Origin of the sequence: Shewanella carassii (genome assembly GCF_002777975.1) — a bacterium.
Lineage (GTDB): Bacteria > Pseudomonadota > Gammaproteobacteria > Enterobacterales > Shewanellaceae > Shewanella > Shewanella carassii.
The window spans coordinates 403,700-461,370 of sequence record NZ_NGVS01000033.1 but is presented as its reverse complement, the minus strand read 5'-3'; the positions used below and the strand labels follow the sequence as shown (position 1 = coordinate 461,370).

Annotated in this window: 54 protein-coding genes, 1 other RNA gene and 1 pseudogene (2 of these 56 running past the window's edge); 26 read left to right on the top strand and 30 right to left on the bottom strand. The window is 51.7% G+C overall.

Annotated elements, in window-relative coordinates; genetic code table 11:
• The 11 genes from CBE72_RS18265 to CBE72_RS18215 all read left to right on the top strand — a co-directional run.
• Window positions 1-1,341: the 3' portion of a BatD family protein gene (locus tag CBE72_RS18265; RefSeq protein WP_100145609.1), read on the top strand. The gene continues 279 nt to the left of window position 1, outside the view; only the last 1,341 of its 1,620 coding nucleotides appear in the window; its start codon lies beyond the left edge, outside the window; it ends in the stop codon at window positions 1,339-1,341.
• A 443-nt stretch (window positions 1,342-1,784) separates the two neighbouring features.
• Window positions 1,785-2,348 carry a sigma-70 family RNA polymerase sigma factor gene (locus tag CBE72_RS18260; RefSeq protein ID WP_100145607.1) on the top strand — a complete coding sequence of 188 codons (564 nt, stop codon included), beginning with the start codon at window positions 1,785-1,787 and terminating at the stop codon, window positions 2,346-2,348.
• Entirely contained in the window at window positions 2,341-3,045 is a 705-nt protein-coding gene (locus tag CBE72_RS18255; protein WP_100145605.1) for a DUF3379 domain-containing protein, read from the top strand. Before CBE72_RS18260 ends, CBE72_RS18255 begins: the two co-directional genes overlap by 8 nt.
• A 137-nt stretch (window positions 3,046-3,182) precedes the next feature.
• Window positions 3,183-4,634, top strand: coding sequence for a sodium/proline symporter PutP (gene putP / locus CBE72_RS18250; RefSeq protein WP_100145603.1), 1,452 nt, complete (start codon window positions 3,183-3,185; stop codon window positions 4,632-4,634).
• 366 nt (window positions 4,635-5,000) lie between these two features.
• A complete protein-coding gene (locus tag CBE72_RS18245) occupies window positions 5,001-6,284 on the top strand; it encodes an OmpP1/FadL family transporter (protein WP_100145601.1) in 1,284 nt (427 codons plus the stop codon).
• A 419-nt stretch (window positions 6,285-6,703) separates the two neighbouring features.
• Window positions 6,704-7,729, top strand: coding sequence for an efflux RND transporter periplasmic adaptor subunit (locus CBE72_RS18240; RefSeq protein WP_229671938.1), 1,026 nt, complete (start codon window positions 6,704-6,706; stop codon window positions 7,727-7,729).
• A gap of 9 nt (window positions 7,730-7,738) precedes the next feature.
• Window positions 7,739-10,984, top strand: coding sequence for an efflux RND transporter permease subunit (locus CBE72_RS18235; protein WP_100145599.1), 3,246 nt, complete (start codon window positions 7,739-7,741; stop codon window positions 10,982-10,984).
• Between the two features lies 1 nt (window position 10,985).
• Window positions 10,986-11,198 (top strand): YgaP family membrane protein, encoded by a 213-nt coding sequence (locus CBE72_RS18230; protein WP_025011137.1) that lies wholly within the window; start codon window positions 10,986-10,988, stop codon window positions 11,196-11,198.
• Window positions 11,199-11,262: 64 nt separating this feature from the next.
• Window positions 11,263-11,595: a rhodanese-like domain-containing protein gene (locus tag CBE72_RS18225; RefSeq protein WP_100145815.1), complete on the top strand. Its 333-nt coding sequence runs from the start codon at window positions 11,263-11,265 to the stop codon at window positions 11,593-11,595.
• Between the two features lie 227 nt (window positions 11,596-11,822).
• Window positions 11,823-12,164, top strand: a complete 342-nt coding sequence (locus tag CBE72_RS18220) for a VF530 family protein (protein WP_100145597.1) — start codon at window positions 11,823-11,825, stop codon at window positions 12,162-12,164.
• 146 nt (window positions 12,165-12,310) lie between these two features.
• Window positions 12,311-12,769 (top strand): hypothetical protein, encoded by a 459-nt coding sequence (locus CBE72_RS18215; protein WP_100145595.1) that lies wholly within the window; start codon window positions 12,311-12,313, stop codon window positions 12,767-12,769.
• 6 nt (window positions 12,770-12,775) lie between these two features.
• On the opposite strand, the gene CBE72_RS18210 is transcribed toward CBE72_RS18215, so the two are convergent.
• The 7 genes from CBE72_RS18210 to rssA form a co-directional block, all read right to left on the bottom strand.
• Window positions 12,776-13,609 carry a hypothetical protein gene (locus tag CBE72_RS18210; protein WP_100145593.1) on the bottom strand — a complete coding sequence of 278 codons (834 nt, stop codon included), beginning with the start codon at window positions 13,607-13,609 and terminating at the stop codon, window positions 12,776-12,778.
• Between the two features lie 34 nt (window positions 13,610-13,643).
• Window positions 13,644-14,261, bottom strand: coding sequence for a GTP cyclohydrolase II (gene ribA / locus CBE72_RS18205; RefSeq protein ID WP_100145591.1), 618 nt, complete (start codon window positions 14,259-14,261; stop codon window positions 13,644-13,646).
• 168 nt (window positions 14,262-14,429) lie between these two features.
• Window positions 14,430-14,786 carry a YibL family ribosome-associated protein gene (locus tag CBE72_RS18200; protein ID WP_100145589.1) on the bottom strand — a complete coding sequence of 119 codons (357 nt, stop codon included), beginning with the start codon at window positions 14,784-14,786 and terminating at the stop codon, window positions 14,430-14,432.
• A gap of 139 nt (window positions 14,787-14,925) precedes the next feature.
• Window positions 14,926-15,411, bottom strand: coding sequence for an anaerobic ribonucleoside-triphosphate reductase-activating protein (nrdG, locus tag CBE72_RS18195; protein WP_100145587.1), 486 nt, complete (start codon window positions 15,409-15,411; stop codon window positions 14,926-14,928).
• A gap of 84 nt (window positions 15,412-15,495) precedes the next feature.
• A complete protein-coding gene (gene nrdD, locus CBE72_RS18190; protein ID WP_100145585.1) occupies window positions 15,496-17,613 on the bottom strand; it encodes an anaerobic ribonucleoside-triphosphate reductase in 2,118 nt (705 codons plus the stop codon).
• 224 nt (window positions 17,614-17,837) lie between these two features.
• Entirely contained in the window at window positions 17,838-18,578 is a 741-nt protein-coding gene (locus CBE72_RS18185; protein ID WP_100145583.1) for a hypothetical protein, read from the bottom strand.
• A 153-nt stretch (window positions 18,579-18,731) separates the two neighbouring features.
• On the bottom strand, window positions 18,732-19,679 hold the full coding sequence (gene rssA, locus CBE72_RS18180; protein ID WP_100145581.1) for a patatin-like phospholipase RssA: 948 nt from the start codon (window positions 19,677-19,679) through the stop codon (window positions 18,732-18,734).
• 232 nt (window positions 19,680-19,911) lie between these two features.
• Here rssA and CBE72_RS18175 point away from each other — a divergent pair, with 232 nt between their 5' ends.
• The 4 genes from CBE72_RS18175 (at window position 19,912) to CBE72_RS18160 (ending at window position 22,989) form a co-directional block, all read left to right on the top strand.
• On the top strand, window positions 19,912-21,267 hold the full coding sequence (locus CBE72_RS18175) for a DEAD/DEAH box helicase (RefSeq protein WP_100145578.1): 1,356 nt from the start codon (window positions 19,912-19,914) through the stop codon (window positions 21,265-21,267).
• A 47-nt stretch (window positions 21,268-21,314) separates the two neighbouring features.
• Window positions 21,315-21,752 carry a DUF3010 family protein gene (locus CBE72_RS18170; RefSeq protein ID WP_100145576.1) on the top strand — a complete coding sequence of 146 codons (438 nt, stop codon included), beginning with the start codon at window positions 21,315-21,317 and terminating at the stop codon, window positions 21,750-21,752.
• A 4-nt stretch (window positions 21,753-21,756) separates the two neighbouring features.
• Complete coding sequence (locus CBE72_RS18165; RefSeq protein ID WP_100145574.1) at window positions 21,757-22,266, top strand: M48 metallopeptidase family protein; 510 nt, start codon at window positions 21,757-21,759, stop codon at window positions 22,264-22,266.
• A 312-nt stretch (window positions 22,267-22,578) separates the two neighbouring features.
• Entirely contained in the window at window positions 22,579-22,989 is a 411-nt protein-coding gene (locus tag CBE72_RS18160) for a hypothetical protein (RefSeq protein ID WP_100145572.1), read from the top strand.
• 37 nt (window positions 22,990-23,026) lie between these two features.
• Here the strand turns inward: CBE72_RS18160 and CBE72_RS18155 are convergent, their stop codons facing one another.
• The 5 genes from CBE72_RS18155 to CBE72_RS18135 all read right to left on the bottom strand — a co-directional run bounded on the left by CBE72_RS18155 (window position 23,027) and on the right by CBE72_RS18135 (window position 30,672).
• On the bottom strand, window positions 23,027-23,878 hold the full coding sequence (locus CBE72_RS18155) for a TPR end-of-group domain-containing protein (protein WP_100145570.1): 852 nt from the start codon (window positions 23,876-23,878) through the stop codon (window positions 23,027-23,029).
• A 121-nt stretch (window positions 23,879-23,999) separates the two neighbouring features.
• Entirely contained in the window at window positions 24,000-25,283 is a 1,284-nt protein-coding gene (locus CBE72_RS18150) for a peptidoglycan DD-metalloendopeptidase family protein (RefSeq protein ID WP_373289258.1), read from the bottom strand.
• A gap of 169 nt (window positions 25,284-25,452) precedes the next feature.
• Complete coding sequence (locus CBE72_RS18145) at window positions 25,453-28,635, bottom strand: AAA family ATPase (RefSeq protein ID WP_100145566.1); 3,183 nt, start codon at window positions 28,633-28,635, stop codon at window positions 25,453-25,455.
• Window positions 28,632-29,774 (bottom strand): exonuclease SbcCD subunit D, encoded by a 1,143-nt coding sequence (locus CBE72_RS18140; RefSeq protein WP_100145564.1) that lies wholly within the window; start codon window positions 29,772-29,774, stop codon window positions 28,632-28,634. Before CBE72_RS18140 ends, CBE72_RS18145 begins: the two co-directional genes overlap by 4 nt.
• Window positions 29,775-29,898: 124 nt before the next feature.
• Window positions 29,899-30,672: a TSUP family transporter gene (locus CBE72_RS18135; RefSeq protein ID WP_100145562.1), complete on the bottom strand. Its 774-nt coding sequence runs from the start codon at window positions 30,670-30,672 to the stop codon at window positions 29,899-29,901.
• Window positions 30,673-30,794: 122 nt separating this feature from the next.
• Here CBE72_RS18135 and gcvA point away from each other — a divergent pair, with 122 nt between their 5' ends.
• Window positions 30,795-31,682 (top strand): transcriptional regulator GcvA, encoded by an 888-nt coding sequence (gcvA, locus tag CBE72_RS18130; RefSeq protein ID WP_100145560.1) that lies wholly within the window; start codon window positions 30,795-30,797, stop codon window positions 31,680-31,682.
• A 177-nt stretch (window positions 31,683-31,859) separates the two neighbouring features.
• On the opposite strand, the gene CBE72_RS18125 is transcribed toward gcvA, so the two are convergent.
• The 5 genes from CBE72_RS18125 to CBE72_RS18105 form a co-directional block, all read right to left on the bottom strand.
• Window positions 31,860-32,246 (bottom strand): ribonuclease E inhibitor RraB, encoded by a 387-nt coding sequence (locus tag CBE72_RS18125; RefSeq protein WP_100145558.1) that lies wholly within the window; start codon window positions 32,244-32,246, stop codon window positions 31,860-31,862.
• 16 nt (window positions 32,247-32,262) lie between these two features.
• Window positions 32,263-32,484 carry an RNA-binding S4 domain-containing protein gene (locus CBE72_RS18120; RefSeq protein WP_100145556.1) on the bottom strand — a complete coding sequence of 74 codons (222 nt, stop codon included), beginning with the start codon at window positions 32,482-32,484 and terminating at the stop codon, window positions 32,263-32,265.
• 87 nt (window positions 32,485-32,571) lie between these two features.
• Window positions 32,572-33,105 (bottom strand): GNAT family N-acetyltransferase, encoded by a 534-nt coding sequence (locus CBE72_RS18115; protein ID WP_100145554.1) that lies wholly within the window; start codon window positions 33,103-33,105, stop codon window positions 32,572-32,574.
• Between the two features lie 19 nt (window positions 33,106-33,124).
• Window positions 33,125-33,481 (bottom strand): peptidylprolyl isomerase, encoded by a 357-nt coding sequence (locus CBE72_RS18110; RefSeq protein ID WP_478010480.1) that lies wholly within the window; start codon window positions 33,479-33,481, stop codon window positions 33,125-33,127.
• A 118-nt stretch (window positions 33,482-33,599) separates the two neighbouring features.
• Complete coding sequence (locus CBE72_RS18105) at window positions 33,600-35,435, bottom strand: DUF885 domain-containing protein (RefSeq protein ID WP_100145552.1); 1,836 nt, start codon at window positions 35,433-35,435, stop codon at window positions 33,600-33,602.
• A gap of 79 nt (window positions 35,436-35,514) precedes the next feature.
• Between CBE72_RS18105 and CBE72_RS18100 the strand changes: the two genes are divergently transcribed.
• Window positions 35,515-36,024: a diguanylate cyclase domain-containing protein gene (locus CBE72_RS18100; protein ID WP_100145550.1), complete on the top strand. Its 510-nt coding sequence runs from the start codon at window positions 35,515-35,517 to the stop codon at window positions 36,022-36,024.
• A gap of 49 nt (window positions 36,025-36,073) precedes the next feature.
• On the opposite strand, the gene CBE72_RS18095 is transcribed toward CBE72_RS18100, so the two are convergent.
• From CBE72_RS18095 to CBE72_RS18050, 9 genes and pseudogenes are all read right to left on the bottom strand, one after another.
• On the bottom strand, window positions 36,074-37,324 hold the full coding sequence (locus CBE72_RS18095) for a tetratricopeptide repeat protein (protein ID WP_100145548.1): 1,251 nt from the start codon (window positions 37,322-37,324) through the stop codon (window positions 36,074-36,076).
• Window position 37,325: 1 nt separating this feature from the next.
• Window positions 37,326-37,946, bottom strand: coding sequence for an energy transducer TonB (locus tag CBE72_RS18090; protein ID WP_100145546.1), 621 nt, complete (start codon window positions 37,944-37,946; stop codon window positions 37,326-37,328).
• Window position 37,947: 1 nt separating this feature from the next.
• The gene (locus tag CBE72_RS18085; protein WP_025011238.1) at window positions 37,948-38,352 is read right to left on the bottom strand and encodes an ExbD/TolR family protein; all 405 of its coding nucleotides are present in this window, start codon (window positions 38,350-38,352) and stop codon (window positions 37,948-37,950) included.
• Between the two features lie 13 nt (window positions 38,353-38,365).
• Window positions 38,366-38,893: a MotA/TolQ/ExbB proton channel family protein gene (locus CBE72_RS18080; RefSeq protein WP_082014355.1), complete on the bottom strand. Its 528-nt coding sequence runs from the start codon at window positions 38,891-38,893 to the stop codon at window positions 38,366-38,368.
• A complete protein-coding gene (locus tag CBE72_RS18075) occupies window positions 38,893-40,248 on the bottom strand; it encodes a MotA/TolQ/ExbB proton channel family protein (RefSeq protein WP_100145544.1) in 1,356 nt (451 codons plus the stop codon). Before CBE72_RS18075 ends, CBE72_RS18080 begins: the two co-directional genes overlap by 1 nt.
• Window positions 40,248-41,030: a DUF3450 domain-containing protein gene (locus CBE72_RS18070; protein WP_100145542.1), complete on the bottom strand. Its 783-nt coding sequence runs from the start codon at window positions 41,028-41,030 to the stop codon at window positions 40,248-40,250. The genes CBE72_RS18075 and CBE72_RS18070 overlap by 1 nt, the downstream gene beginning before the upstream one ends.
• A 656-nt stretch (window positions 41,031-41,686) precedes the next feature.
• Window positions 41,687-44,440: pseudogene (locus tag CBE72_RS20480) on the bottom strand (TonB-dependent receptor).
• Between the two features lie 418 nt (window positions 44,441-44,858).
• Entirely contained in the window at window positions 44,859-46,058 is a 1,200-nt protein-coding gene (locus tag CBE72_RS18055) for a porin (protein WP_100145536.1), read from the bottom strand.
• Between the two features lie 213 nt (window positions 46,059-46,271).
• Window positions 46,272-48,629: a DNA polymerase II gene (locus CBE72_RS18050; RefSeq protein ID WP_240613091.1), complete on the bottom strand. Its 2,358-nt coding sequence runs from the start codon at window positions 48,627-48,629 to the stop codon at window positions 46,272-46,274.
• A gap of 98 nt (window positions 48,630-48,727) precedes the next feature.
• On the opposite strand from CBE72_RS18050, the gene dinG reads away from it, so the two are divergent.
• From dinG to CBE72_RS18020, 6 genes are all read left to right on the top strand, one after another.
• A complete protein-coding gene (gene dinG / locus CBE72_RS18045) occupies window positions 48,728-50,800 on the top strand; it encodes an ATP-dependent DNA helicase DinG (RefSeq protein WP_039035595.1) in 2,073 nt (690 codons plus the stop codon).
• A 21-nt stretch (window positions 50,801-50,821) separates the two neighbouring features.
• A complete protein-coding gene (locus tag CBE72_RS18040) occupies window positions 50,822-51,595 on the top strand; it encodes a TSUP family transporter (RefSeq protein ID WP_100145532.1) in 774 nt (257 codons plus the stop codon).
• Window positions 51,592-52,254: a primosomal replication protein gene (locus CBE72_RS18035; protein ID WP_100145530.1), complete on the top strand. Its 663-nt coding sequence runs from the start codon at window positions 51,592-51,594 to the stop codon at window positions 52,252-52,254. Before CBE72_RS18040 ends, CBE72_RS18035 begins: the two co-directional genes overlap by 4 nt.
• A 9-nt stretch (window positions 52,255-52,263) precedes the next feature.
• The gene (locus tag CBE72_RS18030) at window positions 52,264-52,959 is read left to right on the top strand and encodes a DUF2057 domain-containing protein (RefSeq protein WP_100145528.1); all 696 of its coding nucleotides are present in this window, start codon (window positions 52,264-52,266) and stop codon (window positions 52,957-52,959) included.
• 3 nt (window positions 52,960-52,962) lie between these two features.
• On the top strand, window positions 52,963-53,868 hold the full coding sequence (locus CBE72_RS18025; RefSeq protein ID WP_100145526.1) for a histone deacetylase family protein: 906 nt from the start codon (window positions 52,963-52,965) through the stop codon (window positions 53,866-53,868).
• A gap of 62 nt (window positions 53,869-53,930) precedes the next feature.
• Window positions 53,931-54,221, top strand: coding sequence for a late competence development ComFB family protein (locus CBE72_RS18020; protein ID WP_100145524.1), 291 nt, complete (start codon window positions 53,931-53,933; stop codon window positions 54,219-54,221).
• A 360-nt stretch (window positions 54,222-54,581) separates the two neighbouring features.
• Here the strand turns inward: CBE72_RS18020 and ffs are convergent.
• Window positions 54,582-54,679, bottom strand: an RNA gene (gene ffs, locus CBE72_RS18015) — signal recognition particle sRNA small type.
• A 205-nt stretch (window positions 54,680-54,884) separates the two neighbouring features.
• Here ffs and CBE72_RS18010 point away from each other — a divergent pair.
• From CBE72_RS18010 to CBE72_RS18000, 3 genes are all read left to right on the top strand, one after another.
• Window positions 54,885-55,121 (top strand): hypothetical protein, encoded by a 237-nt coding sequence (locus CBE72_RS18010; protein WP_100145522.1) that lies wholly within the window; start codon window positions 54,885-54,887, stop codon window positions 55,119-55,121.
• Window positions 55,122-55,125: 4 nt separating this feature from the next.
• Window positions 55,126-55,626: a hypothetical protein gene (locus CBE72_RS18005; RefSeq protein WP_100145520.1), complete on the top strand. Its 501-nt coding sequence runs from the start codon at window positions 55,126-55,128 to the stop codon at window positions 55,624-55,626.
• Between the two features lie 300 nt (window positions 55,627-55,926).
• Complete coding sequence (locus CBE72_RS18000) at window positions 55,927-56,499, top strand: recombinase family protein (RefSeq protein WP_045282732.1); 573 nt, start codon at window positions 55,927-55,929, stop codon at window positions 56,497-56,499.
• A 62-nt stretch (window positions 56,500-56,561) separates the two neighbouring features.
• Here CBE72_RS18000 and CBE72_RS17995 read toward each other — a convergent pair whose 3' ends face one another.
• The 3 genes from CBE72_RS17995 to CBE72_RS17985 all read right to left on the bottom strand — a co-directional run.
• Window positions 56,562-56,804 (bottom strand): hypothetical protein, encoded by a 243-nt coding sequence (locus CBE72_RS17995; RefSeq protein ID WP_100145518.1) that lies wholly within the window; start codon window positions 56,802-56,804, stop codon window positions 56,562-56,564.
• Between the two features lie 390 nt (window positions 56,805-57,194).
• Window positions 57,195-57,533: a KilA-N domain-containing protein gene (locus CBE72_RS17990; RefSeq protein ID WP_100145516.1), complete on the bottom strand. Its 339-nt coding sequence runs from the start codon at window positions 57,531-57,533 to the stop codon at window positions 57,195-57,197.
• A gap of 64 nt (window positions 57,534-57,597) precedes the next feature.
• A protein-coding gene (locus CBE72_RS17985; protein WP_045282675.1) for a hypothetical protein crosses the window boundary here: on the bottom strand, window positions 57,598-57,671 show its final stretch. 145 nt of this gene lie beyond the right edge of the window; the window shows 74 of its 219 coding nt (coding positions 146-219); its start codon lies off the right edge, out of view; its stop codon occupies window positions 57,598-57,600.

The following is a 57,671-nucleotide window of genomic DNA, read 5'->3' as shown; positions in this document are numbered from 1 at the left end:
AAAACCACAGGTCAGGTCACTATTCCGGCCCTGAGTATCGATGGCGTCAGCAGCGATGCCATCGAATTGAAGGTGATGCCGGCCGGTAGCCGCCCGGAGGCGCAAAAAAACCTGTTCCTGCGTACCAGTATCTCGGCCAAGGAGGCCTATGTCGGCCAGCTGCTCACCTACAAGGTAAAACTCTTTCTGGCCGTTGAGCTGCAGCGTGGAGTGTTGTCGGCCCCCTCTATCAGTGGTGCCCAGATAAAACAGCTCGGCGAGGATAAAGAAAGCAGTGAAATCGTCAACGGCCGCCGTTTTCGGGTGATAGAGCGCAGCTACGGCATCATAGCCGATGAGCCGGGCGAGCTGGCGATTTCCGGTGCCAACTTCTCGGGAGATGTGCTGGTCGATACCCCAAGAAGGGGCATGTTTACCTTCCAGGAAAGCCGCCCCATGCAGGCCCAGAGCGACAGCATGCTGATCAGCATCAAGCCGATCCCGGCCGAATATCACGGCGACTGGCTGGTATCGGATCTGGTGATGCTCAAAGAGGAATGGGATGACAAGCAGACTTTTGAAGTGGGTCGCCCTATTACCCGCAACCTGACACTGCTGGCATCCAATGCCGATGAAACCAGCCTGCCGGAGCTGAAACTGAGCTTGCCGGACAATCTCAAGAGCTATCCGGAAAAGGCGCAGCGCAAGACCTTCGTTCGCGACAACCAACTTGTGTCTCAGCTGACCCAAACCATTGCCATAGTGCCCTCCAAACCGGGGAGTTATACCCTGCCGGAGATCAAGGTGCCTTGGTGGAATCCGCATTTAAAGCAGCAGGAGTTCGCCCTGCTGCCGGCGCGCACTATCCAGGTAGCCCCCGCGGCCGATATGCCGCAGCCCATCATCAACCCGCCGCAGGAAGAATCAAACCTCAGCGCAGGCTTCTGGCCTTGGTTGACCGCCCTGTTTGCGTCGCTGTGGCTGGCCACCTGTGTGCTGTGGCTAAAGGCGCGCAAACAGCAAGCGATAACCGCTCCGGCAACAGTGGCGCAAGCTCAAACAAGCCAAACCCGGCCGGGATTGAGCCAGGCTTGTCAACAAGGGGACTTGAGCCGGGTGTTCCAGGCGTTGCTACTGGAACTCAGTGATATCACGGGCCATAGCGTCACACTCGATGAACTGCCTAAACTGGCACCTGAGTTGGCCGCCGTCGTCGCCAAGATTCAAGCCAGCCGCTATGGCAAACAAGGCGGCGATCCCACTCAGTATTTCCCGGCGCTGCTGCAAGCCTTTGAGCGCTTCAAGAGCCAATACTCCAAGGCGGCTGATTCGACCTCAGTGCTGGCGCCGCTGAATCCTTAACAGCACGCCCCGGGCTCATCAAGCTAGTGGCTTGTTAAGCCCGGGGTAATCCCAATGAACTTCAGTGTCTGAAGTGCCGCCGCGAAGCCGCGCCATGGTTAAAGCTAAAGTTATGGCTAACGTTATGGTTAGGCGGCATACCCATTGGAGGAGATGCTTATCCATTAACATCAGCTCATTCGTCCGCTATTGAACATTCGTTAAAGATAACGAGGGAGTTGCAACATAAACTAGCGCCATAGTCATGCTATCGGCCTCGCGATTGTCATCAAAAAGTTGCGAAATAAACAAAAAATATTGCTAATAGCCTTAGAGTTTTATCCGTTTATATTGCAAAACTCAGTCCAATTCATGGTTTAGACACACTTTATGCCACCGCCATTTGCCAGAATACCTGCAACGCCATTAAGCTTAACGATGACAAAAATAAAACAAGCATGAAAATGTTCGATAGCTGGCGAAAGAAAAAGTCTAATGATGCGGTCATTTCTGACATGCTGAATAAACAAAGACGTTACGATAGCCTGGTCAGGGCGCTGCATGCCGATATCTACCGCTACGCCTTCTGGCTTTGCGGCGATCGCCATATAGCCGAAGATATTACCCAGGAAACGTTTCTCCGGGCCTGGCGCTCGCTGGATTCATTGAAGGATGACAATGCGGCCAAGGCGTGGTTAATCACTATTTTACGTCGGGAAAATGCCCGCCGCTTTGAGCGTAAGCAGTTTGATTATGCCGATGTCGGCGAAGAGCACTGGCAGGATAACGACTCCATGAGTCAGGAAGACCATATAGAGCATTATCTGCTCAGGCGTCAAATTGCCCAGCTGGAACCCGAATACCGTGAGCCTTTGTTATTACAGTTAATATTGGGATTCAGTGGCGATGAAATCGCCCAATTATTGGATCTGAACCCCAATACTGTCATGACCCGCTTGTTTCGGGCCAGAAATCAGTTAAAAGAGCTACTGGAGCACTCTAAAGTCAGAGGTCAATCCAATGGATGAGCTGAAGTTTCGCCGCCAGGCCTATGGCGACCCCTATAACCAGGATCCCGAATTTCTGGACGCCCTTGCTCAAAGTGAAAGCAATCGTGCCTTTGTCGCCGAGCTTAAGGCGCTCGATGACAAAATTAACTCGGCACTCAAACTCCCGGTTCCGGAAAATCTGGCCGAAAAACTGCTGCTGAAACAACAATTGGCCGTGCACCATAATCAACGTAAACGTACAGGCTGGATGTTGGCGATGGCGGCCTCCGTCGCCTTTGTTGCCGGAGTCAGTTTCAGTCTCTGGCGCCAGGGGCCGGTGGACTTAGGTCAACACGCCCTCGCCCATGTGCGTCATGAAACCATGGCCATGACCAGTAATGCCGATATCTCTTATCAAGCGATCAATGCCGAACTGGCATCGCTCAAAGGATTGGAAACAGTCAGATTCAACAGCCAACCAGGACGGGTATTTTACAGCACCTTCTGCGATTTTCAGGGAATTGAGAGTATTCACCTGGTGTTGGCCGGTGAACGCGGCAAGGTGACAGTGTTTATTGTCCCCCCTGAACACAGGGTGATGCTGGCCGAAGCCTTTGCCGATAGCGAATACCGGGGCGAGGCTGTCAAAACTGACTCGGCTTACCTGGTTTTGGTGGCCGAATACCCTCAAGACATAGAAAAAATTAAAAAAGAAATAAAACAAAGTTTTATATAAGAAATAGCGTTCCCCAGTCCCAGTCCCGTACCATCGGGACTGGTCAGTTCTGCCTCACATAAACCATCAACATTGGGCGCTTAAGCAAACTTTTGCTAGTATCCGCGCCAAACAACAACACAAAAGTGTAAACCAGCATGCATATTGAAACCCCGGTAATGATAACTTTTCTGGGTTATTTGGCCCTGATGATGGGGATAGGCCTGTGGGCCTACAAGGCGACCGATTCGGTCGATGACTATATTCTCGGCGGCCGCAAGATGGGGCCGGCGGTGACCGCCCTCAGTGTCGGCGCCTCCGATATGTCCGGCTGGTTGCTGCTCGGCTTACCCGGCGCCGTCTATCTCGGCGGTTTGGGCGAGGCCTGGATGGGAATAGGCCTGTTGCTCGGTGCCTGGCTCAATTGGTTTCTAGTCGCCAAACGCCTGCGGATCTATACCCAGATGGCCGACAATGCCCTCACCTTGCCAGACTTTTTCGAGAAGCGCTTCAACGACGAGGGCGGCCTTCTGAAACTGGTTTCTGCCGTCACCATATTGTTGTTTTTCACCTTTTACGCCTCCTCAGGCATGGTGGGCGGCGCCGTGCTGTTCAGTAATGTCTTTGGCCTAGAGTACCTGACGGCGCTGCTGATAGGTTCCACCGTAATAGTGGCCTATACCTTTGTCGGCGGTTTTTTTGCGGTCAGTTGGACAGATTTCTTCCAGGGCTGTTTGATGTTAATCGCCCTGTTGATAGTCCCGGTCAGTATGTTTACCCAACCAGAGAGTCACCAAAGCCTGGAGGCCCTGGACCCGGCCATGTTGTCGTTATGGAGCGATAAGTTGACCCTGATAGGTCTGTTGTCGGCTCTGGCCTGGGGGCTGGGTTATTTTGGTCAGCCCCATATTCTGTCGCGCTTTATGGCGATTAACAGCGTCAAGGATCTACCAATTTCTCGCCGCATCGCCATGAGCTGGATGTTGATCTCCCTGGTCGGTGCCCTAGCAACCGGCATTGCCGGAACGCTCTATTTTGCCGATGCGCCGCTCAAAAACCCGGAAACCGTATTTATTCACCTGACGCAGGCTGCATTCAACCCCTGGATTGGTGGCCTGCTGATCGCCGCGATCTTGTCGGCCATCATGAGCACCATAGACTCACAGCTGCTGGTGTGTTCCAGCGTGATCACCGAAGACTTCTACCGCAAATGGCTCAGACCCGAGGCTTCAAGCAAGGAGCTGATGTTGGTCGGTCGTATCGGCGTATTGGCCATTGCCATCATTTCGGCTGTGATAGCCCTAGATCGGGAAGCGAGCGTCCTTGGGCTGGTAAGTTATGCCTGGGCCGGTTTCGGTGCCGCCTTCGGCCCTGTGGTGATCCTATCGCTGTTTTGGCGTGGCTACAGCCGTAACGGTGCCATTGCTACCATCCTGGTTGGCGGCTTGACAGTAATCATCTGGAAACAATTGGAAAGCGGTATCTTCGCTCTCTATGAAATATTGCCTGGATTCATTCTAGCCACCTTGGCCGGGGTTGTGATAAGCCTTTTATCGCCGCCATCCGAGGTCACAGAGGTGCAATTCAAGCACTTCAAACAGAGCCTCTAACTCTGTTTCAGATATGACTCTTCAACGTCTTTTCCAGGGTTTGGCGTACACTTGTACGCCAAACGCACCGCAGCTTTGTAATTTATTGTTTCACTCAATTTCACAGCGGCGCAACATGTCAAGTGAGTACCTCCAAACGCCTTGAATTCAGCTATTGCTGCTTTTACAGCTCAATCCATATTTGTAAGTTCGTCACACGTTCGCTGCACATTCGCTGAAATTAACCAAAATATTACAAAAGATCACATCTGGTCGGAGTTGTTAGCGGTACAGGGCCTCCATAAGATGCACGGGATTAAACAGGCGGGTGTCTGTGGGGTTTAAAGACTGACAGCCAACCTGCAAACATAAAAAGAGAAGATAATAATGAAGTATTTCAACAAGACTCTTATCGCAGTTTCTGTCGCGCTGATCAGTGGCCAATCTCTGGCAGCCGGTTTCCAACTCAACAGCCAATCCGCCACAGGTATCGGCCGCGCCTTTGCCGGTGATGCCGTGATCGCCGATAACGCATCTGTGTTATCCCGTAACCCAGCCGCCATGGCACTGTTTGACAAAGCCGCTATCTCGGTTGGTGTCACTACTGTAGACGTCCAGGTAGATATCAAAGACGTTAACTTCATGGGTGGCCAGGTGGATCTGGGTGGAATTGATGATGCAGGCAGCGTCAAATGGATCCCCAACATCTATTACATCCAGCCGTTGAACGATAAATGGGCTGTCGGTTTTGCGGCCTTTTCCAACTTCGGTACCGGCACAGACAGCGCATCATTGGTCAATAGCAAGACAGTTGCGGCTCCCTATGATCTGATCGGTAATACCGAAGTAACCACCATCAACTTCAACACCAGTGTGTCTTACCGCATCAATGATATGTTGAGTCTGGGCGTCGGACTGGATTTAGTTTATGGCGAAGGCAACCTGGATCGCTATTACAATCAAATGCCCTTGGTCGATGTGGATGCCGATGGTTGGGGTATTGGCGGCATCGTTGGTGCCACGCTTGAGCTGAATGAGAACAATCGTTTTGGCCTGAGCTACCGTTACAGCCCCAATGTCGATGTGAGTGGCCATATTGCGACACTGACACCTTTAGGCCAAACAGGCAGCTTCGCGTCAACCCTGTTTGATGAGCTGGAAGTGCCTTTGGCCGATATCTTCCAGTTGGCCGGTTTCCACCAGTTAACCGAAAACTTTGCGGTTCATTACACGGCTCAATACACCCGTTGGGGCAACTTTGATCAAATTACTGCCAAAGATGGTGTCAGCAGCATTTATGGTACAGGTACTGTGATTGCCAACAATGTTAACGCCCCTCTGAAACAGTACCAGTGGAAAAACTCCTGGTTGATGAGTGTAGGCGGAACCTATGACATCAATGAGCAGTTCACAGTGCGTGCAGGTTACATGTTCGACAATGGTGTGGTTGATGAAATCAGCTCTATCTCCATCCCAGACTCTGACCGTCAATGGTTCACCGCTGGCCTGAGCTACCACATCAACCAACATCAAACCATCGACTTCGGCATGGCCTTTGTTAAAGGTGAAGAGGTTGAGTTGGTAGAAAACAGTGCAGTAGTTGGCCCGGTTAACGCCATTACCAAATCAGAAGCCATGTACTACTCAGTGCAGTACAGCTATCAGTTCTGAGCCAAAACTCCAACAAATTTAAGCTGACAAGGCCGCCCTTTAGGGCGGTCTTTTTATTTTAAAACAACCGGCTAGCGGCGAAAAACCATTAGCAAGCGATTTCACCAAGGCGCTAGATTGCCCAAAAAAACCCCGCCAGCTATTTATGCCAAGGAGTATTCACTCCTTTTCAGGATATTCACTTCCCCCTGATGTTGGATACATGACAGATATCCAGCGCTTCTTTGTTCAGAATCCACCCAATATCGGCAGTGTCAAAAGCTTTAAACTTAGACCAAAGTTCTTGATCTTTTAGCCGTTATCCTGTGCCCGTTCGTGACGACCTTGATAACTTATTTAACTATACTGAACAATTAACAGTTGCAGCTCCACACTTTATTCATTAGAATTTTCTCATGGACTTTATTCGAGAGCAGCTCATGCCTAAAATAACATCAATACTGACCCTATTACTGCCTGCTTTATTGTTCAATCAAACACTTAATGCTGCAGATCTGACGACACTTACCGTCCAGCAGACAGAGCACACCCAGTTGCTGACTCTGGACGGCAGGCTCGAGGCGGTCAAGGCCGCAACCGTGTCGGCCCAGACCTCGGGACGGATCCTCAAGCTTTACTATGATGTCAACGACCGAGTCCCCGCCGGGGCGGCGCTGCTTGAGATCACCAGTGAAGAGCAAGGCGCGTCCCTGACGGCAGCCGAGGCGGAATACGCCAGAGCCAGAGCCTTGGATACCGAAGCGCAGCTGACGCTTAAGCGCTATCAGGAACTGTTTCCCAAGGGCGCGATTTCCCGCGGCCAAATGGATCAGGCCATAGCCAATGCCAAGTCAGCCTCCCAAGCGGCCAGCGCGGCCAAGGCGAGGATCATTCAGGCAAAAGAATCACTGAAATACACAGTCGTCAGCGCACCATACGCTGGCATAGTCACGGCCAGACATGTGGAAGAGGGAGAAACGGTCGCTCCCGGTCAGCCGCTCCTATCCGGTTTTGCCGACGATGAGATGCGGGTGGTGATGCAACTGCCGCAGCGTTTTCTTCAAGCCGCCAAAGCCACAGACAAGATGACGGTTATCCTAGCCGATGGCCGCAGTTTTTACGTCACTACCCCCAAGGTCTTTGGTTTCAGTGATGAGCAGAGCCGCGCCTTTCAGGTGAGACTGCCACTGCCGACCAACACAGGCGATCTGCTGCCCGGCAGTTTCGTCAAGGTGCGCTTTGCCATAGACAAACGCCAGGAGATAGTGCTGCCCAAAGAAGCGCTTTACAGCGTCAATGAGCTGTCGGCCGTCTACCTCAAGCGCGGCGATAACTTTGTCCTGCAACAGGTACGTCTGGGAGATGTGCGTGACGATGGCGTGACCATACTGGCAGGACTCGAAGCCGGAGACATAGTCGCCGCCAACGCCTATCAGTTGCTGCTCGAGCAGCGCCAGGCCAAGTAAGGGGAACTCATGGCTAATCACAGCGAAAATAACACCGGCATCTCCGGCCGCATTGCCGCCAGTTTCCAGCTCAGTGCCATTACGCCGCTCCTGGCCCTGCTGGGCTTGTTGCTGGGGATGTTTGCCATTTTGGTCACTCCCAAGGAGGAAGAGCCTCAGATAGATGTGACCTTTGCCGATGTGTTTATCCCCTTCCCCGGCGCCACACCGACCGAAGTCGAGCAGTTGGTTACCCTGCCGGCAGAAGAAGTGATCTCGCAGATAAAAGGCATCGATACCCTCTACTCCTTCTCGCAGCCCGATGGCGCTATGATCATCGTCATCTTTGAGGTGGGTGTGCCCCGCAACGAGGCGATAGTCAAACTCTACAATCAAATCTATTCCAACCTGGACAAGCTGCCCAGAGCCGCGGGTGTGGGCGATCCCTTGATAAAACCCATGGGCATAGACGATGTGCCCATTGTCAGCCTGACTCTCTGGTCAGAGGATCCCGGTGTCTCGGCTCAGCAACTGACTCATGTGGCCCATGGGCTCGAAACCGAACTCAAACGCATTCCCGGCACCCGAGATGTCGAGTCCATGGGGTCCCATGAGTTGGTGCTCAATGTGCGCATCAATCCGGCCCAAATGAGTTTTTATGGTGTCAGCTTCGATGCCATCAACCGGGCGCTCGGCGCCAACAATGCGGTCTCCATGCCCGTGTCTCTGGTGCAAGATAACCAGGAGATCAAGGTGCAGACCGGCCAGTTCCTGCGTTCGCTGGAGGATGTGCAGCAACTGGTGGTCGCGGTGCACAATGACAGCCAAGGCAAGGCCGCCCCAGTCTTCCTCAGTGATATTGCCGATATCAGCCTCAAGGCCGATGTCCCCCTCTATGGCGCCTGGCATCAGAACGGTCACAACGCCGAAGCAGAAGCTAAAGGCGTCTTCCCGGCAGTGACCATAGCCATAGGTAAACAACCGGGTGAAAACGCCGTGGATGTGGCCGATGCTATCCTTGCCAAGGTGGAAAAGAGCCGTAACCTGCTTATTCCGGACAATGTCAATGTCACCGTGTCGCGCAACTATGGCGTAACGGCGGCTGACAAGTCCAACACTCTGATCTTCAAGTTGATCTTTGCAACCGCCGCTGTGGTTATCCTAGTGGTGTTCACCATGGGAATGCGCGAGGCACTGGTGGTGGGTGTGGCGATTGTCATTACCCTGGCGATTACCCTTTTCGCCTCCTGGGCCTGGGGCTTTACCCTCAACCGGGTATCCCTGTTTGCACTGATCTTCTCCATAGGTATTTTGGTGGACGATGCCATTGTCGTGGTGGAGAACATCCACCGTCATATGGCCATGGGCAAACGCAGCCTGAGTGAACTCATTCCCGCTGCCGTGGATGAAGTGGGTGGCCCCACCATTCTGGCGACCTTTACCGTTATTGCGGCATTGCTGCCGATGGCCTTTGTCTCGGGGCTGATGGGCCCCTATATGAGCCCTATTCCCATCAACGCCAGCATGGGCATGTTGATCTCCCTGGCGGTGGCCTTTGTGGTCACTCCCTGGCTCAGTCACAAACTGCTCAGACACAAGGGTGGCGAGGGGCATAGCGACAACGCCAGCCCTGTAATGCTCAGGCTGTTTACCCGGCTTATCAAGCCATTCCTCGAGAGCCGCAAGGCCCGAGTAGGCATGGTGGCCGGCGTGTTTGTGCTGATAGGCATGGCCGTTGCCCTGCCCGTTGGCCAGTTGGTGGTGCTCAAGATGTTGCCCTTCGACAACAAGAGCGAATTCCAGGTGATGGTGGATATGCCGGAAGGCACGCCGGTGGAGCAGACGGAAAAAGTCCTCAAGGCCTTGTCCGATTATCTGGTGACTGTACCCGAAGTGCAGCATCTGCAGCTCTATGCCGGCACCCATGCCCCGATCAACTTCAACGGCCTGGTCAGGCATTACTTTGTCCGCAACAGTCAGGAGCTTGGCGATATTCAGGTCAATCTCAGTGACAAACAGCACAGGGACAGAGACAGCCACAGCATAGCCCTGGCGGTGCGCGGCCCGCTGCAGCAAATCGCCCGGGGCTTCAACGCCAATGTCAAAGTGGTGGAAGTGCCCCCCGGCCCACCTGTGTGGTCGCCGATTGTGGCCGAGGTCTATGGCCCCAGCCAAGACATTCGCCAGCAGGCGGCCAGAGAGCTGCAGTCACTGTTCCAGACTACCGAGGATGTGGTAGATATCGATATCTTCCTGCCGGCGGCACAGCAGAAATGGCAGGTGCTTATCGATCGCAGCAAGGCCAGTCTGCTGGGCGTACCCTACGCCAACATAGTGGATCTGGTGGCCACCGCTGTCGGCGGCAAGGATATCAATGTGCTGCATAAGCCGATGCAGAAACGCCCGGTGCCCATTCGCCTGGAACTGCCGGAGGCCGACAAACTGGATTTAACTTCAGTGCTTAATCTGCGCCTCGACAGCCTCCATGGCGGCACTGTGCCTGTGGCCGAGTTAGTGACAATCCGCAAGGGGCAGATAGACGCGCCCATCATTCACAAAAACATGATCCCGATGATCATGGTGATTGCCGACATGGCCGGGCCGCTCGACAGCCCACTGTACGGCATGTTTGAAATGGCGGCGGATATCGACTCAGAAGGTGGCCTTGGCTTCAACCAGCATTATTTCAGCCAACCCGATGGCCTGGATGCCATCAGCGTACTCTGGGATGGCGAATGGAAGATCACCTATGAAACCTTCCGTGATATGGGCCTGGCCTATGGGGTCGGCATGATTGCCATCTATCTCTTGGTGGTGGCCCACTTCCGTTCCTATCTGGTACCGCTGATCATTATGGCGCCTATCCCCTTGACCATTATCGGGGTCATGCCGGGACACGCCTTGCTCGGCGCCCAGTTCACCGCCACCTCCATGATAGGCATGATAGCGCTGGCGGGGATCATAGTGCGTAACTCCATACTCCTAGTGGACTTTATCAACCAGGAAACCGCTGCCGGAGTGCCATTTGAACAGGCGGTCATTCACTCAGGCGCCGTGCGGGCCAAACCTATTATGCTCACGGCCCTCGCGGCCATGATAGGCGCCATGTTTATTCTGGATGACCCGATCTTCAACGGTCTGGCCATCAGCCTTATCTTCGGGATCCTGATCTCCACCCTGCTGACATTGGTGGTGATCCCGGTACTTTACTATGCCCTGATGCGCAAGCGCATCGACTCAGTAATCAACCAGGCCCAGGCGGCCAAAGGAGCTTAAAATGTCTGTAGAACGTGCCACTATGGCCTTTGCCGGATTTATGGTGATGTTGTCATTACTGTTAACCGCCACTGTCCATCACAATTTTGTATGGCTAACTCTGTTTGTTGGCGCTAACCTATTCCAAAGTGCTTTTACCGGCTTTTGTCCTGCCAGCATGCTGATGCGTAAATTCGGTATGAAAACGGAGGCTGAACAGGCCAAGGCCCACTGATTAAGGAATGTAAGTGAAAATAGTAACCCGTACCCAACGCCAATTCCTGTGGCTAACGACTCTGATGTTTGGTCTATTGCTGAGCCTCAGCGTTCGCGCCGAGCAGATGGTTCCCGAGGTGGCGCTGACCAAGGTCGCCCAGGGCGCCATGCTGGTGGATGTCAGAACCCCGGAAGAATACGCCGAGGGACACCTGCCAGAGGCTATCAATATCCCCTTTGAGCAGATAGTCGAAGTCTTCGCCAAACAGGGCATTGCCAAGGACACCCCTGTAGTTGTCTACTGCCGTAGCGGTCGCCGCTCAGGCATTGCCAAGGAGTCGCTGGATAACGCCGGTTATCAGGCGGTATACAATGGTGGTGGCTACTATACCCTCAAGGCCAGCGCCGGTCGTTAAGCCGCGCTGACACGACCGCCGGGCCCATTAATGGGCCCGGTCTTTTACGCACAACGGTTGCACACAAACTCCCAAGCGAACTACAACTGAATAATCGCCCGCCCCATTGGTTCCGCCATGAGACTTACGGAACCGACAAATCGACTTGCGCATCGAACTTTTAAGGCTTAGTGATTAAAGCTGCTATACTATTGCCGCTTCTTATCACCACATGCCAAGGCTCATTGATGACATTTTCCAATTCCCCTCAAGCCAATAAAGATCCCCTGCACGGCCTGACACTCAAGACGATACTCACAGAGATGGTTGAGCAGTACGGCTTTGATGGCCTGGCACAAAGGATAAGGGTGCGCTGCTTTAGCCATGATCCCAGCATTAAATCGAGTCTGACCTTTTTGCGAAAGACCCAATGGGCCAGGGAAAAATTGGAGCGCCTCTACCTAACCAGCAAAGGCTTGCCCATTCCGCCTCATTTGCTGGGCAGTTCAGCGCCTGCTATCAACTCCAAGCCAGTCAAAAAAACCAGTGCCGACAAACCACAAACTAATGCCCATATCTGGGGCAAATAACCCAATTAATGAAAGCAAATACAGCACGCAAGCCGCTATATTTTATACAAATTTAATCTTAAAACGGTTAAAGTTCTGTTCTTGGGAGTCGATACTCTATTCACGACTATCAGCGCCAATAATTACTGTCACCAAGGAGTTTATCAATGAACATTGCAGGTTTAGGTCAACAGGTCACTCAGGGAACCGGTTCCCGAAGCCTGAGCGAGGTTAATGTGGCCGCCAAAGACACAGTGCAAGAAAACAGTGCCATAAGCTCAAACAGCCAAGATAAAGTGAATATTTCTTCTGCTGGGCGCCAAGCGCTGGCCGATGATCTAGGTGGCAAGCTGCACCAAAATAGTTCAGCGCAGACATCAAAGGCGCAGAAAACTGCCGAGGAAGAGACCTCGGGTATGTCAGACATTGACAAGAAGATTAAAGAGCTGCAGGACAAACTCAAGGAGTTACAACAGGAACTGCAACAACTCAATGGCGATAACTCAGAGGCTGCCGAAATAGAGCGCAAATTATTGCAAAATCAGATAGCTGCCGTCAGCGGCCAACTGGTCTCTTTGCTTAATGAGAAAGCCAAACAAGATGAAGATGCTGCCAACAAGGGTTGATGTCGTTTAGATTGGCATGCTGAACACCAAGCGCCAGATCTCCAGCCCATCACCGCTGCGATAGCTGAGCCCCAATCTGTCTATGCCAAGCACTGGCTTGGCAAGAGCCAGGGTGGCGCCCAGTTCAATACTGCCGGACACCAGAGTATCCCGATTGAGATCGCCGGCAAACTGTAGATGATCAAAGTACCAGTAGCCCAAGGCAAATATCCGAGGCTGTATCTGCAGCCCCCGCCAGGACCAGCGATAGGGCAAGCCAACATCCACCCCGGTTTGCAATACGGAAAAGCTCTGGCTAATGCTGAAAGCCCGTTCACTGTAGGCGGCAAATTTCAACCGTGTCACCCACAAAGAATCTGCCTGCCACAGTTCAAAATGACGTAAGCCACTGATGCCGGCAGCCATGATGGCGACATTACCGCCTTGGTCAAAATTACTGCCAAAACCGAGATCGCCATAGGCCTCAATGCGCCAGTTATCATCCAGGCGCCAACGCTTTTCAAAGCCTGGTGTCACAGTCAGGGTACCGACACTGGAAGGCAACTCAAACTCACCGGCATCTTCGAGGCTATAGTTGAAAAAGCCCACCGAGATAGGCAGGCGTAGCAAGAACTCCGTGTCTTCACTCTGCTCCAGCGTAAAGTCCAGCGATAAGCTGATGACAGTGGCATCCTGCTCAGACGCGCGATAAACCCCGCTACCTAGATAGCTGCCAAAGGCATAGTGGGAGTTGTCAGGCGGCCGGGCATGGCCAGGGGACTCTGCGGCAATGCTTGATGCCGCGAACAGGAGCAGCCACGGGGAAGTTATCTTCAGTAAGCGACTCAAGCCGTTACTCATTTTAGCCTTCCCCTATGGATTCATCTTTGATGACTCAGTCCTGATGGTCTTCAGTAAAATGATACTCAGACATCATATGGCCAAGTTCGGTCGACTTGGTCTTCAGGTAGGCTTCGTTATAACGGTTTTTGCCCACTTGCAGTGGCACACGTTCGATGACCTCGATGCCAAGCTCTTTCATCGCCTTCACTTTGCGAGGATTATTGGTCATCAGCCGAACCTGATGGACACCGATTTTTTCCAGCATCGGCGCAATCATATCGTACTTGCGCATATCGGCCGGAAAGCCTAGGCGCTCGTTGGCTTCCACTGTATTGGCGCCATCGTCCTGCAACTTGTAGGCACGGATCTTATTCAACAGCCCTATACCACGACCTTCTTGGCGCAAGTAGAGAATAAAGCCTTGCCCGGCTTCGGCAACATTTTGCATCGCGGTCTGTAGTTGAAAGCCGCAGTCGCAGCGCAGGCTGAACAGGGCATCTCCGGTGAGACATTCCGAATGGATCCGTCCCAGCATAGGTTTATCGGCTTGGAGCTCACCAAAAGTCAGTGCCACATGCTCTTTACCCGTTTCGGTATCTTCGAAACCATGCATGGCAAACACCCCCCAAGGGGTTGGCAATTTGGCGGTGGCGATAAATTTAATAGACATGAATTAACCTTAACGACTGCTCTCATTCCCTGAGACGGTTAACATCCTTCAAAATCAAGATAATAGTGAAGCGTGCTCAGTATTCAGGTCGGTCATTCTATGCGTTTTTTTGACCAACCGGAATACCCAAGTGAATTCATTGGTTATTATTCGCTGTCACTGCGGCAGTTAAAAAGCCTTGGGCGCAAAACCGGTCACGACGGTAATGCCCATCTCTCTACCCAAAGCTGTCATAGGGTGCACCACGACCAAGCCCTTAACAGACTTCTTGAGCTTGCCCATGTCGGCCTGTTCGGCCTTGGTGAGTTCACGACTAAATGGCAAATCACGGATACCCTGCCCTTGCTTACCAAGCTGGCGGCTCTGCTGACCCTTAACGGCAGCAATGCGCTTGTTCACAGCGGCGATTTCCCGCTGAAACTGGGCAATAATAGGACCGTCACCGCGTTGTTCTGCTGCAGCCAATTTACGGCGATACTGATCCAACTTATCGTTGAGCTGTTGCAGCTCCTGCTTCAAATTCATTTTGTTACCTTACAAAATCCTGACACTCTGAGAGTGGACGGCCTGGTTGCCGTTGCTGTGCCGGACAGCAGTATAGCAGTAACTCAAGCCGAGGTGACGGGGTTTTTTAGCAGGAAAAAGCAATTGTGTTAACCAGTTTTCACTTTTGTGCTTGTTGAGACTCTTTAAGAAGGTGTATCACCTGGTTGGCCGAGCCACGAAACCTCAACGAGGGGTCCGCTTGCTCCTGCACAAACTTGCCATCCACCAACACATCAATAAGTGGCAACAAGGCTTGTTGCGCCGGACTGAGTTCATCCAAACGATAACCGGTCCAGAGCCAGACATCTTTACCAGGACACTCTTCCTTCACTCTTAACAACAGGGCCTTGATAGCGTCAAGATTACCCGGGAACAGAGGATCGCCACCGGAGAGCGATAGCCCACGTCTTGGGATCCGACTGTCGTTGAGATCGGCAATGATCCGGTCGGCCATCGCCCCATCGAAAGGATGCCCGGAGCGGGGGTCCCAGGTTGACTGGTTATAACACCCCCGGCACTGATGTTCACAGCCGGAGACAAACAGGGTTACCCGGGTACCAGGTCCATTAACCACATCCACGGGGTAATATTGATGATAGTTCATATTTATATCCACAAGGCGCCCCGTGAGGCGCCTTTATTCAGGGAAGGAAGCAATTTTCACCCCTTCCTTAAAACCAGTTTGTCGTTATAGGTGTTTAACCCGACGCTTGACCTCTTCCTGCTTACCGTGGTTGAAAGGTCTGGCATCCGGACTACCGAGATAACCACAGACCCTGCGGGTCACAGATACTCGAGTTGGCTCATGGTTGCCACACTTGGGACAGGTAAAGCCCTTGCTGGTGCAGCTAAACTCACCGGTAAAGCCACAGTCGTAACATTCATCGATTGGAGTATTGGTGCCATAGTAAGGCACACGGTTAAAGCTGTAGTCCCAGACATTCTCAAGCGCTTCAAGGTTGTGTTGCATATTGGGGTATTCGCCATAGCAGATGAACCCCCCACTAGCGAGCTCGGGATACGGCTGTTCAAAGTCGAGCTTGTCGTAAGGATTCACCTTTTTCTCCACATCCAAGTGGAAACTATTGGTGTAATAGCCCTTGTCGGTGACCCCTTTTACCAGACCGAAGCTCTTGGCATCGAGCTTGGCAAAACGGCTGCACAGGCTCTCGCTCGGGGTGCTGTAAAGGCTGAAACCATAACCGGTTTCCTCTTTCCAACGCACAGTGGCCGCCTTGAGGTAGGCAACAATAGCCACGGCCTTTTGCCGTAAAACCTCATCATCAAACACATGAGTGTCTGTACCATAAAGCGCGTTGATTGTCTCATGCAGGCCAATGTAGCCCAGAGAAATAGAGGCACGGCCGTTTTTGAAGATTTCGGCAACATTATCATCCCCACGCAAGCGCACGCCGCAGGCCCCTTCCATATAAAGAATGGGCGCCACTCGGGCCTTGACGTTGGCCAAACGTTCGATACGGGTATCCAGCGCCTTGCGGGCCATCGCCAGCCGTTGATCCAAAATACGATAAAACTCGGCTTCATCCCCCTTGGCTTCCAGCGCGACTCTCGGCAAGTTCAGACTGACCACACCTAAGTTGTTACGGCCTTCGTGCAACAACTCGCCATTTTCCTCATAGGTGCCAAGGAAACTACGGCAGCCCATCGGAGTCTTGAACGAGCCAGTAACCTTGACCACCTGCTCATAGTTGAGAATATCCGGATACATGCGAATACTGGCACACTCGAGCGCCAACTGCTTGATATCGTAGTTGCAGTCGCCGGCCTTGTGGTTGATGCCGTCGCGAATAGCAAACACTAATTTAGGGAAAACCGCTGTCTTACGGTTCTTGCCCAGACCTTCCATACGGATCCGCAAAATAGACTCTTGGATCAGCCGTGACTCCCAACTGGTACCCAAACCAAAACCGAAGGTCACAAAAGGTGTCTGGCCATTGGCGGTATGCAGGGTATTGACCTCATACTCCAGTGACTGGAAGGCATCGTGACACTCTTTCTTGGTCTGTTCGGTAGCAAACGCCTTGGCGTCGGTAATCCCCCACTTGAGTGCCGTTTGATAATGCTTGTCGTAGCTCTTGGCCACAAAGGGCGCCAGCACTTCGTCTATGCGGTTGATTGTGGTGCCGCCATAGATATGGCTGGCGACCTGGGCGATGATCTGTGCAGTAACCGCCGTCGCCGTGGAGATGGATTTTGGTGTCTCAATCTCAGCATTGCCCATCTTGAAGCCATGAGTCAGCATGCCACCGAGATCGATCAGCATACAGTTGAACATAGGGAAGAAGGGCGAATAATCGAGATCGTGATAGTGGAGCTCACCGGCCTCATGGGCAGCCACCACATCCTTGGGCAGAATATGATGTTTGGCATAATGTTTGGCGACGATACCGGCCAAAAGATCCCTCTGGGTGGGGATCACTTTGGAGTCTTTATTGGCGTTTTCATTAAGCAGAGTCGCATTGCTCTGCTCGACCAGACCACGGATCTCTAGGTTCAGACGGCTGCTGGATTCACGGCAGATGTCTCTATCATGACGATATTCAATATAACTGCGGGCCACTTGTTTGTAAGGGCCTTCCATCAGCAAATTTTCAACTTTGTCCTGCAGTTCCTGGATATTAACCTCGGCCTTGTCAGCCACGGCCTGAGTCACCAAGGCTGCAACGGTCGCCGCATAGTCCTCATCTTCTATACCGCAGTGGCTCGAGGCTGCCAGCACCGCATCCTTTATTCTTGTCTCATCGAACTGAGTACGGCACCCGTCCCGCTTAATCACTACCGGCATTTTATTAGTCTCCATGTTGTTTATTTAACACCATATATAGTGGTGTTTTATTAACCAAGCACAATATGTGGAGATTAAGCGACAAATCCGCCATCAATACCATGATCTGGATCATGGTATTGGAGATGATGAATAAGAGTTTGGGATTAGTGCCAACGAGCACAACTTGTTGAGATTTTTCCCTTGACCCGGACCTGGACGAAAGCTAAGTCGGCGGGCCTAATTTACCTTTTTGCCAAGGCCAGATAACTGTTGATTTGCCCACTGGCTTGTTGCTGGCTACCGACTGCAGCAGCGGTACGCATCAAAGCGCTGACGCCACTCAGCCGCGATAACAGCTGTGGATCTTGCAATGCGGAGTCGGCCTTGGCCGCTAGCTTATTGCTGTTGCTCCCTGCACTCTCGGCGGTTTGATTTTCTCCCTTAAGCAGGGTATCCAACTGTGCCGCAACCTTATTGGCCGCCAAGGAGATTGATGGTGAATACATCATTCCCATATTGCCCATCAGGTTGTCCGCCCCTTTAAGCGCATTGAGTAAAGGGCTTTGGCTGGCCTGTTGTCTGAGCAGGCCAATCTGCCCCTGAATAAACTCCTTGAGGCTGGCGTTATCCTTAGTATCAACCCCCATCAAACCACTGCTTTGCAATCTGCCAAGTTGTTTTTCCGATAAAAAGCCTTCATCGGAGAGCCGTTCCAAGAGTTTAGGTAAATCGGCACTACTGAACTGACCAGAGCCGAAAAACTCCTTGGCCAGTTCCTGTACCCTAGCGGCTCTTCGTCCCTCACTGGAAAGAGAGATACTATCTTGACCTATTTTGGCCGAGTTCTGGCTTTGGTTTTTGCTGTCATTGACTGTTTCAGTATCGACAACCGAGAGACCATTGCCGCTGGTAAGACGATTATTGACGCCGTAGGCATCAACCCCGGACAATCTGGGATCCACTGATGAATGGATAGGCTGCATGTCAGTTTTCCGTCATATAGATATTCAGTTGTGCGTTTTTTAGCCTTAACTAGCTGGAAATAGTCAAAAAAACGCCTTGAAATACCCTGATGCTGATGATGTGCTGACTATGCAGGAAGTGTGCCCACACGTATCAGTTGCAGGCAATGCCTTTTACAGCCGCCCCAACGCCGCATCAATCAGATGTGAAGCCTGCTGCACCGCCTTCTCACCGGCAGCAATCGCCTCACCGGCACGGTGAAACTCCATAGTACCTATGTCCGATACCTTGGGAACAATGAAGATATCCGGTGGATCCCCCATCAAGCGCGCGCGCTTGTGGCGCTGCTCCAGAATATCCATCGACTGCGACATCACCGCCAGCATCCCAGGCTCGGCCTTGTTGCCGAGGGAAAACTTGTCGGTCAAACCGGAAATATAATCCTTACCCTTGGCCAACAGATCCATAAAGCCACTCTCTGAGGCGTGTGCCATATCCCGTCCTTGAGCCTGAGGCTCTGCACTATTGAGTGCCACAGGTACCATTTGCAACTGCTCTCGTCTGTGCCCATGCAGATCGACACCTATCACCAGATCAACTCCCATGGATCTGGCCACAGACACTGGGATAGGGTTAACCACAGCGCCATCCACCAGCCAACGATGGTTCTGACGCACAGGTGACATGATCCCCGGCATGGAGCAAGAAGCCCTGACGGCCTGGCGCAAATCGCCTCGGCTGAACCAGATCTCCTGTCCTGAATAAAGATCGGTCGATACCGCAGTAAAGGGGTATTTGAGCTCTTCGATCAAGAGATCGCCGATGCGGTCCTGAATGGCGCTGAATACCCGGTCACCACTGATGAGCCCTCCCCGGCCCCAACTGATATCCATCAATCCCAACACGTCCCAACTGGAAAAACTACGCACCCAGTCTTCCAACTCTTCGAGGCGTTCATTAGCATAAGCCGCGCCGACTAGGGCTCCTATGGATGAACCGGCGACCTTGGCCGGATGCACCCCCATGGCTGCCAGTCCCTTGAGTACACCTATGTGGGCCCATCCTTTGGCGGCGCCGCTTCCCAGCGCGATACCAATACAAGGGTTATGACTCTGCGTCATCCTCTCTCCTTTATATTTTTCTACCAGTCACGCAGCCTAAGCTTAGACAGTCAAGGCAGCATACACCCGAAGCCAGTACTGCTCCAGATTTTATCCGGCAGGACTCCGGCCACACACTTGCGACTTTTTTGAACAAAAGTCGCAAGTGTTTCGACACTCCTTTGACTAAATACATGCCCAGCGCCGTAAAAGCCGTTATAATGTGCGGTCGTTTTTATTGAGGAGTTCACCTTTGCATTTTTCCGATTTTTCGCTGGATCAGCGTCTGCTGCAAACCCTTAAACATATGGGTATCGATGAGCCTACCGAAATTCAGCGTGAAGCGATTCCCGTGGCGCTGGCCGGGAAAGACCTGATGGCCTCATCCAAGACGGGCTCGGGAAAGACCTTGGCCTTTTTGTTGCCAGCAATGCAAAGGGTGATCTCCACCAAGGCGCTCAGTAAGCGTGATCCCAGGGTACTGATACTCCTGCCGACCCGTGAGCTGGCCAACCAGGTCTACGCCCAGCTGCGTCTGTTGGTTGCCAATACCCAATATCGGGCCATCAGTGTGCTTGGCGGAGAAAACTTCAACGATCAGGCCAAGGCACTGGCGCGGGATCCACACTTTATCGTCGCCACCCCGGGACGGATTGCCGACCACCTGTCACAACGCCATCTGTATCTGGAAGGGCTGGAACTGCTTATTCTTGACGAAGCCGACCGTATGCTGGATCTGGGCTTTGCGCCGCAACTCAAGGCGATCAACGACGCCGCCAACCATAGACGGCGGCAGACCCTGATGTTCTCGGCCACTCTGGAACATGAAGAGGTCAATGATATCGCCGCCACCTTGCTCAATGACCCACAGCATGTGGCCATTGGCGCCGCCAATGCCGAGCATCAGGACATACACCAGCGTATTTTCCTCTGTGACCATCTGGATCATAAAGAGACGCTGCTGATTGAACTGCTAAGGCGCGAACAACAGCGTCAGGTGATCATCTTCACCGCCACCCGCCAGGATACCGACAGATTAGCCGAAAAGCTCAAACAAGAGGGCTACAGCGCCGTGGCGCTCAGTGGTGAACTGCGCCAAAGCGCCCGTAACCAGATAATGGATCAGTTCAGCCGCGGCCAGCAGCAAATTCTGGTGACAACCGATGTGGCCTCCCGCGGTTTGGATCTGGTGAATGTCTCCTTGGTGGTCAACTTCGACATGCCCAAGTTTGCCGAAGAATATGTCCACCGTATCGGTCGTACCGGCCGCGCCGGCGCCAAGGGCGATGCCCTGTCTCTGGTGGGTCCCAAGGACTGGTTCAACTTCAAGAAGGTGCAGAGCTTTCTCGGTCGCCGCTTCGAGTTCAGTACCCTTGAGGGGCTCGAACCCAAATTCAGTGGCCTGGCCGATCCCAAACGCCAGAGCAGCAAACCCAAGAATACCAAAGCCAGCAAACCCAAGGGCCGCAGCAAAACAGCGGCTAAACCGGGCAAGGCCAAGTCAGGCAGAGACAAGCGCTTTATTACCGGGGTGGATGTGGGCGATGCCCCAATGAGGCGTAAACCCGCTCCAGTAAATAACGGCAATGAAAGCGACTCCGAATCATAAGATTAACATTAGCCGCCGGTGCGGCATGATGAACCACAAGGAATACCATGAAAGTTTGTGCTGTTGAATTAAAAGGCGGCGAAGCCGTCATCTGTTTGCTGAGCGCCCAGGGGGACGTATTCAACGTTCCTGATTGCCGCCGTCACTCATTTACCTTGAGCAACCCTGCCAGTCAGGAAGCAATTCGGGAATTCCAATTCGCTTTCGATAAGCTGATGGAAGACTACCAGGTCGAGCACGTCGTGATTATCGAGCGCGAATACAAAGGCAAACTGGCTGGCAGCTCTGCCAGCTTCAAGTTCGAGGCAGCCATTCAATTGGGTAAGTTGCCGGTAACCCTGCTGACACCACAAAACATTAAAGAGCAGCTTAAACGCAATCCACCACAAGTGGACTTCAGCGGCCTGGAGCTGAAAAAGTTCCAGCAAAACGCCTTCGAAGCCGCTTACGCCTTTTTGCAAATGCGGATCTACAAGAAGGTCTAACCCCTTGAGCGGTTTTGATTATCTGGCCCATTACAGCGAAGAGATCAGGCAGCAAGTTCAGCAGCTCAGCCAAACGGACAGGCTGGGAGAATACCTGCGAAAACGCCATCCCGAGCTACACCAGATCCGCAGTGATAAAGCGCTTTGGGACTATACCCAAGCGCTGAAGCAAACTTATCTGCGTCAATCAAACCCGCTTGCCAAAGTGTGTTTCGACGACAAGATCAGCCTCAGCCATCAGGCGCTGGGGCTGCATACCTACGCCGCCCGTAAGCAGGGACACAAACTCAAGACCAAAAACGAAATCCGTATCTCCTCTCGCCTGAAACGGGCACCCGAAGCCTTTTTGCGAATGTTGGTGGTGCATGAGTTGGCACATTTGAAGGAGAAAGAACACAACAAGGCTTTCTACAAACTGTGCACCTATATGGAGCCTGATTACCATCAGTTGGAGTTTGAGCTCAGGATCTACCTCAGCTTGCTGGACGCCAACCAAGATCCCTACCCAATGTGAGTGTTAGAGCTGCATTCAAAACCGCTTAGCACTGAAAGTTTGGTTCTTGGACTTTCTGCAATATATCCAGTTGCTATCCAGCCGTTATTCGAAGCGTTTCCCGCCAATACCTGCCCTCAAAAGAACCCAAGCGTTATAAACTCAACCTTATATTGACTGATAATAGTTTTCATTTAAAATCAACTTTAGTTTTTGGTGTCAGCTTTTCAAACAGCCTTTTCAAAAGTTATCGTCAGGCCACTTCTGATGGCTTCTTTTAACCGGCTTTGGCTTGGCCAGTGATGAGGATACCGCCAAGGTGTGGAGTGGTTTATGCCCAAGATAAGCAAGCATGTTTCCAAGATATGTCACAAGCAGGCCAATAAGGCACTGAAAAAGACGCTACCCGCACTTGGCAAGTCCAGCCGCAAACGCCTTGGCAAAGACTTGGTTAGCGCATTAGAGCAGCAACTGCCCACTGAACTCTCCCGGCAGAAGAAGCTCAAAAAACCGCAAAAGAAACTGCTCAAGGCAGAACTACAAAACCGAGCCGGCACCTGGATTGCCGCCAATCAAGCTTCTGTCGAACTCGGACAACTTCACAGCCTAAAGCCCCAGACCGGCAGCATGAGCTTTGCGCTGCACCCCTTTAAGAAATCCCCCTGCGGCGGCTGCCCGGCACTCAAGGGCAAACTGTGCCGCTGCGCCCTTAAGTATCAGCAGCGGCTACAGCAGGCAGGTTAACCCTGCCGCAGGACTAGATAATTGCCCGACATTACTGTCAGTCGTCGCTGATCAGATCGTCAAAACGTTTGTAGCCGTGCAGGGAATCAAAGTCTTTCTCCTCCTTGGCCGCCTCACTGAGTGAGGCACTGAAGCCCACAGCCAATTCCAGATCGGAAATCGCCTGCTCTTCCGAGCCCATGCGGGTAAAGGCGCAGGCCCGCTGATAAAGCGCATTGGCGTTCTTGGGATCCACTTCCAACACCCGGTTGCAGATGCTCATCGCCCAGTGATACTCGCCCATTTCCATGGCGGCATCGGCCTTGTAGGTTAAGGCTTCGAGATCCCCCGGACGTATTTTGAGGATATCGTTGTAGATCTCGATTCGCTGCTCCGGCGTCTGCGAATGTTGAGCACGGATCCACAAGTTGTGTATCTCGTTGATCCGCTCAATTTCCTTGTTGTTTTCCGTAATGATCCGGCTCTTGCGTTTCAGCTCACGCTCCATCTCCTGAAACTTTTTCTCATACTGGGCGGCAATCGCCTCCAGTTTCTCGTTGGCCATCTCCTGGGTCTTATCGCGAATATCCTTGAGTGACTGCCAACCGACCAAGGCGATCAGTGACACCGCGGCGGCAATGAGGTAAAAGAAGTAGGTCACAGTCACATTGGCGTAGTTCATCGACTTGTCGGCCACCGCCAACTCTCGGTCGGTAATATCAACCGTGACCCGTTTTTCCAGCGACTGCATGTCTTGCCGTATCGACTTGAGCTCATCGAGCACATAGCGCTCCATCAAGGGCTTGTCGTAAATACTCTGCTCAGAATAAGGCTTGGGGGGCTCTTCGGCCGCCGTAACCGGCAACGCCAGGCTCAAGAACATCAATACCAGTGCATGCCATAACTTCATTTTTCCTCCTGTTGCACTCAGGTTTTCTCCACACCCTAACAAATAGGGAGGGATGGGTAAAATGAGCTTATAAAAAAGCCAGCGCTCAAGACGCTGGCCGGTGCACTCACAATAAACGGATTTAACCGAGATCCATCATCATCTTACGGGTACTGACCAATTGGCTGAACTCACGCATCTGCTCTTTGGAGAGTTGGCTGGCCATGGGGATATCCGCCTTCATGGCATTCACCGGCCGACCATTGACATGAAACTCATAATGCAGATGCGGCCCGGTCGAACGCCCGGTATTACCGGACAGCGCGATAACCTGGCCACGACTGACTCTCTGGCCCTTGTGCACCAAAGGTTTAGACAGATGCAGATACCGGGTACGGTATTTGTTGCCATGCTCTATCACTATATATTTACCGGCAAATCTGTGATTGGTCACCAGGGTCACTACACCATCGCCAGGCGCCACGACCTTGGTGCCTATTGGCACTGCAAAGTCGGTACCGTTATGAGGGGAAACCCGCCCTGTGACCGGGTGACGGCGATTGGGGTTGAATGATGAGCTGATCCTATAGCGTTTCTCCAGCGGGATCCGCTGAAACGCCCGCGCCAGGCTCTGACCTTTCTCATCATAGAAGTTGCCATCTGTGCTCTGAAAGGCGGTAATTTCATTGCGGCCGTTTTGAATGCGTAATCCCAGCACCTGACTGACACCGGTCGACTCCCCTTCTATGTACTGATCATTCATCAGCACAGAAAAGTGGTCACCGGCACGCAAATCCCGGGCAAAATTGAGCTTTTCCTTCAGCAGACTCTCAATTTTTTGAATTTCGGCGGCGCTCAGGCCGACCCGCTGCGCCGAGCGATAGAAAGATCCTTGGATCTCACCGCTGACAATCCGATTTTGCCAGACGCCTTCGATGTTGATCTCTTCAACCCCATAGCCGCCATCATCGAAACGTTTGAACAGCACCTGATGTGCGGCGTTAAAGTAGAGTTCCAGCTGGGTCAGGTTGCCCTGTTCATCGATCCAAAAGCGGATCCTGTTACCTGGCTGCAGAGTATCGAGTGCCAGAATATCCAAATCGGCTTCCAACACCTTGTACATGGTCTGCTGGCCAACTCCCGCCTTTTGGAACAATACGCTGAGGGTGTCACCACTTTGGATCACACGTTCAAAGTCCGGGCCGGCGACTTCAACAACCGAAGGCTCAGTGCTGACTTGAGGCAGCAGAGCTTCAATATCCAGATGCAAGGGAATACGTTGTGGGGTGACTTCGTGAGTCCCGGGCCATAATAGCGCCGCGCCCACCAATAAGCCTGAGCTGAGCAGCAGCTTCTTGTGTAAAGTGGGCAAGGCCTGCAAACGCATAGGGATCATACTCAACCAGGAAATTCTATCTGTCTGCAACTGTCGCCTCACCGAGTTCAAACTGAAAACCAATAGTTCAAGCCCCTGTTTTCAAGGGGCCAACAGCAAACTTATATCAAAAAAAGTCCCTGAGACAAGTATTATTCGCCAAAACCCTATGATTACTGGGTGAATTTAAAAACAGTCCAACAAATCGGCCCCATTTGCATCAAGCTGTAACCAGGCGAATGCTGCTGCCCAAGGCATGCTTGCTGATATCTATACGGCAGCTTATCTGCTCTTTCATCTCCGACACATGGGAAATAACCCCTATCATGCGGCCACTGGATTGCAGATCCATCAGGGTACGAACCGCCAGCTCCAGCGAGTCCTGATCCAGGCTGCCAAAACCTTCATCAATAAACAGGGTATCGAGCTTGATACCACCGGCATAAGCTTGCACCACATCAGAGAGTCCCAGCGCCAGCGACAAGGCCGCCATAAAACTCTCACCGCCGCTGAGAGTGGCCACCGGACGCACCTTGGAGCTGTAAGCATCTTCCACCTCAAGCTCCAGACCAGAGGCCTTATTGCCCTTGGCCCTGTCCTCTTTACGCAGCAAGCGGTAGCGGCCTTTGCTCATCAGCGCCAAACGGCGACTGGCCTCGAGCAGCACATCATCGAGCAAAACACTGAGCACAAAGCGCTGCAGACTCACCTTGCTATGGCTGTTGCCATTGGCCACATCACTCAGAGTGCCGATTAGGGCGTATTCCTGCTCCAGCGCCTGAGCGGCTAGCGCTTCTTTATTGAGCTGGGCTTCTGTGCCTTTAAGGCTCTGCATTCGGTTATTGAGCGTCTGCCAAGCAGACTCCGCCTCGGCGAGTTGCTGCTGCTGTTGCTGCCAGAAGCTTTCAAGCTGCCCAAGCTCAGGTAGACTTTGTCCGGCGAGCCGCTCATCCATGGCTTTGAGCAGCGCCTGCTGCTCAAAGCGCTGCGTGCGCCAGGCCTCTATCTTCTCAGCCAATGCCTGCATCTGCGCTTCATCCAGCTGCGCCTGTTCCAAGGTTTGGCGATCAGCAAATCCAGATTGCTTCAGGGCATCATCAAGCGTTTGCTGCGCTTTGATGGCAAACTGCTCGGCTCGGGCGCTGTCTTCACGGCTCGATGTCAAGGCCTGCATCAGCGCCTTATGCTGGCTGACGGCCTCGGTATACTGTTGATTGATATCTTGCTGTCGCTGTTTAAGCTGTTGCCACTCACTCTGCTTTTGCTCAAGTTGCCGCGCCATCAGTTCAAGCGCCGCCTCGGCTGCCAAAGCATGATATTCATTGGGCAGAGCAGCAAGCGCCGCGTCTTTACGGGCTCCCGCAAGACTCAACTGCTCTCTTAGCTGCTGCAACTGCTTTAATTGAGTCTCTCTGTATTTGAGTCGCTGCTCCACTTGCTGCTCGGCCTGCTGCAATTGCTTCCTGCAGTTATTGAAGCGGGTTTGAGCCGCTTCGGCCTGTTGCAACTCATTGAGCAGCTGCCTGCGCCGGGACTCAAGCCTGTCGATTTCGCTAGCGAGATCGGCTTTGACATAGGAGTCGGCATCCATAGCGGCGTCAGCCTTAACCTCTGTCGTAACACCAGTCTTAACATCAGCCGTAACATCTGTCGTAACATCCGCGGCGATAAAGGCCTGTAGCTCAGCGCTCAAGCGCTGCAGTTCGAGCTGTAACTCCTCTGTTTGCCGCTTGATATGACGATAATCGCTGCGGGCCGCCTCATGCCTTGCCGAGGCTTGCTGCTCGGCATCTCTCGCCCGATTGAGCTCGGCTTCACCCGGAATATCCTGCGCCATATCGGCCGGTGCCGGATGTTCCAAGCCGCCGCATACGGGGCAAGGCTGCCCCGGCTGCAGCTTGGCCGCCAAAATAGCCGCCTGGCCTGTATGCCAGGCCAGTTGCAACCTTTGATGTTCCGTTTCGGCGCTCTGTCTTTCGGCCTTGCATTGATGACCATGGGCCTCGGCCTGCTGCATGCTAACTTGGGCTTGCTGCCATTTTTGCTTAATGTGCCCGAGCTGCTCCGTCTTCTCCAGGCGAGTGTTCAACGCCGCCAGTGCCTGATGCAACGGCCCTTGGCGCTCGGCGCTTGAGAACAGTTCGTTCGCCTCTAACTTAAGCTGTTGTTGTTGCTGCTGCCATTGTTCCAGCTCAGTGCGACTCTGCTGCTCTGCCCGTTCAAGGCGCCCAAGCTCCACTAGGCCAAGCTCATGCTCCTCGGTCAGTTGCTTAAGCTCGTTAATAGCCGGCTGCAGTTTGTCGAGCTGTTCAAGCTCCCGTAGCAGCTTATTAGCGTGCTCATCCAACTCGGCGAGTGTTGCCTTGTCATCTGTAGCCTGTTTCAGACGCTGCTCGGCGCTCTGCAACTGCTTGGCATAGTCAGCCTCCTTGGCTTTAGCCTGCTGCCACTCCTGCTGGCGAAACTGCAACTCTTTGAGGCTTGGCAGCAGCTTTTCAGCCTTGCGGGCTTTCTCCAATGTCTGCTGGTGCAGCTCGATTTCAGCGCGCCGCTGCTCAAGCGCATCAAGCTGGGTTTGTAGCAGCTTGCGGCGCTCAAACTCGGCGGTTAACGCCTTGGCGTTATCGAGCGTCTTGGCACTCTGGGCCAAGGCTTCGCTGGCTTTTTGTTTGTTACCTATCGCCTCGGCCAAAACGGGGGACAGCGCGGCAATTTCTGCAGTCAACTGCTCGAGACTCTCGACACCGGCAGTTTCCAAAATCCCGGCGCGGCGTGATTGCAAGTCTCTGGCCTTTGCCTTGATTTCCAGCGCCTGCTGTTTGAGGCGCTCTTCAATGCGGCGATAGATATGGGTTTGAAACAGCTGGCTGAAGATCTTTTCCCGCTCTTTGGAGTCTGCCAGCAAAAGCTCGCGGAACTTGCCCTGGGGCAGCACCATCACCTGGCGAAACTGATCCACATCCAGGCCGGTCAACTCTTCGATGCAGGCGTTGGCATCCGTGACCTTACTGGCCACCAGCAACTCTTCAGTGCCATCGGGCATCAGCCGCTTGAGTTCCGCCTCGCTCTTTTGCAGGGTAAAACCCTCGCCCCGGCTTTTGGCTCTTTGCTGCTCGGGGCAACGACGAATGCTGTAGCGTTTTTGCCCCAATTCAAAACTGAAATACACTTCGGTAAGCAAGCCGTCATCGGCATTGTCGCAGCGCATCTGGCTGCCTTCCCGCTCGTTACCTGTGGTTTTGCCGTACAGGGCAAAACAGATGGCATCCAGAATCGTGGTCTTGCCCGCCCCTGTGGGGCCATTGATCAGAAACAGCGGCTTGTCGCCCAGCTCGGTAAAGTCGATGCGCTGACAATCGGCGAAGGGGCCGAAGGCGCGCATTTCCAAAATCAGCGGTCTCATTGTTCCTGCTCCCTGTGCAACTCTTCAATCAAACGGCTCATGGTCTGCTGCTGCGCCTCTGTCATGGCTTCACCCTGCACCTGACTGAAAAAATCGCTGAACATGTCGAGCTCACCTTTTTTGATTCTGTCGCGGCCAATCTCCTGCCCCTGCTGCCGGGACATCAGGCCCGTGCGCTCCAGATGCAACACATTGGGATAGACGCCGCGCAGTTTGCCCATGGGATCCAGCAGCGCCTGGGTATCGAGCAGACGCACCATCAGGTAATCTTCCCGCCCCGGATCTTTTTCGCCCTGTTGCAACAGTTCATCGAGCAGGCCTTCAATCACCCTCACATCCCGCCTGGGTTTTAGCGGTAGCAGAGTGATTTTTGGGGTATTAGCTGCGCTCAGCTCCACCAGAGTCACGGATTTTTTCTGTTTGTGTTCACTGAAGGAATATTTCAGCGGCGAGCCCGAATAACGCACGTGCTCGGCGCCCTTGTATTGCGGGCCATGCAGATGCCCGAGCGCTGCGTAGTCAAAGCCGCAAAAGAGTGCAGGGTCGATTTTATCGGCGCCGCCGATACTCAAGGGCCGCTCGGATTCAGACTCATTGCCGCCATCGAGGAAACAGTGGGCCACCACTACCTTGGGCAGGCCTTGGCTGTCGTGCGCCTGAACCTGCTCCAGCAAGCAGGCCATCGCCTGCTGATGACTGCCGGCATCTACCTCCAGCACATGCCTTACCTGCGCCGGCTCGGCATAGGGAATGGGATAGAAACAGGCATCGCCGTCACGGCCTTTGAGGATAAGCGGCTTAACCTGCGCTTGCAGAGGGCCGCTAATATAAAGGCCGCTGGCGGCCATTTGCCGCGCCGCAAACCCTAGCCGCTCCTGACCGTCGTGATTGCCGGCTATCATAAGCACAGGAATGTGATGCTCATTGAGCAGGGTATTGAGGAACTTATCCAGCAGGGCAACCGCGCTGGCAGGCGGGATCGAGCGGTCATATATGTCACCGGCGACCACCAGGGCATCAACCTGATGCTCAGCGGCAAGCGCCACTATCTGCTCAAGCATATAAGCTTGTTCATCCAGCAGCGACTCGTTGTGCAGTTGCCGACCGATATGCCAGTCCGAGGTATGGATAAATTTCATTGGGCGCTAAGATTGCAGGCGAATACGTGAGCCTTATGGTATGCAAAATCAATGCAATAGTATATGCGCCTGCCGAGGTTCAGCGGCCGAGTGCTTACCACTCAGCCGTCTGTCTTATTTGGGCTTAAAAACTCCACTGATATTGATCGGCCAGCAGCTTGAGGCTCATGACCAGCGACATGACCACCACCAGCGGCTTGATGATCTTGCTGCCCTTGGTGATCACCAGACGTGAGCCCAGAGTCGCCCCGGCTGCCTGCCCTGCCAGCATCACCAATCCCAGCAGCCAAACCACCTTGCCGCCAAGGGCAAAAAAGATGAGCGAAGCAATATTGGTGGAAAAATTCAGTACCTTGGCATGAGCCGTCGCCTTGGCCAGACCGAACCCCGCCAAGGACACAAACGCCAGGGCAAAGAAGCTGCCGGTGCCCGGGCCGAAAAAGCCGTCATACAGGCCCACCCCGAGTGCGGCGGTAAAGGCAAATACCCCCGGGGTCAGAACCCTGGCGCGGTCATCTTCAGTAATTTTCTTGGAAAACAGGAAGTAACAACCAATAGCCAAAATAAGAAACGGCAGCATCAACTCCAGCACGCTGGCATCTATCAATTGAACCAGAATCGTACCGACTGAGGCGCCGACAAAGGCGCAGCCAATTGCCAGTTTCATCTCACCCAAATTCACCATTCCCTTACGCACAAAGTAGAGGCTGGCGAAGAAACTGCCACCACAGGCCTGTAGCTTGTTGGTGCCGAGTGCCGCCGCCGGAGGCAGTCCGGCCCACATAAGCGCCGGAATAGTCAACAGGCCACCGCCACCGGCGATAGAGTCAATAAAGCCCGCCACCAAGGCGACAAAAAACAGAACCGTAGCCAATTGCAGAGTGAGTTCAAATGCCATTTTTTATGTTGTCGAATACAGAGTTGAAGGATCGCTATTAGACGCAGTTTGCCCGCAAAAGGCAAAGGAGTTATTCTCGCCTATGCGTGAGATTTTCTCACATAAAAAACAGCGGAGAAAACATGCTTCAGGAATTACCTCCTCTCAATGCCCTGCGTTCATTCGAGGCAGCGGCAAGGCTGCAAAGCATCACCCTCGCGGCGCAGGAGTTGTATGTGACCCACGGTGCCATCAGCAAACAGGTGCGCCTACTCGAGAATTTTCTGGGGTTCAGTCTGTTTGTGCGTCAACACAGGCAACTGGCGCTCACAGATGAGGGGCGGCAATACCTGCCACAGGTGCAGGCGGCTCTGCAGACTCTAGCCAATGCCACCGCCGAGCTGAAACGTCAAAGTCTCAAGGCGCAGACCCTGGCCATCAATGTATTACCCAGCCTGACCATCAACTGGTTGATCCCGAGAATGGAGGAATTTAAGTCACGCTTTCCGCAATTGTATGTGGATCTCACCATAGGCGACTTCGCCGTCGACTTTGCCAGCGGCCGCTACGACATCGCCATTCGCTCCGCCACCAGTGAACCTCAGGGAGTAAATGTGATCAAACTGATGGATGAAGAGCTGTGTCTGGTGTGCTCGCCGCTACTGGCTCCCAAGCTAAAGCAACTGGAAGATATCAACCAGGTAACGCTGCTAAAGCACACCACCCGCCCTGAGCTTTGGCCTTACTGGGCCAAGCAACTGGGGATAAAACTTACCACAGAGCAGAAGTTTGGCGTCGAACATTTCTATATGCTGAGTCAAGCCGCCGCCAGCGGCATGGGAGCGGCGCTGATCCCGCGTTTCTTTATCGAAGATCAGCTCAAGGCCGGCACTCTGGTGATCCCCTTTGAAGCACCCTTTGTCAGCCCCTACAGCTATTATCTGTTGACCCCCAAGTCCAGCGGCCTGCCACGTAAGTCGGCATTATTTATCGATTGGTTGCTGTCTGAGTTTGCGCCTTATCGTAAATGAGGCTAAAAGCAGAACAAGCCAATAAAAAGCCACCCAAATTCGGGTGGCCTAGGGGGAATGGTTCTTGCTAAGGACTAGGCCATTTGCCGTGAGCCGCGCCTTGCATCCGAGTCTGTAAGTCGACGCAGACCACTGACGGGACTCGTTCGCACCTTCCTTAGCGATAACTCACTATCTTCAGTGGTGGCAGTGGTCGTCGCACTCATGCTCATCATCGGCAAACTCGTCATCGCCGTCCTGATGCTGCATCACACCCCAGCCATCTGTCATACCATCAAACTCGGCGGCAAAGCTGTTCAGTTCGGTTTCGCGCGCCACCAATGCCTGATACTCGGGCACCATATTGATGCAGACAATCAGCTCCCACTTTTCTATCTCTTCGTTGAACTGCAGCTCAACTTCGCCTGCCTGCTCGGATTGGCTCAAATCTTCCAATGCCGATTCAGCGTCGCGCTGATCATCAAACACCAGGAAAAAGTCCACATCCAAAGGCTTGCTCAGGTCGATACCCGACTCCTGCATTGCCTGCAGCATCTTGCCGTTGTCATCATCTGGAAATTGCATTTTGTTCCCCTTGCGCTTATTGCGCCGCCACTATTTTAACCGTTTCGCCATTGAAGTTGACCAGATCGCCTGGCAGCAATTTCTTGCGCTTGCGGGTTTCAACCTCGTTATTGACCAGCACCAGCCCTTCGGCAATCACATGCTTGGCCTCGGCGCCGGCACTGGTCATGCCTTCTGCCTTCAGCACCTTATAAAGCTCAATATACTCATCGCCGCTATTGAGGGTGAATTCGCTCATTTTCTGTGTCACTGTGACCTTGCCTTGCTGGAATTGACTCGATTTGGGGCGGATTATAGCAGCAAGCATCCGCTTGGGGGAGAGAAGTCAACGACGCTCATCACTGAGCAGGCCATAAGCTCTGTCATCCACCCAAAGACCGCCGATACGGAAGTTGTGCCGCAATATTCCCTCAAGCTCGAAGCCGCACTTCTCCATGACCTTGGCCGAAGCCAGATTATCATTGGCGCAGTGACCGATGAACTTATGAATATTGAAGCTCAAACAGCCCCAATCTATGACCCCGCGCAGCGACTCCGTGGCATAACCCTTCCCCTGCATATCCGGATGCAACAGGTAACCCACCTCGGCCTGCGCCAGTTCGAGATCGACGCAGTAAAAGCCGGTCAAGCCGACAAAATAGCCACTGCCCAGTTCTTCAATCACCAGCGTCAGCCAGTCGCCGGACTCGTAACGCCAAGGCTGGCTTCGCTGCTCAAACTTGGCTTTGAGCAGTGGTTCGGGTTCGGGATCTCTAACAAAGCGGCCCACCTCAGGATCGCAATGCAGTGCCAGAAACGCCGGCCAATCTTGCTCCTTCAGAGTCCTGAGCCTGAGTCTATCGGTATAGATTTCTATCACTTGCTTAAACTCTTACAGCTTAACCGCGACTGGTAACTTCAAGCAGGTGAAAACCAAAAGCCGTTTTGACCGGCCCCTGTACTTCATTGAGCGGCGCGCTGAACACCACTTCATCAAACTCACGCACCATCATACCCGGGCCAAATGAGCCCAGCTCGCCGCCTTGAGCTCCAGAAGGACAAGCAGAATGTTTACGAGCCAGCTCGGCAAAATCGGCGCCATCGATAATCTGTTGTTTCAAGCTGGCGCATTCCTCTTCGGTTTTTACCAGTAGATGTCTTGCTGTTGCCTGTACCATAATTTGCTCCTCAGTAATCTTGGCCAAGTGGCCTTTTTTCGGTCGGTCACCGAACAAACCCGGCCAGTATAATATCATTCTGTGTCAGAAGTTAACTGACACAACAATAATGGTAAGCCGTGAGTCGAAGATAAAAAACGCCGTCAGATGACGGCGTTTTGAGCTTGCTTATCAAAGACTCGACTTAAATTCAGTCTCAGGCTGATGCTTTTTGCTTCAGCTGCTTTTCTATCCAGAGATCTATCTTGGCTTCCATCACCGCCATGGGTAAGGAACCTGTGGTAAGGATTTGATCGTGGAAGGCCTTGAGGTCGAAATTATCCCCCAGGGCTTTCTCGGCCCGGGCTCTGAGCTCCAGGATCTTCAGCTGACCGACTTTATAAGACAGTGCCTGACCAGGAATTGCCATATAGCGCTCCACCTCGGCGATGATGTCGCTTTCCGCCAGTGGAGAGTTGTCTTTCATATACTGAATCGCCTGTTCACGGCTCCAGCCCTTGGCATGCAGGCCAGTATCCACCACCAGGCGCATCGCCCGCAGCATTTCATCCGAGAGCTTGCCGAAATACTGGTACGGATCTTCAAACAAACCCATCTCTATTCCAAGATATTCAGCATAGAGGGCCCAGCCCTCTTCAAAGGCGGTGTAACCGCTGAAACGTTGGAACTCAGGCACGCCCTGCAGCTCTTGCTTGATGGCTATTTGGAAGTGGTGACCCGGCGCAGCTTCATGCAATGACAAAGTAGTCATGCCCCACTTGGGCTGAGCTTTCAGGTTATAGGTATTGATGTAAAACACCCCTGGACGACTGCCATCGACGGCCGGTGCTTCATAGGAGGCTCCGGCGGCCGATTTTTCACGGAAGCTTTCAACCGGCTTCACCACATAGTCGGCCTTGGGCATCACATTGAAGTAACCTGGCAGTACGGCATTGATCTTGTCCTTGAGCACCATATAGCCGTCAATTAAGCCCTGCCTGTCACTGAAGAAGTACTCTGGCTCGGATGACAGTGAAGCAAAGAAGGCCTTGAGATCACCTTCAAAACCCACTTGCTGGCGCACCTTGTCCATTTCATCGAGGATCCGCGCCACTTCCTTGAGGCCGATTTGGTGAATATCGTCCACCGCCATAGTGGTTGTGGTATGAGCATTGGCCAGATGTTGATACCAGACTTTACCGTTAGGCAGCGCCCACCAACCGTCAGTGGCCCGCGAGGCCGGCAGATAGGTTTGCTCAAAATATTGCTTGAGAGAAGCGATAGCCGGCAGCAATTCTTGACTGATCATCTGCTGATATTCTTGCTCAATCAAGGCGCGTTCGGCGGCGTTGAAACTCTCAGGCATCTTGGTCACCGGGGCGTAGAAGATACTGTCTTGAGGCTTGTCCACCAACTGTGCCTGCAACTGAGGGATAAGCCGCTCGACCAATACCCGTGGCAGCACAACCTTGCTGGCAATGCCCTCATCCATACGTTGTTTCGCCAGTTCAGTCCAATTGACAAAACCTTTCACCCTCTGCTGCCAGTTGGCGTAATCCTGCGGGGTATTGAAAGGCTGGGCACTCTCACCGCTGCCAAGCTGCACCATGGTAATCACTGTGCTGTAGAACTGGCTTATTGGCATAAAACGGCTGGGGAAGGTTTCATCCACCAACGCCATATCCCTGTCATAGACAAACATGTCGTAACTGAGTTGCAACTGTTCGGGCAAGGCTTGTCTGTCTATGGTCTTAGCCTGGGCGGCGTAGCGGCTGTTGAGTTCATGACGCTGTTTGAGGTAGGCCTCGGATAGGTCGCCACCGAAAGTATCGTTATAGTCATTGATCCCAACAAAGGTGGCATAGATGGGCTCAAGCTTGAGGTAGTCCTTGAAGAACTGATCCACCATGGCGAGATAAGCCTGCTCTGCCGTTTGTACCATTACCGCAGCGGGCTGTTGCTCCGCCTGAGGCTGAGTCACCAAACTGCTCTCCTCTTTGGAGCAACCGCTCAACGCCAAAATAATAGAGCACAGCAAAAACCCTTTTTTCATTGTCGTCATTCTCCTGTCACAACTCAGTAGATGGATTGGTTAACTATACTTGTAACATTCATTAGCTCGGAGCCAACCCATGATTTATTCCTTCAGTAACTCGGGTTTCAGGGATCCGGAAACCGGGGTCTATAACCGGACCTATTTTATGGAAGTCTTCCACCGCGAATGGTATCGCCATCTGCGGGATCACCAGAGTCTGGCGCTATTGTATCTTTGCCCTCACATACATGAAACAGTTAACCAACCTCACCTGCTGGAATTCTTTGCCAAACAGATACAAGAAGCCTTGCTGCGCAATACCGACCTATTGGGACGCATGAACCACCATCTGTTCGCCCTCGGCCTGTTCAACGTCGATAAGATGGGGACAGAGAAAGTGATTGAACGGATTAACGAAAAAATAAAGGCCTTCAGCGAAGAGTACAGTAAGTTTCATCACTTGCAGCTGGATTATCGCCTTGCGGCCTGCATCTGCTTACCCAATAAAGAGTTGAAACCCGAGACCTTGTTTATTGATGTCGAAGCCTTGAGTCATCAGCTAGAAGAGCAGGACAGCACGCTTTCACGTGTCAAGGAAGTACACTGACTCGCTGACAATAAAAAAGCCCCTTACGGGGCTTTTCACTGGCATAACATTAGAGTGAAACGTTGTGGATCCGCGCTTTCTCTTTTATGTATGACAAGTAGCTAGTGGCGCTGCGAGCCGTCTTGGAATCTTTGGAAGCCAATTCGGCACGGCGGTAAGCCGACTTATAGTCTTTCAGGTTCAAGTAGGCCAGTGCCAGCTCAAACTGAGCTTCACCTGGGTTTTCCAGTCCGGCATCCAGCGCTTGCTTGAATACTGGAATCGCTTCCTTGAACTGCTGATCCAAGGCCAGCAGACGGCCTTGTTTCAGGTACAGCTTGCCATCGTTACCGGCAGCAGCTGCTTGACCATAATAGGCCGCGGCCTTCTTCAGCTCCTTGGCGTTGTGGAAGAAACCGGCCAACATGGACAGGTTTTTCTCACTTTTTTCGATAAGCCCTTGTTTCATATGCTTCTCGAAAATCACAGCGCCGCGATAAGCCGAACCTTTGGACGCCAACAGTTGCGACAGACGAGTGATGTTATCAGCGGTTTCCAGGAAACCGTTCTGATAGGCCAGATCGTATGTCACTGTAGCCTTGTCAAAGTTCTCGGTCAGCAGATAGAGCTGAGCCAACTGAACCCAAAGACGCTTATCGTCCTGAAACAGGGGGACCATAGTTTCCAGAACACCAACCGCTTTCTTGTACTGCTTGAGGTTGAAGTAAGCCTGGAACTTAAGCTGGTAAAGATTCTTGTCGGGCGTTTCGGCCAGTGACAAACCTTTGTCCGCGGTTTTCAGCACGTTCTGATAGTCTTTCAGCTCTGTATAGGCGATACCGATACGACGGTAGACCACAGGATCTTGTTTACAGGAGAAGTCCATCCACTTGTTATAGTAAGTGATAGCTTCTTTAAACTTCTTCTCCTGCAGCAGCAGATCCGCATACAACTTCAGCGTTGCACTGTGATCGGTTCCACCGAGTATATCGGCTTCTACTGCCTGCTTCAGGTACTTGATGGAGGTACCCATCTGACCTTTTTCAGCGTAGAAGTTACCGAGCATACGGGCGATATAGGCCTTGTCGAAGTCATTACGGGCGTTGGCTTCCAGCAATACTGCGATTGCTTCGTCCAGATTACCGTCCTGATAGGCTTCAAAGGATCTCTGTACCTTTTTGGCAGCAGTTTGACCCACAGCCTTGGCCTGACGCTGGTCGATAGGACACTTCTCAGCGGCCTGGGCGATTGGCGCCATCAGCACTGCACTACCCGACAAAGTCAACAGCATGGCTGCAGCAAGCTTATTCACTTTTTGCATCTTATCTGTCTCCTTGGTTCAGGGTGAAGTCCAGCTGAACTGTCATACCGGGTTGCTTCATCGGCTTACCGTCAACAATCTTCGGCTTGTACTTCCACTTCTTCAGTGCACGAACCGCTTCACGATCAAAGATCCTTCTCGGTTCAGCCTGGATAACTTCAACATCATCAACACCACCGAGTTCGTTGATAGTAAAGCGAAGTTGTACCCAACCTTCTTTACCATCACGCGCCGCAGCAATGGGATACTGAGGTTCAATCCGCACGATAGGTGTTGCATCACCATCGCGGGTCATCATGTTGCCCAGCTTAAAGCCTGTACTTGGACCGCCTGCTTCTACTCCACCCATATTGAATGACATATTGGTATCAATATCAGAAGAGCTATCCGGTGGCGTTTCCGCTGGCTTCGGTGGCTGCTCTGGTGGTGGGGGTGGCTTAGGTGTCACCCTTGGTTTCTTCTGTGCCTTCGAATCCTGCTTGTCCATTGTGATCTCGATAACTGGCGTTTCGGTTGAGGTGTCGCCACGTTGAGCGCCACCTCCGACCAGGAATGCCATAAACCAGAACAGACCAAAAGTCACAGCAGCACCAATAATGATAGATACTAGTGCTCTTAACATATCAGTCGTTCCCCGCAGATACCGAGACCTTATCAATACCAGCAGCCTTCACCTGATCCAGTACTTTAACAACCAAGCCGTGTTGGGCTTCTTTGTCTGCCTGGATCAGAACGGCGGCTTCTGGTGCCTCTGCCAACATACGTTCTACGTTAGCGGTTACTCGTTCAATATCAACCTGACGGTTTTCCATCATAATTACGCCGGTTTTACTGACGCCGATAAAGATGTTCGCCGAAGGTTTTGAAGTCGCTGTGGACGCCTTGGGTTTGTTGTAGTCCAAACCGGATGGCTTCACAAACGAGGTGGTCACAATGAAGAAGATCAGCATGATGAACACGATGTCGAGCATCGGGGTCATATCGATCTGTGCTTCCTCTTCTACACTGGAATGCTTCTTACGTGCCATGTTCAATCTCTCTCTAGTGGTGTGGCAGGCTGTCTTTCAGCTTTTCCAAGCTGATTTTCATCTTGGCGTCCAAACGAGTGCTAAAGAACACCCCGGACAATGCCGCGACCATACCAGCCATAGTTGGCATAGTGGCCATAGAAATACCAGCTGCCATCAGACGAGCATTACTCGTCCCCTGAACTGCCATAACATCGAACACTGAAATCATACCTGTCACTGTACCCAGCAGACCTATCATAGGACAGATGGCTACCAGTGTTTTGATGATCAGCATACGTGCATTCATATCTTGCTTCGCTTGGGATACCCAAGCTTCACGGATACGGTGTGCATACCAGGAAGTGGTTTCCTCCCTGGCATTCCATGCGGTAATGATCTCTTTATGATTCTTAGGTGATACCCAGTTCAGATACCAGAATCTTTCAAGCATCAATACCCACATGAGAAACAGCACCGCCGCAACAAGCCAGAGGACGTCGCCTCCGGAGGCCATGAAGCCCCTGACGGAATCCCAAATGTCCATCAGGTATAGCATCATTAGTCAGCCCTCTTCTCTGCGTGTTCAGCAATAATACCGGCACTTTGCTCTTCAAGGATTTGAACAATAGACTTACTGCGAGCCACAACAATAGCATGACACAACATCAGTGGCAGAGCCGCAATCAGACCCTGTACTGTAGTTACCAGTGCCATAGAGATACCACCGGCCATCAGTTTTGGATCGCCAGTACCGAACAGCTGGATGCTCTGGAAGGTTGCAATCATACCGGTTACGGTACCCAGCAGACCCATCATAGGAGCGATAGCCGCCAATACTTTGATGATGGAGATACGTGTTTCCAGTGCTGGTGTTTCTTTCAGGATAGCTTCATCCAGTTTCAACTCCAGAGTCTCAACGTCAACATCTTTGTTCTCTTGGTACACTTTCAGTACACGGCCCAGAGCGTTGTTACCTGGGTTGGCAACATTCTTGGCCTGAGACTTAACGCGGGCACCGATAACGGTCAGAGTCACCAGACGCTCCAGCGAGATCAGCAGACCCAGAGCCAGCAAGGCGATGATGATGTAACCAATGGTACCACCGGCCTCAATACGGTCTTGGAAGCTGGCCTTCTGAGTGAAGATGTTCAGCAGAGTACCGCGGGCAGGGTCAATATACAGCTTGGCTGTACCCGAAGTGGCTTTTTCAAAGTCAGCGATAGGCTTAACTTGGTAACCTTCAGGCTGTTGAGACAGCTCCTGGATCAGACCCAGCTCGTGGTTCAGCACCACATACTTGTTATCAGCCAACAGGTTAAAGGCACCAACACGATAGATGGTGGTGTTTTTCACGTTACCATCGATGTCGGTTACAGAGCCTTCAAACTTAACCACTTTGCCAGACTCGGCCATCTCGAACAGTTGCTCTTCCCAGAAGCGCTCCAGTTCTTCAATCTTAGGCAGTTGCTTACGGGCACCCAGATCCTGAACAAACTTGTCACGTCCTGGATACTGAGCACTGACGTTGGAGTTGATCAGCTTACCGGCGAAATCGCCTGCTTCACCTTTAACCACACCAAACATTTCACCCAAGTCACCCTGAGCGGTTTTCAAGTCTTCTTCGAGTTGAGCAATCTTACGCTCGTTGTCTAGGAAGGCCTGGTTCAGATCTTTACCACGCTGAGTTTCAGCAGCCAGCGCATCTTTTTCACGCTTCAGCAACGCGGCCTTGTCGCCACGCTCGGCTTGGAACTCTTGCTCACGCTTGGCGTTGATTTTACCTTGAGCGGCACGCTCAACTTTGACTTGCTGCAGTAGTTGGTCAATCGTCTTAGGCGCCTCAGCGGCACTGGCCATACCGGCAGACAGTGAGAAACTGGCAGCAACGACGGCGGTAGTGATTAGCTTTTTCATTATTGTGCAGCCTCCGCAGCTGGAATTGGTAGTGCAAACAGATCCAGAGCCCCTTGTTTACGGGCGATACGAATACCCTTGGTGATGTCACGCAGGTAGCTGTCATCCAGCTTATCCCAGCCCTTGGTTTCAGGGTTGTACATCCAGGCAGTCTTCTGGTCCAGGCTCTGAGCGTACAGAGCTACACGGCCCAAGCGGAAGAAATCAACCAGCACTTCTTTACCGTCAAGATTCAGCTTACCGGTTTCAACGTCAACAAAGCTGCCGTATTCACGCTCGATGCTGTACGCATCCAAGATCAGACGGAACTTTTCAGCCAGAGTCACTTCGGCAGTGTTAAGCAGGTCTTTAAGGTTTTTGACGCGTTGTGCACGGTCTTCAGACTTGAATGGCAGATCCAGAGCCACGAACTGCTCCAGGGCATCAACCATTTTAAACATCAAAGGAACAACACCCTGACGCAGTTTGTCTACGCCATTGATATCGTCCTGAATGGATTTCATTGTGGCTTCCTGATCAGCGACCAATCCAGCCAAATAATCATTGTAGGCTTTGAGAGATTCCCGCTCGTCAGCAACGGCGGAATATTCGAAAAGCATATCTTGAGCCTGATCAAAATACTTATCGATCTTCTTTTGTGACGCAACGGCTTCTGACTGTAGGCGACCCGCGGCTTGTTGCGCGTCGGTAAGAGGATCTGCAACGACTAAGTTGCTGCTGGCGAGTGCCAGCGCGCCAACAAGCGCAGAAGCGATTTTTGTTCTATTGCTTACCTTGGACATAGTTCCCAACCAATTTGAAGTGATTAAAAAGGTTTAACTTTTCAGCAACAGTGCCTCGAATATCCCTATTTCAACGGCGACTAAAGCTATCAAGTATGTCTTTCTCTTGTGATTGTTAGTTTTTTATCTTCCCTTTCCTATACCCCTGGAGGCATAGACCCGCTGGCATCATTTCACAAAATGTTGACCTGTGTCAACATTTGAAATGAGATGAAAACGCCGGAAATCGGGGTTAACTGTGCGATTATTCACCAATAGCCACTTTTTACATTTTATATACAAATGTCAATGATTTGCTTAGCCGATAAACGCCATTACGCCCTATTGAAATTTCTGATTAATACCATGATTTTTATATGAATTAAAAAAAACAAAAGCAGCATTCTCTCTTGCACAAGCCTAAATGGAGTAATGCGTAAGTTAGAGACCAATAACATTTAATCCAACTGTTTCGATATCAAACCACTGAGGCAGTATAAAAAACAATCAAACCCCAAACCACGTCGATACCAGGTCAACACTAGGATTGAGAACGAATTGTTACGTAATAGTATTAAGGCGACTCATCAGGATCGAATAAACAAAAACCCCGGGGATCATCCCGGGGCTTTCATTTAATGAAGCTGACTTAATTCATCATAAGATGAAGCTTGTCATTAGAACTTCATGCTGGCACGAACGAAGAAGTAGCGACCCAACATATCATAGGTATAAGGGTCGGTATTCGAGTCGTTGTTACCTGTATAGTATGGAGGCTCTTTGTCGAACAGGTTGTTGACACCACCGGATACACGAATGCGGTCGGTGATATCATATGAACCTGACAGGTCATGATAGACTACGCTGTCTACTGAAGGCGCGTAGCAGCTACCATCATTCTTCTTACAAGCAAATGAGTCCATACCATCGATGTAGCGAGCTTCATAAGTGACACTCCAATCGTCACCGGCGGCAGTAATGTTCAGATTGCTCTTGAACTTGGCATAAGCACCTACGCCCCCAGTGATATAACCGCGATAGTCAACGGCATTACCATCCGGGTCAAACTCCTCATACTCACTCAGGATAGAGCTGTCCCAACCGGCTTTCCAGTCCAAACCAAATGCATCGAATACATAGGCCAGATTGATGTCGTAACCCGAAGTATTAGTAGCACCTATGTTCTGCAGACCATTATCGAACTTGATACGACCACTATTGTCGATTTCGATGTTGGAAGACTGACACAGTGCTGTGCCTGTGTTGATCTTGTTACCACCGGCATCCAAACACTGGTTGGCAACATAGTTATTGTCAACTGAAGTAATAGTGTTGGAGATCTCGATATCATAGTAATCGACAGTCAGAGACAGACCTTCGATAAAGCTTGGTGAATACACCAGGCCCAGAGTAGTGATATCGGCTTCTTCAGGAGTCAGCATTTCGTTACCACCAACAGTCACTTCAGCCTGATCCTGATCGGTGGCTGGGTGAACGATCTGCTCGAACGATGGTGACTTACCGCCGTACAACTCGTAAACAGTTGGTGCACGGAAGGCTGTAGACATACCACCGCGGATCATCAGGTCATCATATACACGCCAAGTCAGACCCAGTTTCCAAGTAGTATCATCACCGAAAGTGCTGTAGTCGAAGTAACGCATGGCGGCACTCAGATCCACTTGCTGCGCCAAAGGCAGCTCACTCAGCAGTGGGATTGCCAACTCTGCGTAGAATTCATTAACGCTGAAATCACCAGCAGTAGGCTCAACGCGAGGATCGTTTGCCAACCCCTGTGAAGTCAGAGAATCCGGAGTATAGTGAGCCGCTTCTTTACGATGCTCATAACCTGCTGCAAAGCCCATCATACCGGCAGGCAATTCAAACAGATCGCCGGACAGAGTCGCTGCAATCACATCCAATTCACTACCCCCGCTGTTCACTTCGGTATAGATGTATGGCTTGATGCTCTCACCTTCCCATGAAGATTGCAGGAAAGGATCGAAAGTGCCTTCGAGTACTGCGGCGTTGATGGAGCCTAAGTTGTGCAAGTTAGCCAAAGTATCGGTCGAGTCATTCTTACCTTTGTTGTAAGAAGCATCCCAGGTCCAGCCGTTTTCAAACTCACCTTCCAATCCAACAACGATACGAATGGTGTCTACCACCTAGTCAAAGTCACGGGTACCAGATTCAACCATACGACGACCATAAGCCAGCGCTTCACCTGGCTGCACCCAAGGCAGCAGGTCATCAGTCATCCAACCACCGGCTGACTTAGGATTGTAAACCCAAGCAGAGTTGTTCCAGATTGGCTGAGGCGCCATCTGCTGGTTGGACCAACGCTTGGAGTACATGGCTTCGGTAAAGAAACGAATCGATTCGGTCAGTTCATAAGTACCGGCCATGGACAGGTTCAAACGTTCCATTGGCGTCGACAGATAGCTGTCCTTGGCGTAGTTGTATCTATCAGCATCACTGAACTCATGATAGGTGCCACCCAGGCCACTCAGGTCCGCTTCAGACATACCATCGAAGTACTGGAACTTAGGCTTGCCTTCACCGTTATCGACATACTCACCATAGTAGCCCTTGTCACCTATGGCATAAGCACCTTCAGGACCTGTACCTACGATACCAAAGTTGTTGTCACCCCAAATGTGACCGCCTTGAGAGTAGCTACTACCGCCACAGTACAGGCTACGATTTCCTTTAGGACCTTTCTCTGCAATCGGACAGTTGGAGAAATCACGATCTGCCTGGCTGGCATCACCACGTTTGGTGTACTGAGCGTTAACGACGATATTACCTTTATCAAAGGTGTTACCCAGAGTCATGTCGATGCTGGACTCGTCGGCGTCGCCTTCACCTGAAAGACCAGTTTGAACGTTAATCTCAAAACCGTCGAAATCTCTTTTCAGAATGATGTTAACCACACCGGCTATCGCATCGGTACCATAAATAGCAGAAGCACCATCTTTCAGTACTTCGACACGCTGGATCATAGATACCGGAATGGTGTTAAGGTCAACAGAAGAAGCCGCACCGGTACCGGATGCAATCATACGACGACCATTCACCAGAACCAGAGTACGGTTGTCACCCAGACCACGCAGGTTGATACGCGAGTTACCACCTGAGCCGTTGTTGATACCGGCGTTGGTCATGGCACCACCGGCAGAGGTCATTTTTTGCAGAACGTCGTCAATATTCACTGCGCCTGACGCTATGATAGATGAAGCATCGATCACGCTAACAGGGCTTGCTGTTTCCATGTCGGTACGTTTGATACGTGAACCCGTTACCTCGATACGTTCTACATTATCAGCGCCCTCTTCAGCCGCCAAAACGGTTGGGACACTGAAAGCCGTTGCCGCAACACCACCAACCAATGCCAAACGCACTGCGTTGGTTACCGAATTATTCTTATACATACTTATCTCCCTTTCGACATCTTGTGTCTTGGTAACGGATCCGGATGCTTTGTCCGGATCCTTTAGTTGTTTGCAGGTGCACATGAGCCAACCAGCAACAATTTCACGCAAATAAAATCACATAACAAACATTTTATCAACATTTGAGATGTGAATATTGCATATATTGTTAACAGCAAAAGAGAGAAAGCATTATTTCATCTAAAGCCAATATAATCGCTATTGCAGTAATATAGGGCTTTTGAACCGGAGTCAGGCGCAATAACAGCTTGAAGTAAAGAGAATTTATCAAAATGTTTGTTTTAAGCCGAGATGTAACAGATGTATTACATACCTCTTTTTAGAAAGGGATGTTTACACTTATCTTTTTTCAATAAAAAAAGCGCCTTTCGGCGCTTTTTTGAACAACTCATTAAAATCAAAGGGTATAGCGAATACCGATAGCGATACCATCGTCTTCAGACAATTCCATCTCAGCCTCTTTGGCTCCCTCGAAATCGGAAAAGTCTTTACGGCCTTCAACATACAACACTGTATTGGCATCCCATATATAGTGAACACCCATTACCACAAACTGACGTTTAAACACGTCACCATCGTAAGCCTGCTCGTAGGCATCGCCGGCATTCAGCAAGTTGTAAGAGACAAAAGTACGGATATCATTATCAAAGCGGTAAGAAACCAGAGTTTCAACACCATAAGATTCAGGGATCAAACGCCCCAGGTTATCTGTATCGTGGAACTCGTTCTTGTTGACGTTGGCAGCGGCATACAACCCTTGATTATCCCAACCACCCCAAGTGATACCTGCACCATAGATATAGTCAGACTCAGAGAAAGTACTGCCATCTGCGCGGGTCGCTTCAAACTCACCATAGTTATAGCCGGCCATCAGGCTAAGATCTTTGCTGACCGCATAGGTCAAGGCAATGCCATAAGTATTGTTGAATTCAACCTTGGTGGCGGTTGTGGCAGTCGCAGCAGTGCCGGCAACTGGCGCATGATCCCTTGGCGGGAACGGGTTGGTACCTGAACTTTCGTCCATATCGAAGCCATCGTGCTTCAGCTGAGTTTGGATAGCAAAGCTGAAATCGCCAAAACTATTACGATACTGAACCGTCTTGTCGCCACGGCCGGTACCATTGATGGCGCCATCGTCCTTGTTATAGGTGTAAACGCCGGCAGCGTTACCATCCCACACGAAGCCATAGTTGGTGTTGTACACCACATCATACCAGGCGCCCCATTGCTTACCTATGGTCAAGGTGCCATATTTGTCGTGGGACAGTCCCGCATAACCAAGACGATTGTAGAAGAAATCATCCTGGACTGATTCAAACTTGCTGCTATAGACAATATCACTGTTACCGAATGGGTTGACACCCCATTCAAGCATCACAAACGCATTCCAACCATGGGTCAACTCACGTTCAAAGCCAAAATTAATCCTGGAAGCACCATTGACGACTTCCGTTTCCCCCTGAGTATTGATCACTCGGGCATCAACGAAACCGCCGATAGAGACTGCATTTTTTTGATCTTTATAGATTTCTATGGCTTGCGCCGATGGAATGGTCAAGAGTCCTGCCAGGACCGATGCGATGAGAGTCTTGTTCATTTGCTGTAACCTTACGTGTTTTCAGTCTACCTACCCCATTCCGTTGTTTTATTTCCATCCAAGGTGGCGAAGATTAGCAAAAGGTTAGCAAAGCGGTAAAGACAAAAATCACATTTTCTATTAGTTTTACCTTAAAAAAAACTACAAGAACCGACAAAACCCAGCAATAAAACTATTTATTAACTTTATTAACCTTTTGAAACAAGTTCAACGTCAGATTAGACTCATTTGTCCGGTACAGATTTGACTGAAACTTTCTTTCATTATGAAAAGTACCGGATCGGCTATCGGTTTGATTTGCCTTTCGATGTAGTAATCATAATCAATGGCTGAACGTCTGAGGGAAACCGCTTCGGGGCCATTGATTGTGATCAGGTAGTCAATCCGGGTGCCCAAACGGCCATAACGAGGGTCGCCGGTCTGCTCCAACAGTTGTCTGGCGGCCTTGACATGGGGTGACGCCTTTGCCTGATAAGCATCCAACTTACGCCTTAGCCGCTTGGAGAAAATAAGCTCGTTGTCATAATCGCCGCGTTTGAGCGCTTCTATTTCTGTAGCCAGAAAGCCCGCTACATCCAAGCCATTAAACATACGCCGGTACAGCTCGTATTGAACCCGCCTGGCCAGAGGACTCCAATCACTGCGAACCTGCTCCATGCCTTTGAAGATAATATCCAACTGACCTTGGCTATTGCGGCTGGCACCAACATAGCGCTTTTTGGAGCCTTCTTCTGAATCCCTGAGAGTAGGCATCAGAAACTGTTCATAATGGCGCTCAAACTCGAGTTCCAGATGACTCTGCAACTGAAAATCATCCGCCAAATGCTGTTGCCACTGGGCGGTAATCCTAGCGGCCAACGCCCTGCCGAAGGCTTGCGGATCCGCGATGTCATGCTGCTGTCCTAGCCAAACAAATGTCGAATCTGTGTCGCCATAGATAACACTCATGCCTTCATCCTCAATCCAACGTTTGGTCTGCTGCATTATCTCATGACCGCGCATGGTAATTGAGCTTGCCAAGCGGGCATCGTGGAATACACACCCCCGAGAGCCCAGTACCCCATAAAGCGAATTCATGATGATCTTGATTGCCTGAGACAAGGGCGCATTGGCTTGAGCCTTGGCGCTTTCCCGCTCTTGGGCCAACTTAGCGATAAGCGTTGGCAAGATAGGTTGTTTGCGGCTGAATCTAGCACCGAGAAAGCCGGGTACCGTCTCGGCTTCGGGTTCACCCATGCCCTGCACCAGCCCCATGGGATCGATCAAAAAAGTGCGAATAATCGAAGGGTATAGACTCTTGAAGTCCAGCACCAGAATGTCCCGGTAAAGGCCCGGAATGGAGTCCATCACATAGCCGCCGGGACTCTCCAGGCCATCACTGGCCGGTGCTGCCGGCGCCACAAATCCGGCCCGGTGCAAGTGTGGCAGGTAGAGGTGATTGAACGCCGCCACCGAAGCCCCTACCCGGCCAAACTCCAACCCGGTCAACTGCGCCCGGGCCAAAGCAAAATTCAATAGATCGGTTTTATCGAAAATATCCAGTACCAGACGGCAATCGGTCAGATTGTAGTGGGCCAATGCCAATTTATCCTCTTGAAAGAGCTGGCTTATCTCCTGACCGCGATCTTCAACTTGATCTATCGCCTTGCCCTCACTCAAGAGTGCGCGGGAGACGAACTCGAGCGAATAGCGCTCAAACTGATAGAAGGCGGCCTTGAGCCAGTCTATACCGTCCAGCACCACTCTCCCGGGCAAGGAGAGGGTTTCCGGTCGATACTTGCCTTCCACCAACCAGGACATGGGCACGCCTCCGCGCCCAAGCCGTGCTTCAATACCATGATGGGCATATCGTCGGCTCAGCAGTGCCAGGTCAAAATTGACAACCGACCAACCTATGATGATGTCCGGATCCCAGAGACTGAACCAGTCAACCAAAGCCTGCAACAGGGCTGCTTCATCCCTGACCCAGTGGATATAGTCGGGCCCGTCCTGGGCTTGACCTATCATGTACACACGCTGAAACAGCGCTCCATCGCGGTCACGACCGTAGAGTCCGGCGGAATAGAGCTCGCCCTGCATGCTACATTCAAGATCGAGGGAAATAACAGCCAGACCGACATTGTTCAGCGAGGCTTTCCTGGCGCGACTGGCAACAAACCGTGTCAGTGCGCCGCTTTCCTCGCTGAAATAACCATAAAACTCGGCATCGAGCGCAATAAAGCGCTCAATCAAGAAACGCTGCTGGGGTTTAAGATCGGCTTCATACAAGGGCATTCCCTGATCCTGGGCCTGCTTTTGCAGTAACCGCATCTGTTGCCGACTGCGACTGTAAAGCGCTGCAACCTTCTCTTTGGCGAAGTTTCTCAGCGCCAGCGGCTGGGCCCTCACCTGGCTTAAACCCTGGCATAAAGCCGCCGCATCCTGCTCTTTGGCAAAGCAAACTTGTTCCTGCCCCGGCACCTCAACCAACACAGGCCCCTGCTCGGTGGCCAGATAGTATTGCAGGCATAACCCCTCGTCTCTCTGAGCCAGATGACGGGTAAGAATACGGCCTTTCAGGGTTTGCGACATGTTTTGGGGCATGAGTCGGGACAATCGTGTTTTAGAGGTTTATTAGCATAAGAAATTACTGGTATTATATACAGGATAATTTTCCAGAACCGAGTCTCATGCTAGCAGCCCATGTAAAGACCCAGATCCGCGAGATCTACAAGGACATTGCCTCCGCACTGCCCAACTTCCGTTCCCGCCGGGAGCAGAATTATATGGTGGCGGAGATCTCCAAGACACTTGCCGGTGAATACGACAAGCAGCGGCGCATCATGGTAATTGAAGCGGGCACAGGTATAGGTAAATCCCTGGCCTATATTCTGGGAACCATCCCCCTGGCGCTGGCTAGCAAGAAAAAAGTCTGTATCGCCACCGCCACTGTGGCGCTGCAGGAGCAGTTGCTGCATAAAGATCTGCCGTTTTTTCTGCAACACTCCAAACTCAACTTCCGTTACGGTCTGGTCAAAGGGCGCCAGCGTTACGTGTGCCTGGCCAAGCTTGAGATGTTGGTCGGTGACGGCAACGGCAGCCAGATGGCCATGTGGCAAACCAAGCCGGATACCTCACAGGTTGAGCAGTTGCAGGCTTTGCTCAAAGACTATCAGGATGGCCGCTGGAATGGTGAACTCGATACCCTCAAGACACCGCTGCCAGACCACCTGTGGCAACAGATAGCCTGTGACAAACACAGCTGTCATCGCCAACTGGCCAGTCACAGCCACTGCCCCTTCCACAAGGCCCGCGAAGATATTGATACCTGGGATGTGCTTATTGCCAACCATAGTTTGTTACTGGCCGACCTTGAACTGGGTGGCGGTGTGATTCTGCCGGATCCGGAAGAAGTCTATTACGTTATCGATGAAGCCCATCACCTGCCGAATGTAGCCAGGGATTTCTCCAGCGCCCAGGCCACGCTCAGGGGCGCCTGTGATTGGCTGGAGAAAGTCAGCAAGACCACGGCCAAACTGCAAAACCAAATAAAGAGCAACAATATTATTGCCCCGGCGCAGGCGATGCTGGATCGCATCGAAGAATTAACCGGCCTGCTGAATCAGGTTGCCCACTACTGTGATACCCAACCCAAACTCTTTGCCAACCCGGAAAACCGCCTGCGGTTCGAACATGGCAAGCTGCCGGACGCCCTGTTGATTCAGGCAGAAAACCTGGCCACGGCCTCCAACGATGCCCTCAAGCAATTCAATAAGATGCAGGCTATTCTCAGCGAAAGCGTCAAGGATGGTGAATTACCAAGGCATCAGGCCGAAGCCCTCTTGAGCGAAACCGGCTTTATGATGCAGCGCCTGGAAAACCTGCAAAAGCTCTGGAAGATGATGGCCAAGGAGGACAGCCCCAAAGGTGCCCCCACCGCCCGCTGGATTGAAGCCCTCAGCGGCAAGCAGCAGGACTACCTTTTCAGTGCATCGCCAATCGAAGTAGGCTATATGCTGGAACATATGTTGTGGGAAAAAGCCGCCGGTGTCGTGCTATGTAGCGCCACCCTCAGAGCGCTGAACCGCTTTGAGCATTTTGCCTATCAGGTTGGCCTGTCACTCAATGATGGCAGTCGCTACCTGGCGCTGCAGTCCCCTTTCGATTTTGAGAACAACGCCACTCTCTACCTGCCGAAAATGCGCACCGAGCCAACCGAAGACGCCTACACAGAAGAACTCGCCAGCCAGATAAAGCAGTTGGTAGAGGGGGAAATGGCCACTCTGGTGCTGTTTGCCTCCTACTGGCAGATGGAAAAGGTAGCCGATCTACTGCGCAACAAATTGGTATCCGAACCGCTGATCCAGGGCAGTGCCCCACGCCAGCACTTGCTTGAGCAACATAAGCAGAAATGTGACAAAGGTGAGCCCAGCATTATCTTTGGTACCGGCAGTTTTTCCGAGGGTCTCGACCTTCCCGGCGATTACCTGACTAACCTGATAGTAACCAAGCTGCCGTTTGCCGTGCCCACCTCGCCGGTAGAGCAGGCCCATGCAGAATATGTCAAAATGAAAGGCGGTAACCCGTTTTTACAATTGACTATTCCGGATGCGTCACGGAAACTCATCCAGAGTTGCGGCCGCCTGTTGCGAAAAGAGCAGGACTATGGCCGAATAACCATATTGGACAGGCGTTTGGTAACCAAAAGATACGGGTCGTCGCTGCTTGATGCCCTGCCGCCTTACCGCCGCGTTATCGAATGATGCGCTCAATCAGGATGTAAAGTGGATATTCTGCTCGAACCCAGCAGCTGGGCCATATTGGCCGCAGTCGGCCTGCTGGCCGGATTTATTGATGCCGTAGTCGGTGGTGGCGGTCTACTGTCCATTCCCACCTTGCTGACAGTGGGCATGCCGCCTCATCTGGCGCTGGGGACCAATAAACTGGCTGCCTGCTTCGGCTCCTCCATGGCGGCATTTACCTATTACCGCAAGCAGTTGCTGACCCCCAAGTTCTGGCCGTTCGCCTTTATTGCTACTGCCATAGGCGCCGTTATCGGCAGTATTGCCGTTTATCTCATCGACACCCGTTGGCTGGAAAAAATTCTGCCACTGCTTATTATCGCCATCGCGTTCTATTCGCTGTTTTCACCCGGAGCCATGGGCTGCAGCCAATGTAAACCCGTCACCGAAACGCCGGCCAAGCATAAACAGATACTTCAGGGGCTGGGGCTTGGCGCCTACGATGGCTTTGCTGGCCCGGGCATTGGCGCCTTTTGGGCCGTCAGCTCGACCGCGCTGTACCGCCTGCCCTTCCTGCACAGCAGTGCCTTGGCAAGGGCAATGACTTTTGTCAGCAATATCACGGCATTGATGATTTTCCTGCTGCTAGGTAAAGTGCACCTTTTGGTAGGTGTGGTGATGGGCTTGTGTATGATGCTGGGTTCTTATATCGGCGCCCACTCGGCTATCCGCTTTGGAATGCCGTTTATCAGGCCACTCTTTATTGCTATCGTGGTGCTTATCGCCGCCAATCTAGCCTGGAGTGCCTGGTTTTGAACACCAACCAACTGGTACAACGTCTGCGGGAACAGCTCAGGCAGTTGGAGCAGGAAGTGCTGCAGCATGATGCCTCTTTGCCAGCAGCGCAGCGCAAACTGCTGCAGGATACTGAACGCTTCAACAGCGAGTTGTTTATTCAGCATGGTGCCCAACTCTATCCCTGTGTGGAACAGCTGCACAAGAGCATAGATCAGCTGGAAAAACAGTTACGCCATCAGTTGGCCCAACACACTATAGCCTTAAGCTGCGAACGCATTCAGGACAGGTTTGTCGCCCTGAAACGGGCCTTGGGTACCACAGGTCTCAACGCCAGGATCCAGAAGCTGCAGCAGGCCAGTAAACGGCAAAGCTACCAACAACGTCAGGGCCGCCGGCATCAGGAAAGTGGTTTTGGCTGGATAGCCGCGGGTGTTATGCAAAACAGCCATCAATTGTACGAAGAGCTGAACAAACATCTGAACTGGGCCAAAAAAATAGAACAAAAGATTGAACAATTGCAATCAAAGCTTGAAAACTGTCATAGTACTGACAAAATCCCCGTCCAGAATGACATCCTTTTGATGCATCGCCGCCTCGGTAAGTGCAGGCAGGCGATCAGCTATATTGAAGATCGCATTCAGGCATTTGAACGTCCGCATCAGAGTTACAATCGTTAAGGAGCAACAATGAAACTACGCTTGACCGCCTCGGCCCTACTGGCCCTGCTCAGCACTTCCTCGGTATTTGCGGCCAATCTGACCATCCCTATGTCTTTTGAGTATCTGGCACTGGATGGCAAGGAAATTGAAACCAGCAACTTCAACCACAAATCTGAGCTGGCACTGTCCGAAGGTGTCCACAAGATAGCCATTCGTTACCACGATATGATCGATGACGATTTTTCCGATAGTCAGAGCTTCGTGAAGTCTTCTCCTTTCATCCTGACTCTTAAGGCAGAAGGCGACAACGAGTATATCCTCAAGCCTGCCGATGGTGACCACGTCAAGAAGCCCAAAGAGTTCGCCAAAACCCCTCAGGTCGTCATTACCCGCGCCGACAAGGGCCAGGTCAACTACCAGGTGGAACTGACTCAACTGAAAGAAACCTCTTTCCTGTCGCAACTGTTCAATGGCAATAATGCACCTGATGTTGAAACCGCTGCTGCTGCCGTAACTTCAGGTAACATGGCCGCCAGCCAACCAGTGGCCCCTGTAACTCAGCCATCGCCAGTCAGCGCCATGACAATGCCAGCGGCTTCCAAGGCCAGTGGCCAAAATGGCGACAGTGCCGCCCACGCTCAGCAAATGCTGCAGTACTGGTGGTTACAGGCCGATGAAGCGACTCGCAAAGAGTTCATGAGCTGGGCCATCAAACAGCTCTGATAAATGATCCCTTTGGTATATCACGCCAGCTATTCCAGGCTGGCGTTACCATCCCGGCACAGATTTCCCATCAGCAAATATCAGCGTCTGTTTGAGTATCTGTGCCAAACTCCATTTTCCGGGCAACTCAGCCTCTGTTCTCCAAAGCCTGTAAACCAAACTGCCCTCGCTTCTGTGCATTGCCCTCAATATGTTGCCGGATTTATTCACAATCGACTGGATCCCAAGGCGATGCGCCGCATAGGTTTTCCCTGGAGCGAACATCTACTGACGCGGACACTGCACTCAGTCGCGGGTACCGAGCTTGCGGCGCGAAAAGCGCTCGAGCACGGCATAGCGCTGCATATCAGCGGTGGTTACCATCACGCTCACCAGGACTTTGGCAGCGGTTACTGTGTTTTCAACGATCTAGTCTACAGTGCCATACGCATGATAAACCAAGGACTGGCAGACAAGGTTCTGATTATCGACTGCGATGTCCATCAAGGCGACGGTACAGCCAGCATGACAGTCGGCGATGCGAACATTATCAGCTGCTCAATACACTGCCGGCAAAACTTCCCCGCCCGTAAAGCAGACTCTCACTATGATATCGAGCTTGAAAAAGGCGCTGGTGATGACGAGTACCTTACAACGCTGGAGCAGATACTGCCTTTGCTGATCTTGACTCATAGACCGGATCTCATTCTTTATGACGCCGGAGTCGATGTACATGCTGAAGATGAACTCGGCTTGCTGCGGCTCAGCCTTGAGGGCATATCCCGGCGGGATATGAGCGTATTGCGTCATGCCAGAGACGCTGCAATACCAATAGCCTGTGTCACGGGAGGCGGATACTGCAAAGACCCTCTACAATTAACACTCAGACACAGTCAGTTATTTCATGCCGCTGCTATGCTATATCGCTAGAGGCTACAAACCAAATGCTATAAACCAAGCGTAATGCAGCAAAACTTTGGGGAGCGTCACCTATGCAGTTAGAGATCCGCAACTACTACGAAGTGATGTTAATGGAAATCCTCGCCGAAGAGGGATTAATGGACGAGCTGCCGGGCGACTATGTGGCCGATCTGGCTTGTATCACGCTTAATCAACTACCAGTGCGCTACATTCACCATCTGGTAGACACCTATTTCTACGGTGACTATCAAGAGCAAGATAGAATGCGCAACGAAATCTACCAGGCATTAGAGAAATCGCGGGCGTTTTTGAAATCCAAACTACCCCCGAAACTGGAAACCGATCAGCAAGCGCAGGGGTAACACAGGCCAGTTATCACAAATATGGATAACTCTGGGTTTGAGCCTCACCAGCGGAAATAAAGTCGCCGCTCTGCGACTATTCTTTTACTTCTTGGCTGTCTTGTTTTGGCCGTTAATGAGTTGATAGCCAAGCCATCGCAGTCCATGTAGCTAGCTGTTTATACCAAACATAAGTGTTAATGGTAGCCACTGGCATTTCTTCGCTATATAGGGTCGCGCTTCTGGCGCATCAAATATCGTGTCAGGAGTAACAGAGATAGGGGTGGAAATCGGCTTTAGCTAGACTCAAAGTGGACCACCTTGTGTACCACCAAGGTTTATCTCAAGCTAACCATTTGAAAAGGTTTGGAATTGGAGGTTCCCCCAGAGCCACACCCCGGCACATGAGTCACTTGCTACGGTTGCTCCCTTCCGGGCCTGGCCGGGTTCACAAGTTATCATTGCGGGGAGGACGCGAGGTAAGCATCCATTCACACGCTTGAAGACACCTAAGTGGATTAATCTGTTGAATGACCCACAATTTGTATCACTCATTTAATCCTATGGCAAGATATGACAGGTTCCTAATCTATTTCATTAGCTGGGCTTCTTTATGTGTGATAGCATGGTTTAGGTGACTGTTTTTTATACTGCAATGTGGTCTAATTTTATTAAGAAGTGGATATGTCTATTTCAGAGGAAGCGTTACAGCCAAAGTGCCCAATCTGTGGTGCTCAACCAGTTCATACTGATGAACATCAAAAGTTTATGATTTGTAAAGATTGCGGTCATAAAGAGAATTTTGATGACTTTATGGAAGAGTTTAAGTCTAAGGTTTTGAATGAAGTAGAGAACTCTTTAACCAAGTCTCTCGAGAAAGCATTTAAGGGTAGCAAGAACATTAAGTTTACTAAAAGGTAAAGTAATGGAATTGACAGTTAGTATGGTGAATTTTATAAGTGTTATAGCTGCGGTGTTAGCAGCGCTTTTTGCTGGCGGCTCTTTATGGCATAGCGTTAGAACGCATAACAAGCAAGAAGATCTAATTAGGGAACTAGGCTACCTACAGCGAGAACTAACGGCATTAGACTTAAGAAATGCTAAAGAGCGTGAGTTAACCAAAGAAAAGGCTGCGTTTACCGCTAGGTTTGTTGGTTTCGGGAGCAATGGTAGTAAGCACTTAGTTATTACTAATGTTGGTTCGACTCAAGCTAGGGATGTTAGGATTGACTTTGATGAGAGAACTCATTTTGTTCTGCCGTCAGAGGTTGATGAGCTATTCCCGTGTGAACTAGATAGTTCAGAATCTGTTAAGTTGCTGGCAACAACCTCGCTTGGCAATAAAGCGACAAGGGAATCATTTACTTTGTCGTGGGTAGATGGTTTGGGTCGTGACAGTAAAAAATTTAATGTCCAGTATCGCTAATTAATTAGGCTTGTATCCTGACTACTAGTCACCTTAAAAATACCAAAAATTTCTGAGGCCTTTCTAGATATGGCCTTTGCCCCAATTCCCCCCCGTACCCCCTATCGATTTATTTTCTGCCCTTCGTTTCCCCAAGACACTCTCAGACCAACCACAGACACCATCCATAGGCTCAACAAACCATCGTTTTATGACACTGGGAATTGTGGGTCTCATCTGGTATCAACAAAATAGCACTTGACATTGTTGAACCCCAAGATCATTCTTGATACCGATTATGACACCACCGAGAGTTAACCCATGAGAACCTTTGCTTACTGTCGTGTTTCCACTGTCGAGCAGAATGCCGAGACTCAAGCCCACCAGCTCAAGGAGCGCATCCCAGAGCTACTGGATAGTCGTATCATTAGCGAGTCTATCTCTGGAGGCGTAGCAGCCATGGCTCGGCCAGCCTTCAAGAACCTAATAGACCACAAGTTGGAAGCTGGAGACCGCCTAGTGGTCTTGAAGCTGGATAGATTGGGTCGGGATGCCATAGACGTGCTCCAGACCATACAGCATCTGACCTCAAGGGGGATTAGCGTACAGTCTCTAGACTTGCCTGTGTCCGACCTCAGCACGCCTGAAGGTAAGCTGATGCTGTCCCTGATGACTGCCTTTGCCGAGTTCGAGAAGTCCCGCATTGTAGAGCGTACTCAGGAAGGACTCGCAAGGGCCAAGGCTGAAGGCAAGAAGCTTGGCCGCCCTGTAGCCAAGGGAACTACTGAGGCGGTGAAGAAAGCAAGAGAGCAAGGGCTGTCGCAATCCAAGGCAAGCGAGGTCTTGGGGTTGTCTCTGGCGACAGTCAAGAGGCACTGGAATAAGAGCCTGTAAACGCTCTGAATGATCTGCTATAGCCTCCAGAGCCTTGGATAGGCCATAGGTATTACTGGAGGCTAATCGAGGCTCTGGGGCGTTCTGAGGATCTTTTGCATTCCTTGTCTCTGCCTCCCTGTTTTGGTGTTGTCACTGAGACCGCCTACGGTCATCAAGACCACCAGCAGGAGACCATCTGCCAATTGTCCCTCCATATACGACAGAGAAGCCAAGGTCACTTTGGGTTCTCCTTCGCTTCCTTTGGGCCACACAGTTTCCTCTGCTGTTTTCAGTGGCCCTCCAAGGGACTTCAGGACTGCCATAGGTAATCCTCAACCCTCCGAAGTGTTGCTGTCTACGTGTATCGGTCTCCCTTACCTTAAGACTCCTCAGACCTAAGGATCCTCAAGACCAAGGTTCTCCTCAGCCAGTATAACCAATCAGGATAATATCCCTCCCAAGACATAGCCTCAGACCTAAGGACACCTTAAGACCTAAGGATACCTCAAGACTACCTAAAGACGGGGGCGGGCTAAATACCACACTTTAAGGTTTGTGTCTACACAATTTTGCGATGAATCTGAGTATTATTTGTCCACCTAAGCAGGCAGCCTCAAGATTCCATTGCTGGTCGGGAGTGTCAGGCGTCAGTCCTGAGGGTCTCCAAGTCAAGCCAGAGATCGTCTGAGTGGATGCCAGACTATGCATCCCTCTCAGTGATGGCCTTGGAGGTACAGTTCAGTGGCCCGTTGTTCATGGACAGACACTACGGTCTGGGCAATCTCTTGGGCTTTCTCAATGTCCCCGTTAGTCAGGGCGGTAAAGGCATCCACGACCACCATGTAGAACTCAACATCGCACCACATGGCATAGGCATAGAGGGCTTCCTTAGTTGCCCATGTAGCGAAGCCTCTATCGGCCCCAAAGTTTTGCACCTGCAGTTTTGCAGGAGCACTTGTTTCCAGCGCAGTGCGAATACGATGCCTCCATTGGCTTGGGAGCTTAGTCTTTGGCAGCTTGAAGGCGCGGTGAATGTCATTAAGGTCGTACATACCGTCTTCATTTGGGTAGACGGTCGCGGTGATGCTGGCGCCTCCCTGCGCCTCTGGGCCATCCTTAGGCTGCTTTAAGGTAAGTACAGCAGTCGTCAGAGAAGATTACCGGGAGGCCCTCAGATAGTGCCTGCTTGG

Coding starts and splice junctions, on each gene's coding strand:
- CBE72_RS17995 (WP_100145518.1), bottom strand. CDS start 56,804: ATGGCAGTCCTGAAGTCCCTTGGAGGGCCACTGAAAACAGCAGAGGAA.
- CBE72_RS18000 (WP_045282732.1), top strand. CDS start 55,927: ATGAGAACCTTTGCTTACTGTCGTGTTTCCACTGTCGAGCAGAATGCC.
- CBE72_RS18005 (WP_100145520.1), top strand. CDS start 55,126: ATGGAATTGACAGTTAGTATGGTGAATTTTATAAGTGTTATAGCTGCG.
- ribA (WP_100145591.1), bottom strand. CDS start 14,261: ATGTCTATTAAATTTATCGCCACCGCCAAATTGCCAACCCCTTGGGGG.
- CBE72_RS18215 (WP_100145595.1), top strand. CDS start 12,311: ATGAACATTGCAGGTTTAGGTCAACAGGTCACTCAGGGAACCGGTTCC.
- CBE72_RS18025 (WP_100145526.1), top strand. CDS start 52,963: ATGATCCCTTTGGTATATCACGCCAGCTATTCCAGGCTGGCGTTACCA.
- nrdD (WP_100145585.1), bottom strand. CDS start 17,613: ATGCCGGTAGTGATTAAGCGGGACGGGTGCCGTACTCAGTTCGATGAG.
- CBE72_RS18100 (WP_100145550.1), top strand. CDS start 35,515: ATGATTTATTCCTTCAGTAACTCGGGTTTCAGGGATCCGGAAACCGGG.
- CBE72_RS18240 (WP_229671938.1), top strand. CDS start 6,704: ATGCCTAAAATAACATCAATACTGACCCTATTACTGCCTGCTTTATTG.
- CBE72_RS18070 (WP_100145542.1), bottom strand. CDS start 41,030: ATGTCCAAGGTAAGCAATAGAACAAAAATCGCTTCTGCGCTTGTTGGC.
- CBE72_RS18105 (WP_100145552.1), bottom strand. CDS start 35,435: ATGAAAAAAGGGTTTTTGCTGTGCTCTATTATTTTGGCGTTGAGCGGT.
- CBE72_RS18055 (WP_100145536.1), bottom strand. CDS start 46,058: ATGAACAAGACTCTCATCGCATCGGTCCTGGCAGGACTCTTGACCATT.
- CBE72_RS17990 (WP_100145516.1), bottom strand. CDS start 57,533: ATGTACGACCTTAATGACATTCACCGCGCCTTCAAGCTGCCAAAGACT.
- CBE72_RS18080 (WP_082014355.1), bottom strand. CDS start 38,893: ATGATGCTATACCTGATGGACATTTGGGATTCCGTCAGGGGCTTCATG.
- nrdG (WP_100145587.1), bottom strand. CDS start 15,411: ATGAACTATCATCAATATTACCCCGTGGATGTGGTTAATGGACCTGGT.
- CBE72_RS18225 (WP_100145815.1), top strand. CDS start 11,263: ATGTTTGGTCTATTGCTGAGCCTCAGCGTTCGCGCCGAGCAGATGGTT.
- CBE72_RS18160 (WP_100145572.1), top strand. CDS start 22,579: ATGCCCAAGATAAGCAAGCATGTTTCCAAGATATGTCACAAGCAGGCC.
- CBE72_RS18095 (WP_100145548.1), bottom strand. CDS start 37,324: ATGCAAAAAGTGAATAAGCTTGCTGCAGCCATGCTGTTGACTTTGTCG.
- CBE72_RS18235 (WP_100145599.1), top strand. CDS start 7,739: ATGGCTAATCACAGCGAAAATAACACCGGCATCTCCGGCCGCATTGCC.
- CBE72_RS18120 (WP_100145556.1), bottom strand. CDS start 32,484: ATGAGCGAATTCACCCTCAATAGCGGCGATGAGTATATTGAGCTTTAT.
- CBE72_RS18075 (WP_100145544.1), bottom strand. CDS start 40,248: ATGAAAAAGCTAATCACTACCGCCGTCGTTGCTGCCAGTTTCTCACTG.
- CBE72_RS18145 (WP_100145566.1), bottom strand. CDS start 28,635: ATGAGACCGCTGATTTTGGAAATGCGCGCCTTCGGCCCCTTCGCCGAT.
- CBE72_RS18155 (WP_100145570.1), bottom strand. CDS start 23,878: ATGAAGTTATGGCATGCACTGGTATTGATGTTCTTGAGCCTGGCGTTG.
- CBE72_RS18170 (WP_100145576.1), top strand. CDS start 21,315: ATGAAAGTTTGTGCTGTTGAATTAAAAGGCGGCGAAGCCGTCATCTGT.
- CBE72_RS18010 (WP_100145522.1), top strand. CDS start 54,885: ATGTCTATTTCAGAGGAAGCGTTACAGCCAAAGTGCCCAATCTGTGGT.
- CBE72_RS18110 (WP_478010480.1), bottom strand. CDS start 33,481: ATGATATTATACTGGCCGGGTTTGTTCGGTGACCGACCGAAAAAAGGC.
- CBE72_RS18255 (WP_100145605.1), top strand. CDS start 2,341: ATGGATGAGCTGAAGTTTCGCCGCCAGGCCTATGGCGACCCCTATAAC.
- gcvA (WP_100145560.1), top strand. CDS start 30,795: ATGCTTCAGGAATTACCTCCTCTCAATGCCCTGCGTTCATTCGAGGCA.
- CBE72_RS18050 (WP_240613091.1), bottom strand. CDS start 48,629: ATGTCGCAAACCCTGAAAGGCCGTATTCTTACCCGTCATCTGGCTCAG.
- CBE72_RS18090 (WP_100145546.1), bottom strand. CDS start 37,946: ATGTTAAGAGCACTAGTATCTATCATTATTGGTGCTGCTGTGACTTTT.
- CBE72_RS18030 (WP_100145528.1), top strand. CDS start 52,264: ATGAAACTACGCTTGACCGCCTCGGCCCTACTGGCCCTGCTCAGCACT.
- CBE72_RS18220 (WP_100145597.1), top strand. CDS start 11,823: ATGACATTTTCCAATTCCCCTCAAGCCAATAAAGATCCCCTGCACGGC.
- CBE72_RS18085 (WP_025011238.1), bottom strand. CDS start 38,352: ATGGCACGTAAGAAGCATTCCAGTGTAGAAGAGGAAGCACAGATCGAT.
- putP (WP_100145603.1), top strand. CDS start 3,183: ATGCATATTGAAACCCCGGTAATGATAACTTTTCTGGGTTATTTGGCC.
- CBE72_RS18185 (WP_100145583.1), bottom strand. CDS start 18,578: ATGCAGCCTATCCATTCATCAGTGGATCCCAGATTGTCCGGGGTTGAT.
- CBE72_RS18140 (WP_100145564.1), bottom strand. CDS start 29,774: ATGAAATTTATCCATACCTCGGACTGGCATATCGGTCGGCAACTGCAC.
- CBE72_RS18200 (WP_100145589.1), bottom strand. CDS start 14,786: ATGAATTTGAAGCAGGAGCTGCAACAGCTCAACGATAAGTTGGATCAG.
- CBE72_RS18135 (WP_100145562.1), bottom strand. CDS start 30,672: ATGGCATTTGAACTCACTCTGCAATTGGCTACGGTTCTGTTTTTTGTC.
- CBE72_RS18230 (WP_025011137.1), top strand. CDS start 10,986: ATGTCTGTAGAACGTGCCACTATGGCCTTTGCCGGATTTATGGTGATG.
- CBE72_RS18020 (WP_100145524.1), top strand. CDS start 53,931: ATGCAGTTAGAGATCCGCAACTACTACGAAGTGATGTTAATGGAAATC.
- dinG (WP_039035595.1), top strand. CDS start 48,728: ATGCTAGCAGCCCATGTAAAGACCCAGATCCGCGAGATCTACAAGGAC.
- CBE72_RS18125 (WP_100145558.1), bottom strand. CDS start 32,246: ATGCAATTTCCAGATGATGACAACGGCAAGATGCTGCAGGCAATGCAG.
- CBE72_RS18260 (WP_100145607.1), top strand. CDS start 1,785: ATGTTCGATAGCTGGCGAAAGAAAAAGTCTAATGATGCGGTCATTTCT.
- CBE72_RS18210 (WP_100145593.1), bottom strand. CDS start 13,609: ATGAGTAACGGCTTGAGTCGCTTACTGAAGATAACTTCCCCGTGGCTG.
- CBE72_RS18245 (WP_100145601.1), top strand. CDS start 5,001: ATGAAGTATTTCAACAAGACTCTTATCGCAGTTTCTGTCGCGCTGATC.
- rssA (WP_100145581.1), bottom strand. CDS start 19,679: ATGACGCAGAGTCATAACCCTTGTATTGGTATCGCGCTGGGAAGCGGC.